We start from the raw sequence: 57671 nt of genomic DNA, 5'->3' as shown, positions 1-57671 counted from the left end.
CGCCGGCGACAGGCAGGCCGCGACGACCGAGTCCGGGCTCGCCCCGGGCGCGCACGCCGCCGCCACCGCCGCGGCGAAGACACCCGCCGCCTCTCTGCCGTACGACGACTGGTGGGCGCCCGCGACGTCCAGGGCCTCGGCGTAGGCGCCCGCCGGGTTGGCCGCGTTGGCCAGGCCGACCGGGGCCATGTACATCGCGGCACCGCAGTTGACGATGTTGCCGACGCCGGCCTCGCGGGGATCGGCGTGGCCGTAGTGCAGTCGGGCCACCAGCCACTTCTCGGCGAGGAAGATCCGCTGCAACGGCAGCGCCTCCGCCTCCAGTTCCGGGATCCAGCGCGGGTTGGTCATCAGGTCGGGGACCAGGTGGTCCGCGACGGCGTAGGCGTCGAGGTGGTCGCGGACGGTCGCGTAGACCCGTACCAGGGCGTGCGTCATCAACGTGTCGTCGGTGACGTGGCCGTCGCCCTTGTGGTACGGGGCGAGGGGGCGGGCGGTGCGCCAGGCGTCGCCGTGCCAGGGGCCGACGATCCCGGCGACGCGGCCGCCGTGGCGCCGGCGGATCTGGTCGGGGGAGTAGCCCTCGACCGGTCCGCCGAGGGCGTCGCCGACCGCCGCGCCGACCAGGGCGCCGGTGATCCTGCCCTCCAGCGTTTCCTCCCTTCCCGCCGCAACGGGTGTCATGGGCGATGTGGGTGACATGGGTGGTGTGGGGGGTGGTGTGGGTGGTGTGCATGATGTGGGTGTCATGTCCCGAATCATCCTCCTGGTGGGGCCGGTTGCACGCCTTCCAGGAGTTCGGCGAGTTCCACCAGGTCCGTACCGGTGAGGCGGGGCAGGGCGCAGCCGGAGAGGGTGCGGCAGGCGTCCCGCCACGCGGTGGGGACCGCCGCGCGGCCGCCGAGGGCCCCGGTCAGCGCGCCCGCGAGGGCCGGGGCGGAGTCGGCGACCCGGGACAGGCAGGCGGCGGCCGGCACCGCCTCCGCGATCCGGCCCCGCGCGGCGGTGGCGAGCGCCAGGGCGACCGGGACCGTCTCGGCGGCGGCGATGCCGTAGCTGTAGACGTGGTCGACGATGCGGTGTTCGAGCAGCGGGACCAGGGCGAAGGCGGAGTCGGCGGCGCGGGCGAGGCGGAGCGCGTGGCGGGCGTTGCGGCCGATCTCGGTGCTTTCGGGCAGCTGCGCCAGGGCGGCGGTCACGCACGCGTCCACGTCCGCCGCGGCGAGGGCGAGCGCGAGGGCCGCCGCCATCGCCCGCGCGCCGTGCACGCCGTCGCCGTCCTGGGTGTAGCGGGCGTCGAACTCGGCCAGGTCGGCGGCGCCCCGCGGGTCGCCGGGGTGGGCGACGGCGAGGACGCAGGCCCGTACGCAGGCCGCGTCGTCGAAGTGGTGCGGGTTGTCGTGCCCGGTGGCGGGCGGGCGCAGGCCCGCGGCGAGGTTGCCGAGTCCGGCGCGGACGGAGATGCGGGCGCGCAGGGGGAGCACGGCCGACTCGACCTCCGGGGCGCGGTCGGCGGCCGCGGCGACCTCGCTCGCGAGCGCGTTCCAGGTGAGGTCGATCGCGGCCCGGGTACGGCGCTGCCTGCTCAGGTCTCCCAGCGCGTCGTCGTCGCCGGCCCGCAGCAGCGCCTCCGCCGCGAACGCCGCCCACTCGGCGTCGTCGGAGGGGCCGAGCAGGAGGGGCTCCGGGGGCTGGTTCAGGGCGATGGGGACGGGGAGGGTGGTCGTCGCGTTCTGCTCGGCGAAGGTGTCCAGCTCGCGGGTGAGGCGGCGGGTCCACTCCGGCATGCGGGCGGCACGGTGGCGGGCGGCGGGCCAGCCGGCGGCGTCGCCCGCGGCGAGGCCCAGGAGGAGGCCGGCGATGCGGTGTGCCTGCGGAGGCTCGGTGGCTCCTTCGGCCTCGGCTGCGCCTTCGGCCGGGTGGGTGGTCCCACCCGCACGACCCGTGCGGCTTTCGTGGTCGGGTGCGGGTGGCCGCGGTGGGGGGTTCTCGCCGTCGGCGGGCGACTGGCTCTCGGCTTCGACAGTCGGCGGGTCCGTTGGGGGGTCAAGGGATGTCGTGGTTGTCGTGGTTGTCGTCGGCTCGGTCCAGGGGGTCGGTGGGGTCATCGGGGGGCTCCGGTCCGGTGGGTGGGCTGGTCAGGAGGTCGGCGATGTCCAGGACGTGGTGGCCAGCCATCGCCGGCAGGCAGCGGCCCCGGGCCGGGCCGATCGCCGCCGCCCACTGCGCGGGGATCGCCGACACGCCGCACGTCGCCCCCGCCAGCGCGCCCGCCACGGCCGCCGTCGTGTCGGCGTCGCGGCCCATGTTGACGGCCGTCAGGACGGCCTGGACGAAGTCGCCGTCGGCCGCCGCGTAGGCGCCGAAGGCGAGGGCGACCGCCTCGGGCGCCAGGTCGGTCCACGGGTAGCCGCCGACCACCACCGCCGAGCGGAGGGCGCGTTCGCCGCGGTGCGCGACGGCCGCCGCCCGGCGCAGGCAACGCGCCGTCCAGGAGTCGTCCGGCACCACGGCCAGCGCGGAGGCGACGACCACGACCGGGGACGCCCCCGCCATCGCGGCCGCCACCCCGGCCGCGACCGCCCGGCCGCCGTGGATGCCCTCGCCCTCGTGGCTGACCGAGCCGTCGACCGCCGCCAGCCGGGCCGCCTCGGCGGGGCGGCCCGCGGCGAACACCCCGGCCGGCGCCGCGCGCATCGCGAGCCCGTCGCTCCAGGCATGACGATGCTGGGCCGAGATGGGGGCGGCCAGGCCGCGGCGGAGGTTCTCCAGCGTGCCGCGCTCGCTGAAACCGGCGCCCCGGAACGGGCCCTCCTCGCGGTCCGCGATCCACTCGTGCCAGGCCGCCTCCACGTGGGCCGGCGTGAGCGCGGATCCGTGGCGGGCCAGCAGCAGACCGGAGAAGATCGTGTACTCGGTGTCGTCCGTCCCGCACGGCGTCTCGGCGACGAAGCCCGTGATGCGGCCCCAGCGGGCGCGGATCTCGGAGGGCTTCAGGTTCTCCGCGGGCGCCCCGAGGGCGTCGCCGACGGCGAGCCCGAGCAGCGCGCCGCGGGCCCGCGCGCGGAGACCGGCGGCGTCGTCGGGCGCCGGTACCGGGGGACTGCAGACGGTCGATGCCATACGCGGCCTCTTCTCCGGGGTCTCCTCCGGGCTCGGCGCCGGCCCCGCCCGGGCGCCGCGCCCTTTGCGGATGTGTGCCACACGAGCGGGGGCGCGGAGCCGGGCGGACCGCAGCGTCACCCGGTCGACAGGTGAGCACCGCCCGCCACGGATGAGTATCGAAACGGTAAAACCGCTGGTTAGTGCAGCCTTTCCTTGCTGGCGCGAGAGGAGGGAACGGCGTAAGTTCTGGATGTCGAAAAGTAGAACTCGTCCAAAGTTAGCTTTGGCTAAGCTTCCCTGGGGGAACATTCGTGGCCATCATCGACAACGAGGCCGCGCTGCATGTGGCGCACCGGGACAACCACACCCACCGCGACGTCAACGGCGGCTGGCTGCGCCCCGCCGTCTTCGGCGCGATGGACGGACTGGTCTCCAACCTCGCCCTGATCACCGGCGTGGCCGGCGGCTCCGTGGGCCCGAGCACCATCGTCCTGACCGGTCTCGCCGGCCTCGCCGCCGGAGCCTTCTCGATGGCCGCCGGCGAGTACACCTCCGTCGCCTCGCAGCGCGAGCTCGTCGAGGCCGAGCTGGAGGTGGAGCGCAGGGAGCTGCGCAAGCACCCGCAGGCCGAGGAGCTCGAACTCGCGGCGCTCTACGAGGCCCGGGGCGTGGAACCGGAGCTGGCCCGGGAGGTCGCCCGGCAGCTCTCTCACGACCCCGAGCAGGCCCTGGAGATACACGCCCGCGAGGAACTCGGCATCGACCCGGGCGACCTGCCGTCGCCGCTGGTCGCGGCCGTGTCGTCGTTCGGGGCTTTCGCGATCGGCGCGCTGCTGCCCGTCCTGCCGTACCTGCTGGGGGCGACCGCCCTGTGGCCGGCGCTGTTGCTCGCGCTCCTCGGACTGTTCGCGTGCGGCGCCGTGGTGGCCAGGGTCACCGCGCGCAGCTGGTGGTACAGCGGCCTGCGGCAGTTCGCCCTGGGAGGCGCGGCGGCCGGTGTGACGTACGTCCTGGGCACTTTGTTCGGAACCGCCGTAGGATAGAGGAGCTGCTACTTATGCGTTGGGCCGCATAAGTAGCCGTTACTCGCTGGTTTCGACTGTTCGACCACCGGGCATGAGCCGTACGCGCTGCGGGCAACGACGCCTGTCGCGCACCCGCGGCGTGGGCGACGACGCTCCCTCCGCCACCGGGCCGACGGGCACCGATCTGTCCGCTCGGGTCCCCATAGTTTCCGCCGCCAGGCGCGGTACCCCACCGCGACCACGCGGCGTCCGCATGTTGGAACGGAGTATCCGGTTCCCGACAACCGCTCCATCATGTAACCTGCACGAAATTTTGCACAAGCAGAGGGCCAGCGTCGTCCCTCGGCAATCTGCATGCCACTTGAGACGACGACGGGAGAGCCGATGCGTACGCCGCGCCAGCCGTCCCAGCATTCCGCGAATGGCCAGAACTGGTCGTTCATGGATGCTCGCCCTGCTGCGCAGGGTATGTACGACCCCCGCAACGAACACGACGCCTGCGGCGTCGGTTTCGTCGCCACCCTCACCGGCGAGGCGTCGCACACGCTGGTCGAGCAGGGCCTGACCGTCCTGCGCAACCTGGAGCACCGCGGTGCCACCGGCTCCGAGCCCGACTCCGGCGACGGTGCCGGAATCCTCGCGCAGGTACCCGACGCCTTCTTCCGTGACGTGGCCGGATTCGAGCTGCCCGAGGCCGGTGCCTTCGCAGTCGGCATCGCCTTCCTGCCGCAGGACGCCACCGAGGACGCCGTCTCACGCATCGAGACGATCGCCGCCGAGGAGGGCCTGACGGTCCTGGGCTGGCGCGAGGTCCCCGTCGCCCCCGAGCTGCTCGGCGCCACCGCCCGCTCGACGATGCCCGTCTTCCGCCAGATCTTCGTGGCCGACGGACAGTCGACGGGCATCGCACTCGACCGCAAGGCCTTCGTGCTGCGCAAGCGCGCCGAGCGCGAGGTCGGCGTCTACTTCCCGTCGCTGTCCGCGCGGACGATCGTCTACAAGGGCATGCTGACCACCGGCCAGCTCGAGCCCTTCTTCCCGGACCTGTCCGACCGCCGCTTCGCCTCCGCGATCGCGCTCGTGCACTCCCGGTTCTCCACCAACACCTTCCCGAGCTGGCCGCTCGCGCACCCCTACCGCTTCGTCGCGCACAACGGTGAGATCAACACCGTCAAGGGCAACCGCAACTGGATGCGCGCCCGCGAGTCGCAGCTGGCCTCCGACCTGTTCGGCCCGCAGGACAAGCTGGCGCGGACCTTCCCGGTCTGCACCCCCGACGCCTCCGACTCCGCGTCCTTCGACGAGGTGCTCGAGCTGCTGCACCTCGGCGGCCGTTCGCTTCCGCACGCGGTGCTGATGATGATCCCGGAGGCGTGGGAGAACCACGACTCCATGGACCCGGCCCGGCGCGCCTTCTACCAGTTCCACTCCACGCTGATGGAGCCCTGGGACGGCCCCGCCACCGTCACCTTCACCGACGGCGTCCAGGTCGGCGCCGTGCTCGACCGCAACGGTCTGCGCCCCGGCCGCTACTGGGTCACCGACGACGGCCTCGTCGTCCTCGCCTCCGAGGTCGGCGTCCTCGACATCGACCCCGCGAAGGTCGTCCGCAAGGGCCGCCTGCAGCCCGGCCGCATGTTCCTGGTGGACACCGCCGAGCACCGCATCATCGAGGACGACGAGATCAAGGCCGCCCTCGCCGCCGAGCAGCCCTACCAGGAGTGGCTGGAGGCCGGCGAGATCGAGCTGGGCGACCTGCCCGAGCGCGAGCACATCGTGCACACGCACGCCTCCGTCACCCGCCGCCAGCAGACCTTCGGCTACACCGAGGAGGAGCTGCGGGTCATCCTCGCGCCGATGGCCAAGGCCGGCGCCGAGCCGATCGGCTCGATGGGCACCGACAGCCCGATCGCGGCCCTCTCCGAGCGCCCGCGGCTGCTGTTCGACTACTTCACCCAGCTGTTCGCGCAGGTCACCAACCCGCCGCTGGACGCGATCCGTGAGGAGCTCGTCACCTCCCTGCGTTCCTCGCTCGGCCCGGAGGGCAACCTGCTGGAGCCGACGGCCGCCTCCTGTCGCACGGTCACCCTGCCCTTCCCGGTGATCGACAACGACGAGCTGGCCAAGCTCATCCACATCAACGCCGACGGCGACATGCCCGGCTTCAAGGCCGCGACCCTCTCCGGCCTTTACCGGGTCTCCGGCGGCGGTGACGCCCTCGCCGCGCGCATCGACGAGATCTGCGCCGAGGCCGACACCGCCATCGGCAACGGCGCCCGCCTGATCGTCCTGTCGGACCGCCACTCGGACGCCGAGCACGCGCCGATCCCGTCGCTGCTGCTGACCGCGGCCGTCCACCACCACCTCATCCGCACCAAGCAGCGCACCCAGGTGGGCCTGCTGGTCGAGGCCGGCGACGTCCGCGAGGTCCACCACGTCGCCCTGCTCATCGGCTACGGCGCCGCCGCCGTCAACCCGTACCTGGCGATGGAGTCCGTCGAGGACCTGGTCCGCGCGGGTACCTTCCTGCCCGGCATCGAGTCCGAGAAGGCCATCCGCAACCTCATCTACGCCCTCGGCAAGGGCGTGCTGAAGGTCATGTCCAAGATGGGCATCTCGACCGTCGCCTCCTACCGCGGCGCCCAGGTCTTCGAGGCCGTCGGCCTCGACGAGGCCTTCGTCGAGAAGTACTTCAACGGCACCGCCACCAAGATCGGCGGCGTCGGCATCGACGTCATCGCCAAGGAGGTCGCAGCCCGCCACGCCAAGGCGTACCCGGCCTCCGGCATCGCCCCGGCGCACCGCGCGCTGGAGATCGGCGGCGAGTACCAGTGGCGCCGCGAGGGCGAGCCGCACCTGTTCGACCCGGAGACGGTCTTCCGCCTCCAGCACTCCACCCGCACCGGCCGCTACGACGTCTTCAAGAAGTACACGGCCCGGGTGAACGAGCAGTCCGAGCGCCTGATGACGCTGCGCGGCCTGTTCGGCTTCAAGTCCGACCGGCAGCCGGTCCCCCTGGACGAGGTCGAGCCGGCCTCCGAGATCGTCAAGCGCTTCTCCACCGGCGCCATGTCGTACGGCTCCATCTCCCAGGAGGCGCACGAGACCCTCGCCATCGCCATGAACCAGCTGGGCGGCAAGTCCAACACCGGTGAGGGCGGCGAGGACCCGGAGCGCCTGTACGACCCGGCGCGCCGCTCGTCCATCAAGCAGGTCGCCTCCGGCCGCTTCGGCGTGACCAGCGAGTACCTGGTCAACGCGGACGACATCCAGATCAAGATGGCGCAGGGCGCCAAGCCCGGCGAGGGCGGCCAGCTGCCCGGCCACAAGGTCTACCCGTGGGTCGCCAGGACGCGGCACTCGACGCCGGGCGTGGGCCTGATCTCCCCGCCGCCGCACCACGACATCTACTCCATCGAAGACCTGGCCCAGCTGATCCACGACCTGAAGAACGCGAACCCGCGGGCGCGGATCCACGTCAAGCTGGTCTCCGAGGTCGGCGTCGGCACGGTCGCGGCCGGTGTGTCCAAGGCGCACGCGGACGTGGTCCTCATCTCCGGCCACGACGGCGGCACCGGCGCCTCGCCGCTGACGTCGCTGAAGCACGCGGGCGGCCCCTGGGAGCTCGGCCTCGCCGAGACCCAGCAGACCCTGCTGCTCAACGGCCTGCGCGACCGCATCGTCGTGCAGACCGACGGCCAGCTCAAGACCGGCCGCGACGTCGTCATCGCGGCGCTGCTCGGCGCCGAGGAGTTCGGTTTCGCGACCGCGCCGCTCGTCGTCTCCGGCTGCGTCATGATGCGCGTCTGCCACCTGGACACCTGCCCGGTCGGCATCGCCACGCAGAACCCGGTCCTGCGCGACCGCTTCTCCGGCAAGGCCGAGTACGTGGTGAACTTCTTCCAGTTCATCGCCGAGGAGGTCCGCGAGCTGCTGGCCGAGCTGGGCTTCCGCTCCATCGAGGAGGCCGTCGGCCATGCCGAGGCGCTCGACGTGACCCGCGCGGTCGACCACTGGAAGGCCCAGGGCCTGAACCTGGAGCCGCTGTTCCACGTGCCCGCGCTCGCCGAGGGCGCCGCGCGCCACCAGGTGATCGCCCAGGACCACGGCCTGGAGAAGGCGCTCGACAACGAGCTGATCAAGCTCGCCGCCGACGCCCTGGCCGCCGACTCGGCGACCGAGGCCCAGCCGGTGCGCGCCCAGGTCGCGATCCGCAACATCAACCGCACGGTCGGCACGATGCTCGGCCACGAGGTGACGAAGAAGTTCGGCGGGGCGGGACTGCCCGACGACACCATCGACATCACCTTCACCGGCTCGGCGGGCCAGTCCTTCGGCGCCTTCCTGCCGCGCGGCGTCACGCTGCGCCTGGAGGGCGACGCCAACGACTACGTCGGCAAGGGCCTGTCCGGCGGCCGCGTCGTCGTCCGCCCGGACCGGGGCGCCGACCACCTGGCCGAGTACTCCACCATCGCGGGCAACACCATCGCCTACGGCGCGACCGGCGGCGAGCTGTTCCTGCGCGGCCGCACCGGCGAGCGGTTCTGCGTCCGCAACTCCGGCGCGACGGTCGTCTCCGAGGGCGTGGGCGACCACGGCTGCGAGTACATGACCGGCGGTCGCGCGGTGGTCCTCGGCCCGACGGGCCGCAACTTCGCGGCCGGCATGTCCGGCGGTGTCGCCTACGTGATCGACCTCGACCGGGACAACGTCAACGCCGGCAACCTCGACGCGGTCGAGGCGCTGGACGACGCCGACAAGCAGTGGCTGCACGAAGCGGTGCGCCGGCACCAGCAGGAGACGGGCTCCACGGTCGCCGAGAAGCTGCTCGCCGACTGGGACGCGGCCGTGGACCGCTTCAGCAAGATCATCCCCCGCACGTACAAGGCAGTGCTCGCCGCCAAGGACGCCGCCGAGCGAGCCGGTCTGTCCGAGACCGAGGTCACCGAGAAGATGATGGAGGCGGCGATCAATGGCTGACCCGAAGGGCTTTCTGAACCACGGCCGTGAGGTCGCCAAGACCCGCCCCGTCGGCGAGCGCGTCAAGGACTGGAACGAGGTCTACGTCCCCGGCTCCCTGCTGCCGATCATCAGCAAGCAGGCCAGCCGGTGCATGGACTGCGGCATCCCGTTCTGCCACAACGGCTGTCCGCTGGGGAACCTGATCCCCGAGTGGAACGACTACGCCTACCGCGAGGACTGGTCGGCCGCGCAGGAGCGTCTGCACGCGACGAACAACTTCCCGGAGTTCACCGGCCGCCTGTGCCCGGCTCCGTGCGAGTCGGCGTGCGTGCTCGGCATCAACCAGGCGCCGGTCACCATCAAGAACGTCGAGGTCTCGATCATCGACAAGGCGTGGGAGACCGGGGACGTCGCCCCGCAGATCCCGGAGCGCCTGTCCGGCAAGACCGTCGCGGTCGTCGGCTCGGGCCCGGCGGGTCTGGCCGCCGCCCAGCAGCTGACCCGGGCCGGCCACACCGTCGCCGTCTACGAGCGCGCGGACCGCATCGGAGGCCTCCTCCGCTACGGCATCCCCGAGTTCAAGATGGAGAAGCGGCACATCAACCGCCGTATCGAGCAGATGCGCGCGGAGGGCACCCGCTTCCGCACCGGCATCGAGATCGGCCGCGACCTGAAGGCGACCGACCTGAAGAAGCGGTACGACGCCGTGGTCCTGGCCGTCGGCGCCACCACCGCCCGTGACCTGCCCGTCCCCGGCCGCGAGCTGAAGGGCGTCTACCAGGCCATGGAGTACCTGCCGCTGGCCAACAAGGTCCAGGAGGGCGACTACGTCACCTCCCCGATCTCGGCCGAGGGCAAGCACGTCGTGGTCATCGGCGGCGGCGACACCGGCGCGGACTGCGTGGGCACCGCCCACCGCCAGGGCGCGGCCTCGGTGACGCAGCTGGAGATCATGCCCCGCCCGAACGACGAGCGGAACCCGGTCTCCCAGCCGTGGCCGACCTTCCCGATGCTCTACAAGGTCACCTCGGCGCACGAGGAGGGCGGCGAGCGGGTCTACTCCGTCTCGACCACCCACTTCGAGGGCGACGAGGACGGCAACGTCCAGTGGCTGCACCTCACCGAGGTGGAGTTCGTCGACGGCAAGCTGACCCAGAAGCCGGGCACGGAACGCAAGATCCCCGCCCAGCTGGTCACCCTCGCCATGGGCTTCACCGGCACCGACCGGGAGAACGGCCTGGTGGAGCAGTTCGGCCTGGGGCTCGACGAGCGCGGCAACATCGCCCGCGACGCCGATTTCCAGACCAACGTGCCCGGCGTGTTCGTCGCCGGTGACGCCGGCCGCGGCCAGTCGCTCATCGTGTGGGCGATCGCGGAGGGCCGCTCGGCCGCCCGCGGCGTCGACCGCTTCCTGACCGGCGCCAGCGACCTGCCGGCCCCGATCCGCCCGACGGACCGCGCCCTGATGGTCTGACGGCACCTCCCAGCGTCCCGTACAACGGCGTACGGCACACCGGCGGCGCCCGCCCCTTGTCCCCGACCGGACCGAGGGCGGGCGCCGTCGCACGTCGTGGGTCAGGGCACCCGGTACGTCTCGCCGTAGACCTGCCAGGTCAGCGGCGTCTTCAGGGACAGGTTGCCGTCGTACAGGAACTGCCGCTGGGCGTTGTCGATGCGGCTGGTGTCGATGGTGGCCTTCTTCGCCTTCATGGCCTCACGGCGGATGTCGAGGAAGACGTCGAGGTACGACTTCTCCGAGCCGCCCTCCGAGGGGGTGTCCGCCTCCCGCAGCGCACGCTCGCGCAGCCCGTAGAAGCTGTTCGGGCCGGTGCCGGGGCCGTGGAGGACCATCGCGTCGTAGTAGACGAACTGGCCCAGGGTGCCCAGGCCGTCCAGCTTGGCGAGGCGGACCGCCGGGTCGAAGTAGACGCGGTCGCGTTCCTCGTCCTGCGCCGCACGGAAGGCGGGGCGCCGTGCCTCCGCCCTCCAGGCCGCGGTGAAGCCGGGGTCCAGGCCCTCGTGCGAGTCGGTGCCGTCGACCTTCCGCAGGGCGGGCAGGTAGCCGGCGAGGCCGTTGCCGGGGTGGGCCTTGGTGTAGCGGTCGACGAGGGTGAGCATGTCGTGCGTGCCGGAGCAGAACCCGACGATGCCGGCCGTGTAGCCCTGGCCGTCGCCGATGTCCTCGATGTAGCCGTAGGCGCTGCGCCAGTCCAGCGTGGAGTTCTCGGCGCTCGCCACCAGCTTCTGGGCCAGCTCCTTCTTCTCGGGCGCGGCCAGGCCCGGCGGCAGGCCGGCGATGGCCTCGTCGTCCTCGGCACGTTCCCGCTCGGCGCGGTCCTTGGCGTCCTGCCGGGCCTGCTGCGCGGCGGAGATCGGGGCCTTGGCCGTGCCGCCGTCGGACTGCGCGGGCGCGAGGAAGTAGAACGCCGCCGTGGCGACCACGGGGACGGCCGCGAAGAGGAGGCAACCAGCACGTTTCACAGACGGGCACCTTGAGTGAGATTTGCGGACATCGGCCACAGGGTACGGTCAGCCGGCTCCCGGCCCGCGCCCGCTGTCGGTTCCGTGACCTTCACGGGTCCCGGGCATCCGCCGGCCCGGCGCCGCGGGACGTCCTGTCCGCGGCGTCGGCCCGGCCCGTGGCGCCGGTCATGGTGTCCTGCGGGATCGGGCCGCCCGTCGACGCGAACGGCGCGCGCCGACGGGCCGGGGTCGGCGGGCCGGGGCCGCGCGGCGGGTGCGGGCCCGGCCGGCCCGGGCCGTGTCCGGCGAGGCCGCGCGTGTCGCGAAGCCGACGGTGCGGGAGTGCCGGCGCGGACTCACCGGCGGCGGCCGCCACCGACGACCACCGCCCGGCACTCGTGCGGGGTGCCCCACGCGGTGCGCAGGGCGCGGGCCTTGGTCAGCCACAGCGACAGGTCGTACTCCGCGGTGTAGCCGATCGCGCCGTGCAGTTGCAGTGCCGTGCGGGCGGTGGCGTACGCCGCCTCGCACGCGGCGGTCTTCGCCGCGGCGACGTCCCGCGGCGTCATCGTCAGCGCCGCCCCGAAGAGCAGGGGCCGCGCGAACTCCAGGGCGGTCCGCGCGTCGGCCAGCCGGTGCCTGACCGCCTGGAACGAGCCGACGGGCACCCCGAACTGCACCCGCCGCCGCACATGGGCGACCGTCCGGTCCAGCAGGGCGAGGCCGACACCGAGGGCCTGGGCGGCGGTGGCCAGGCGACCCCACAGCAGGGCGTGCGCGGCGGGCGGGCCGGGGGCGAGGATTTCGCCGCCGGGTGCCAGCGGGGTGAGGCGGCGGGCGGGATCGAGGGAGCGGCGCACCGGGCCGTGGCCGGGGGCCAGGCGCAGGCCGTCGCCGTCCACGGCGAGACGGACGGTCGCCGCGTCGCCGTCCAGCGCGCGCCCCCCGTCGTACGCCACCGTCGCCATCGCCCGGCCGGAGGCGAGCGCGGGCAGCAGCCGCCCGGCGGCCGGGCCCGGCCGGGTCAGCAGCGCCGCCGCGACGACCGTCTCCACCAACGGGCCGGGGACCGCGTGCCGTCCCAACTCCACGAAGGCCACGGCGACGTCGGCCGGCCCGGCGCCCGAACCCCCGTGCTCCTCGGGGACCGCGAGACCGAACACGCCCGCCTCGGCGAGCCGCGCCCACAGCGCACGGCCGCGCGCGTGCTCACCCCGGCTCCAGTCCCGCACCGCGGACGGCGTGTCCGCGGCCGTCAGCATGGCGTCCAGGGACGCGGCGAACACGCGCTGCTCGGTGTCGAGGAGGAAGCGCATCAGCGGCGCCTGCCCGGCAGGCCGAGCAGGCGCTCGGCGACGATGTCCCGCTGGATCTCGTTGGTGCCCGCGTAGACCGGCCCGGCGAGGGAGAAGACGTACCCCTCCGACCAGCCGGTGTCCGCCAGCTCGCCCTCCTCGCCGAGCAGGTCGAGCGCCGTCTCGTGCAGCGCGAGGTCCAGTTCGGACCAGAAGACCTTGTTCATGCTGGACTCCGCGCCGAGCGCGGCGCCCTCCCGCAGGCGGCAGGCCGCCGCGTAGGCGTGCAACTGGTAGGCGCGGGCGCCGATCAGGGCGTCGGCCACCCGGTCCCGGGCGTCGTCCGGGCAGCCCCGCTCCCGCCACAGCCGGTGCAGGCGGCTGGCCGCGGCCAGGAAGCGGCCGGGGGAGCGCAGCGTCAGCCCGCGCTCGTCGCCCGCCGTCGCCATCGCGATCCGCCAGCCGTGGCCGGGTTCGCCGAGGACGTCCTCGTCGGGCACGAACACGTCGTCCAGGAACAGCTCGGCGAATGCCGGCTTCCCGTCGAGCCGGCCGATCGGCCGGACGGTGACGCCCGGCGCGCGCAGGTCGAACATCAGGTACGTCAGGCCCTCGTGGCGTCTCGCCGCGTCCGGGTCGCTGCGGAACAGGCCGAAGGCACGGTCGGCGAACGCGGCCCGCGACGACCACGTCTTCTGCCCGCTCAGGCGCCAGCCGCCGGCCGTGCGCACCGCCCGCGACCGCAGCGACGCCAGGTCCGAGCCCGCCTCCGGCTCCGACCACGCCTGCGCCCACACCACCTCGCCGCCGGCCATGGGCGGCAGCACGCGGGCCCGCTGCTCCTCGGTGCCGTGGGCGAGGAGGGTCGGCGCGAGCAGGCTGATCCCGTTCTGCCCGACCCGGCCCGGCGCGCCCGCCGCGTGGTACTCCTCCTCGAAGACCAGCCACCGCACAAGGCCGCAGTCCCTGCCGCCGTACCGCTCCGGCCAGTCGACGACCGACCAGCGCCCGGCGGCCAGTTCGGCCTCCCAGGCGCGATGGGCGGCGAAGCCCTCCGCGGTCTCCAGGGACGGCAGCGGCGCCGCCGGCACGTGCGCGCGCAGCCAGGCGCGGGCCTCGGCGCGGAAGGCGTCCTCTTCCTGCGTGAACGCGAGATCCATCGGCTCCCGTCCTTCCCTAACAAGTGTTTGGTAGGTTAGCGTGGCTCCATGACAGGCGTCGAGAGCCCGGCGTACGAGCCCGGGCACGGGCTGCTGCGGGACCGCACCGCCGTCATCACGGCCGCGGCCGGAACCGGCATCGGCGGCGCGACCGCGCGCCGCTTCCTGGAGGAGGGCGCGCGCGTACTGGTCAGCGACGCGCACGCGCCACGCCTCGAGCGGTACGCGGCCGAGCTGGCCGGGGAGTTCGGCGCCGGGGCGGTCACCGCCCTGCCCTGCGACGTGACCGACGAGAATCAGGTGCAGACCCTGTTCGACACCGCCGTCCGCACCCACGGACGGCTCGACGTCGTCGTCAACAACGCCGGTCTGGGCGGCACTTCGGACCTCGTCGAGATGAGCGACGAACAGTGGTCGCGGGTGCTGGACGTGACGCTGGGCGGCACGTTCCGGTGCACCCGGGCCGCGCTGCGCCGGATGCGCGAGCACAAAGCCGGCGTCATCGTCAACAACGCCTCCGTCGTCGGCTGGCGCGCCCAGACCGGGCAGGCGCACTACGCCGCCGCCAAAGCGGGCGTGATGGCGCTGACCCGGTGCGCCGCACTGGAGGCCGCACGGTACGGGGTGCGGGTCAACGCCGTCTCCCCGAGCCTCGCCCTGCACCCCCACCTGGTGAAGGTGACGACGCCGGAGCTGCTGCGGGAACTGGCCGACCGCGAGGCCTTCGGACGACACGCCGAGCCATGGGAGGTGGCCAACGTGATCGTGTTCCTGGCGTCCGGCTACTCCTCCTACATGACCGGCGAGGTCGTCGCCGTCAGCAGCCAGCACCCCTGACGGCCGGGCAGACCACAATGGACCCGTGCCGACCAAGAAGAAGCCCCAGGTGACCGCAAGCCCGGCGCGCCGCCGCGAACTCCTGCACACCGCCGCCGAGGTGTTCGCCGAGCAGGGCTACAACGCCACCACCGTACGCAAGATCGCGGACCACGCGGGCATGCTCGCGGGCAGCCTCTACTACCACTTCGACTCCAAGGAGTCGATGCTCGAGGAGATCCTGCGGACCTTCCTCGACGAGCTGTGGGACGGCTACGACACCGTCCTCGCGGCCCGCCTGGGCCCGCGCGAGACCCTCGAAGCACTCGTCACCGAGTCGTTCCGGGAGATCGACCGGCACCGCGCCGCCGTCGCGATCTACCAGAAGGAGTCCAGGCAACTCGTCGCGCAGGAGCGGTTCGCCTTCCTCGCCGAGTCGCAGCGCAAGTTCGAGAAGGCGTGGCTGTCCACGCTGGAACGCGGGGTCGCCGACCGGGTCTTCCGCGCCGACCTCGACGTCCGCCTCACCTACCGGTTCGTCCGCGACACCGTGTGGGTGGCCGCCTCCTGGTACCGGCCCGGCGGACAGCACAGCCCCGAGGAGATCGCCCGGCAGTACCTGTCGATGGTCCTGGACGGAATCGCCGTACGCACGTAGATCCACGTACGCACGTGAACCCACAGGGAGACGCCATGCCCGAGGCCTACATCGTCGAAGCGGTCCGCACGCCCGTCGGGCGGCGCGGGGGAGGCCTCAGCGGCGTCCACCCGGCCGACCTCGGCGCGCACGTGCTGCGCGAACTCGTCACACGGTCCGGCGTGGACGCGGCGGCCGTGGAGGACGTCGTCTTCGGCTGCCTGGACGCGGTCGGGCCGCAGGCCGGGGACATCGCGCGGACCTGCTGGCTGGCGGCCGGGCTGCCGGAGGAGGTGCCGGGCGTGACCGTCGACCGGCAGTGCGGCTCCTCCCAGCAGGCCGTCCACTTCGCCGCGCAGGCCGTACTGTCCGGCACCCAGGACCTCGTGGTCGCGGGCGGCGTGCAGAACATGTCGCAGATCCCCATCGCCTTCGCCACCCGGCAGGCCGCCGAACCCCTGGGACTGACCGGGGGACCCTTCGCCGGCAGCGAGGGCTGGCGGGCGCGCTACGGCGACCGGCCCGTCAACCAGTTCGCCGGCGCCGAGATGATCGCCGCGAAGTGGGGGATCACCAGGCGCGACCAGGAGGAGTACGCGCTGCGCTCCCACCGGCGGGCCCTGCGCGCCGTCGACGAGGGCCGCTTCGAGCGCGAGATCGCCCCCTGCGGCACGGTGGCCGTCGACGAGGGACCGCGGCGGGACACCTCCCTGGAGAAGATGGCCGCCCTGAAGCCGGTCCTCGACGGCGGCACCGTCACTGCCGCCTGCTCCTCGCAGGTCTCCGACGGCGCGGCGGCGCTGCTCCTCGCCTCCGAGCGGGCGGTGCGCGAGCACGGGCTGACGCCACGGGCACGCGTCCACCACCTCTCCGTACGCGGCGAGGACCCGATCCGCATGCTGTCGGCACCCATCCCGGCCACCGCGTACGCCCTGAAGAAGACCGGCCTGACCATCGACGACATCGACCTGGTCGAGATCAACGAGGCGTTCGCCCCCGTCGTCCTGGCGTGGCTGAAGGAGACCGGCGCCGACCCCGACAAGGTCAACGTCAGCGGCGGCGCCATCGCCCTCGGCCACCCCCTGGGCGCCACCGGCGCCCGGCTCATGACGACCCTGCTGCACGAACTGGAGCGCACCGGCGGCCGGTTCGGGCTGCAGACCATGTGCGAGGGCGGCGGCCAGGCCAACGTGACGATCATCGAACGGTGCTGAGCGACCGCACCACCTCCGCCGCCTCCCGCATGATCCGCTCCACCAGCTCCGCGCACGACGGCAGGTCGTCGATCACCCCGGCGACCTGCCCCGACGCCATCACCCCCAGGTCGGTGCGCCCGTCCACCATCGCCGACTTCAGCAGCATCGGCGTGTTCGCGGCGAGCAGCACCTGACTCCACGACAGGTCCCTGCCGTGCTTCATGGCGAGCCCGTCGCGCACCATCCGCCGCCACGTCAGCCCCGACAGGCGGCGGAACCCGGCCGCGCGCCGGACGGCGTGCAGCAGCGCCCGGGCCCGGCCGGAGCGCTCCAGAGCGTCCACCAGATCCGTGCGCAGCATCCGGTGCGGCAGCCCGTCGACCGCCGTGGTGACGGTGACGTCCCGGACGGTCGCCGCCAGATACCGCCGCTTGACCGCGTCCGGGACGGTCGAGTCCGACGTCAGCAGGAACCGCGTGCCCATCGCGACGCCCGCCGCCCCGTACGCCAGCGCCGCGACCAGGCCCCGCCCGTCGAAGAAGCCACCCGCCGCCACCACCGGGATGTCCACCGCGTCGGCCACCTGCGGCAGCAGCACCGTCGTCGCCACCTCACCGGTGTGCCCGCCGCCCTCCCCGCCCTGCACGATCACTGCGTCCGCACCCCACGCCGCGACCTTCTCCGCGTGCCGCCGGGCCCCGACGGACGGCATGACGACCACGCCCGCCTCCTTCAGCCGTCCGATCAGCTCCCGGGACGGCGCGAGGGCGAACGAGGCAACCCGCACCCCCTCCTCGATCAGGACGTCCACCCGGTCGCCCGCGTCCGCCGCGTCCGCGCGCAGATTCACCCCGAACGGCGCGTCCGTACGCGACCTGACCTCCCTTATCGCCTCCCGCAGCCGGTCCACGGTCATCGTCGCGGAGGCCAGCACGCCCAGCGCGCCCGCGTTCGCGGCCGCCGACACCAGCCGCGGGCCCGCCACCCACCCCATGCCGGTCTGCACGATCGGATGCCGGACACCGGTGAGCCGGGTGAGCGCCGTCTCCATCACGCGCCGACCTCCGACTCCCCTGTAGTGTGCGGGATCACGCGCCGACCTCCGACTCCCGTGTGCCGTGCGGGTCGATCACCTCGCGGACCAGCCGCAGCTCCCCGACCGTGGGCTCGCGGGTGGCCGGCACCTCCTCCGGGACGGTCAGCTCGAACCCGGTCGCCTCCCTGACCTGCTCCACCGTCACCCCCGGGTGCAGGGACGCCAGCCGCATCGAGCGGTCCGGGGTGGCGAAGTCGAACACGCCGAGGTCGGAGACGACACGCGGGATGCGGTGGTAGCGCGCGCCGGCCGCACGGTCGTAGCCGACCCCGCAGACCATGTCGACCTGCTCGACGAACACCCGGCGCGAGTGCCGCGGGATCCAGTAACTCGTCGCGTGGTTCAGGGTGTTGACCGGCGCACCGCGCACCCCGAGCAACTGTCTCACCGGCCGCTCCCAGTCGCCGATGCAGGAGATGTTCTGGTTGCCGAACCGGTCGATCTGGCTCGCGCCCATCATCACGTGCCGCCGCCCGCCGGTGACCAGCGCCAGGTGCTGCCGGTACGGCAGCCAGCCCTCGGGCGTGCCGTCCGGCCGCACCAGCATCGCCTCGCCGTCGGTCAGCAGCAGGTCGGGCGCGAAGGTGAGCCGGGCCAGCCGCGCGCCCACCGACGGGATCAGGCCCATCGGACTGGCCAGGATCTCGCCCGCGCCCCGCCACGCCTCCGCGCAGGCGACGACGCAGTACTCCGCCCGGGTGATGGCCGTCATGCGCCCTCCCGCACGGCCGCCGCCCGGTAGGCACCCTCGTCCCCGCCCAGGAACCGGGCCGCGAACTCGGGCCAGGGCGTCGTCGCGTACAACCGCTGGAACCCCTCGTCCCGGCCGTAGTCGGGGGCGCAGGAGGTGAAGTGCGCGCCGTGCGGGACCTCGACCACGCCCGCGACCGCGAGCCGCTTGAGCAGCAGCGTCTGCGGAGCCGCCGCCCGAGTCAGCTCCGCGGTGTCCACGATGCGTTCGCAGCTGACGTACGCCGCGTCCGCCGCCTCGCAGAACAGGTCGTCGAAGTACGGGTCCGGGCCCAGGTACTGCCCGTTGCCCAGCCGGTCGGCGCGGTTGACGTGCACCAGCGCCGCGTCCAGACGCAGCGCCGGCATCGCGACGAACGTCTCCCCGTCGTCGTAGGGCGACGTCACCGTCCGCAGACCGGGGTTGACCCGCATCACGTCCGACCCGGCTCCGGCCCGCACCGGCAGGAAGGGCAGCCGGTTCGCCGCCGCGTGCAGCCCCCACATGAACATCGCCTCGTCGACCTCCGTCAGCTCCAGCGCCCCGCCCTCGCGGGCCGCCCGGTAGTGCGGTTCCAGCGGGATCGAGTCGAGCGTGACGAAAGGCGCGACCAGTCTGCGGATCCGGCCCGCGGCGGCCAGCATGCCCACGTCCGGGCCGCCGCAGGAGACGACCGTGAGGTCCCCGACATCGGACCGCAGCAGCGCCCTGACCAGGGCCATCGGCTTGCGGCGCGAACCCCAGCCGCCGATGCCGAGCGTCATGCCGCTCGCCAGCCGCGAGACCACCTCCTCGGCGGTCATCGTCTTGTCGCCCACCTACACCCCCTCCTTCCCGAACGTGTCACGGATCCGGCCCGCCACTCCGCTCACCGCCGCCTCGAAGGTGAAGCCCTGCTCGAAGCGGTAACTGCGCCGCACGTCGACGGGATCGATCCCGTTGATGGCCGCCTTGGCCAGCCGCAGCAGCCGCCCGTCCTTCGCGGCGATCTCCCGAGCCAGCTCCAGCGCCGCGTCGCGCAGCCTCTCGCCCGGGACCACCCGCCACACCGAGCCGTGCGCGTGCAGTTCGGCCGCGCTCACCGTGCGCGAGGTGTAGTACAGCGCGCGCATCAGGTGCCCCGGCACCAGCCGGGACAGATGCGTGGCGGCGCCCAGCGCGCCCCGGTCCAGCTCGGGCAGGCCGAAGACGGCGTCCTCGCTCGCCACGATCGCGTCCGCGTTGCCGACCAGCCCTATGCCCCCGCCGAGACAGAACCCCTGTACCGCCGCCACCACCGGCGTCTCGCACTCGTACACCGCCGCGAAGGCCTCCGCGCAGCCCTGGTTGGCGCCGATCAGCGCCTGGTGCCCCCGCGCCTGTATCTCCTTGATGTCCACCCCCGCGTTGAACCCGCGCCCCTCGGCGGCCAGCACCACACAGCGCACCTCCGGATCCCGGCCGGCCGCGCGCACGGCGTCGGCCAGCCCGAACCAGCCGCGCACCGGCAGCGCGTTCACCGGCGGGAAGTCGACGGTGACGACGGAAATCCCCTTTTCCGGGGACGAGGCGGAGACACTCATGCGCGCATCAGCTACCTTCGCACTCAACGCTTTCCACCAAACGTTTGTTAGGTGTGCTTCGAAGCTAGCAGCCGGCGGATCGTCACGGGAGGCCCTGTGGAAAACATGGACAACCGGCCCGACCCACCTGTGGACAACCGGACCGTGGTGGTCACCGGCGGCACCAGAGGCGTCGGCGCCGGCATCGCCCGGGCGTTCGCCGGGACCGGCGCCCGGGTCGTCGCCTGCGCCCGCAGACCCCCCGACGAGCCGGTCGCCGGCGTCGAGTTCGCCCCGCTCGACCTGCGGGACCCGCCCGCCGTCCGTGCCTTCTTCGCCGCCCTGCCCCGCCTCGACGTGCTGGTCAACAACGCGGGCGGCGCGCCCTACCGACGGCTGGCCGACGCGGACGCCGAGCGGCACGCCCGGGTGATCGAGCTGAACCTGCTCACCCCGCTGACCGCATCCCTCGCCGCGTACGAGCAACTGCGGCGGGCCCACGGCTCCGTCGTGATGATCGGCAGCGTCAGCGGCGGCCGTCCCTCGCCCGGCACCGCCGCCTACGGCGCGGCCAAGGCGGGACTGGAGAACCTGGCCGGATCCATGGCCGTGGAGTGGGCGCCGGAGGTACGGGTCAACACGCTCGTCGTCGGCATGGTCCGCACCGAACTGGCCCACCGCCACTACGGCGGCGACGACGGCATCGCGGCGGTCGCCCGCACCGTCCCGCTCGGCCGGCTGGCCGCACCCGCCGACGTGGGCGCCGCCGCCGTCTTCCTCGCCTCCTCCGCCGCCGCGTACATCACCGGCGCGAGCCTGCTGGTGCACGGGGGCGGCGAGCGGCCCGCGTTCCTGGACGCGGCGACCGTGAACCAGGACGCCACCGTGACCCAGGACACGACCGTGAACGCCACCGTGAACGCCACCGGCAACGCCACCGGGAACGCCACCGTGAACAGGGAGGACTGACATGAGGGTGAGCGGAATCTGCGCGGGCCGGGTCGTCGTCGTCACCGGCGCGGGCCGCGGACTGGGCCGCGCACACGCCCTGGCGTTCGCCGCCGAGGGCGCCCGCGTCGTCGTCAACGACCTGGGCGTCGGACTCGACGGATCACCCGGGCCCGACAGCCCCGCGCGTGCGGTCGCGGAGGAGATCCGGGCGGCGGGCGGAGAGGCGGTGGCGCACGGCGGCGACATCGCGACGACCGAGGGGGCCGCCTCCCTCGTCCGCGCCGCGGTGGAGACGTACGGCCGCCTCGACACCCTCGTCAACAACGCCGGATTCCTGCGCGACCGCATGCTGGTCAACCTCGACGAGGACGACTGGGACGCCGTCCTGCGCGTCCACCTCAAAGGACACTTCCTGCCGCTCCGGCACGCCGCCGCGCACTGGCGCGCCGAGGCGAAGGCCGGCCGCCGGCCGGTGGCCCGGATCGTCAACACCAGCAGCGGCGCGGGCCTGCTCGGTTCGGTCGGGCAGGGCAACTACAGCGCCGCCAAGGCCGGGATCGTCGGCCTCACCCTGGTCGCCGCGGCCGAACTGGGCCGCTACGGCGTGCAGGTCAACGCCATCGCCCCGGCGGCCCGCACCCGGATGACGGAACGCGCCTTCGCCGACGCCATGGCCGCCCCCGGCTCCGGCTTCGACGCCATGGCCCCCGAGAACGTCTCCCCCCTGGTCGTCTGGCTGGGCTCCGCCGCGAGCGCCGGGGTGACCGGCCGCGTCTTCGAGGCCGAGGGCGGCCGGATCACCGTCATGGAGGGCTGGCGGCCCGGACCCACCGCCGACAAGGGGGCACGCTGGGCACCGGCCGAGGCGGGGGAGACGGCCCTGAGACTCCTGGCGGAAGCACCGCAGCCGGGGACGGCGTACGGCGCGTAGCCCCGGCCGGCCGACCGGTCATCAGCCGGTCGGCTTCCCGCCCGCACTCACGTGTCGCACTCCAGCACCGTCCGGCACAGCGAACACCGCGCCCGCACCCGCCCCCGCACCGGCACCCGGATCCGCTGCTGACAGGTCGGGCACGGGAAGGACACCCGCAGCCGCCCGCCGCCGTCGGGGGAGAAGGCGTAGCCCACCCCCGGCTGCGGGCCCGGCGCGTGCCGGCGGTCGCGGGCGTAGCGGCGGCGCCCCGCCCAGCCCGCCCCGGTCAGCGGCGGCTGCTGCTCGTCCCGCCGGGCCTCGGCCATACCCCTGACGTACGCCGTGTAGGCCTGCGGACTGGTGAACCACACCGAGGGATCCTCCTGGAACACCAGCGCCCGCTTGGCCAGCACGTAGCCGAACTCCTCCGGAGTGAGATAGCCCAGCTTCTGCGACGACACCGAGTCCTCCCGGTAGGCGTCCAGCAGCAGCCAGCCGGCGCCCAGATAGGTCGCCGCCGTGTCCGTGAGGATCTCGTTCTCCGCCGTACTGGGGAAGGACAGGTCCAGACGGTGCAGATAGACGTGCGTCACCTCATGGGCCAGCGCCGCGCCGATGTCCTGCCGGTGGGTACGGAAGCGGCCGTTCAGCTCGACGAAGTACTCGGGGCCCGCCGCGAGTTCCACGTTCGCCGCATGCGTCATCTCACGGAAGCTCACGACCAGACGGGCGTCCGGCAACCGGAAGTGCCGCACCATCTCGCGGGCCACCCGCTGCGCCCCCAGATACAGATCGTCGGTGTCGCAGAACGCCACGTCGGCGGGGGCGACACTGCCCGCGAACGTCTGGACGGTGTCATATGACAGACGCCGGTACAGTGCCGTGATCGACGCCCGCACCGTCTCCAGATGCGGGTAACCGTGCTCGACCGGTCCGTCGTTCGCCACGCCCGACCCCCAAGACGCCCTGAACCCGATTCCACTCTACGAGTTCCACCAGGATGCGCGCCGGTCGTCCCCGGCCACACTTCGCACCGGCACCCGGACAGCCGGTCCGTCGAGGTCACGTAGGCTGAGCGCCCATGACCACCAGCAACAACGGCGCCGCCGACGTCGACCCCGCCGTCCGTGAGGAGCTCGCCCGGCTGCGCGACAGCATCGACAACATCGACGCCGCCGTCGTCCACATGCTCGCCGAGCGCTTCAAGTGCACCCAGCAGGTCGGCCACCTCAAGGCCGCGCACCAGCTGCCGCCCGCCGACCCGGCCCGCGAGGCCCGCCAGATCGAGCGCCTGCGCTCCCTCGCCGAGAGCGCCAAACTCGACCCGGCGTTCGCCGAGAAGTTCCTGAACTTCATCATCGCCGAGGTCATCCGCCACCACGAGCGCATCGCCGACGACACCGTGAACGGCACCACCGTCCGTCAGACCGACTGACCCCGCCGGGCGCCGAGCGGGACACGACAGCACGGGCGCCAGGCCCGCCCCGCCCCGCCCCGCCCCGCCCGGACGCCCGCGCACCCCTCCGACGCGACACCCCGCCGCACCCGGCGACCCTCGCGCCTGGCCGCACCGGCGACACCCCGCCGCACCCGGCGACCCTCGCGCCTGGCCGCACCGGCGACACCCCGCCGCACCCGGCGACCCTCGCGCCTGGCCGCACTCGCGACACCCCGCCGCACCCGGCGACCCTCGCGCCCTCGCCGCACCGGCGACACCCCGCCGCACCGGCGACGCCCTGCGAAGACCCGCAGCGTTCCGCACCGCGCCCCGTGAAACGGCACGGCGCAGGACCGGACATAGGGCGCGTACCGATCCGCCCCTGTGCCGTGCCCCCGCGATCAGGCAGCATGTCCTGCATGTCCGTACTGACGCGCGACGAAGCGCAGACCCGTGCCACACTTCTCGACGTCCACCGCTACACGATCGACCTCGATCTGACCACCGGCGACGAGACCTTCGACTCCCGCACCACCATCCGTTTCACGGTGCGCGACGGCCAGGACCCCACGGACACCTTCGTCGAGCTCAAGCCGGCCCGACTGCGCACCGTCACCCTCGACGGGCAGCCCCTCGACCCGGAAACCCTCGACGACAACCGGCTGCCCCTGAAGAACCTCACCCCCGGCGAGCACGAACTGCGCGTCGACGCGGCCATGCGCTACTCCCGCACCGGCGAGGGCATGCACCGCTTCACCGACCCCACCGACGGCGAGACCTACCTCTACACCCAGCTGTTCCTGGACGACGTCCAGCGCGTCTTCGCCGCCTTCGACCAGCCCGACCTCAAAGCCGTCTTCGAGCTGACCGTCAAGGCCCCCGAAGGCTGGACCGTCCTCGCCAACGGCGTCACCGAACACCTCGGCGAGGGCCGCTGGCACGCCGCCCCCACCCCGCTGATCTCCACCTACCTCGTCGCCGTCGCCGCCGGCCCCTGGCACTCCGTGCGCACCGAGCACCGCGGCCTGCCCTTCGGCCTGCACTGCCGCCGCTCCCTCGCCCCCCACCTGGACGCCGACGCCGACGAACTCATCGAGATCACCCGGCAGTGCTTCGACCGCTACCACGAGAAGTTCGAGGAGCCCTACCCCTTCGACTCCTACGACCAGGCGTTCGTCCCCGAGTTCAACGCCGGCGCCATGGAGAACCCCGGCCTGGTCACCTTCCGCGACGAGTTCGTCTACCGCTCCGCCGTCACCGACACCGAGCGGCAGGTCCGCGCCATGGTCATCGCCCACGAGATGGCCCACATGTGGTTCGGCGACCTCGTCACCCTGCGCTGGTGGGACGACATCTGGCTGAACGAGTCCTTCGCCGAGTACATGGGCTACCAGACCCTCACCGAGGCCACCCGCTTCACCGACACCTGGACCGACTTCGGCGTCAACCGCAAGTCCTGGGGCTACGACGCCGACCAGCGCCCCTCCACCCACCCCGTCGCCCCCGAGCACGTCGACGACACCGCCTCCGCCCTCCTCAACTTCGACGGCATCTCCTACGCCAAGGGCGCCTCCGCGCTGCGTCAACTCGTCACCTGGCTCGGCGAGAAGGACTTCCTCACCGGAATCAACACCCACTTCGCCCGCCACAAGTTCGCCAACGCCGCCCTCGCCGACTTCATCGACTCCCTCGCCTCCGCCACCGAACGCGACGTCCACGCCTGGGCCGACGCCTGGCTGCGCACCACCGGCGTCGACACCCTCGCCCCCGTCGTCACCCCCGCCTCCGACGGCACCTGCACCCTCACCGTCCGGCACACCGGCAGCCGCCCCCACCGCATCGCCGCCGGCCTGTACGACATGGACATCGCCGACGAGGGCCGCCACCTCCTCCTGCGCGCCCGCCTCGACCTCGACCTCCCGCACACCGACCCGCAGCCCCTCGGTAAGCGCCCCGCCCTGCTCGTCCTCAACGACAGCGACCTGACCTACGCCAAGATCCGCTTCGACCCGGCATCCTTCGACACCCTGCGCACCTGCCTGTCCGGCCTGCCCGAACCGCTCACCCGCGCCGTCGTCTGGAACGCCCTGCGCGACGCCGTCCGCGACGGCGAACTCCCCGCCCGCGCCTACCTGGACACCGCCCGCACCCACCTCCCGCACGAGACGGACCTCGCCCTCGCCGAAGGCGTCCTCGCCTTCGCCTCCGCCCAGATCGCCGACCGCTACGTCACCCCCGAACAGCGGCCCGCCGCCCTGGCCACCCTCACCGCCCTGTGCCGCGACCTCATCCGCCGCACGGAGGACGGCGACAACCCCGGCCTGCGCCTGATCGCCGTACGCCACTACATCGACATCGCCGCCCAGCCCGACACCATCGCCGCCTGGCTCGCCGAGGGCACCGTGCCCGGCGGCCCCGAACTCGACCCCGACCTGCGCTGGCGCGTCCTCGGCCGGCTCGCCGTCCTCGGCGCCGTCGACGAGGCCGCCATCGCCGCCGAGCTGAAGCGCGACCCCTCCGCCACCGGCCAGGAGGGCGCCGCCCGCTGCCGGGCCGCCCTGCCCGACCCCGACGCCAAACAGCGCGCCTGGGACTCCATGTTCGCCGGCGACGACCTGTCCAACTACCTGTTCACCGCCACCGCCCAGGGCTTCTGGCAGCCCGAACAGGCCGACCTGGTACGCGCGTACATGCCGCGCTACTACGACGACGCGGTCGCCGTGGCCGCCCGCCGCGGCCCCGCCATCGCCGACGCCGCCGGCCGCTGGGCCTTCCCTGCCTACGCCGTCGACGCCGAGAACCTCCGCCTCGGCGAGGAATGCCTGCGCGAAGCCGACCCCGTACCGGCCCTGCGCCGCAGGCTGACCGACGAACTGGACGACCTGGCAAGGGCGCTACGGGTCAGGCAGGCGTAGCCCCCGGCCGGCGAGGCCCCCGCAGGGGCTGCGGTGACGAAGACCCACCGCAGCCCCGCGACAACCCGGCCCTAGAACACCGGCGTGCCGTCCCGCGTCAGCTTCCAGTCCACCGACGCGAAGTCCTTCGGGTCCAGCACACCCTTCGCGGTCACCCACTCCGCGATCCGCGTGCGGATCTCCGTCGACTCCGACCACACCTCCTTCGCCGAAGCGACGTACGGGAACGCGCCACCGCCGTTCGCACGGTAGTTGTTCACCGCCAGCACGAACTGCTGCGCGTCGTCCAGCGCCGCACCGTTGTACGACAGGTTCTTGATCCGCGAACCCGCCGCCTGGGCGATGTCGATGTCGTACTGCAGACCCGACACGTAGTCGTAGTTGTAGTCCGGGCGGCCGTTCGCGTTCGTCAGCTTCTCCACGTCCACCGCCGCACCCGCCGCCGTCTGCACGAAGTACTCCGCCGAGTACTCCAGGTACGCCCGGACCTGCGCACCCGTCATCAGCTTCGCCACCAGCGTGTTGTCGTACACGTACAGACCCGACAGGTCCCGGATCGTCACATCGCCCGCCGGGATCTGGGACGTCCGCGAGAACGGCGACGCCTGCGCGATCACCGGCACCGACGCGTACTCGGTCCCCGCCAGCGCCGCCCTGACCACGTCCTCCTGCACCTTGGTGATCAGATCGATGATCGGCGCGTCCTTGTAACGGGCCTCCACCGTCGTCAGCGTCTCGGTCGCCCTGCCGACCACCTGGTTGACGTACGCGACGACCTTCGCGTGCTCGTCCGTCAGCAGCTTGGTGATCTTCGGGTCGTCGGCGACCGTGTTCGAGTTCCGCAGCGAGGCCGCCACCGACTCGACCTCCCACCTGCCCCTGTTGAACACCAGCTCGACGTCGAACAGGGTCAGCCGCTCCGCGTAGCACAACGGCTCCGACAGCACGACCGTCCTGCCCGTCTTCTCGTTGACGACCTTCAGCTCCGGGATCTCCACGTGCGCGTGCCCGACCAGGATCGCGTCGATGCCCGGCACCTGCTTCGCCACGTTCGCGGCCGCGTTCTCCACATACGGCACCTGGTCACCGTACGACGACGTCCCCGACGTGCCCGAGTGCGCCGACACCACCACCACGTCCGCGCCCATCGACCTCAGCTTCGGCACCCACTTCGCGGCCTGCTCCTCCAGACCCGGGAACTCCAGCTTCCCCTGCACATACGCCTTGTCCCAGATCGCGATGCCCGGGTTCGTCAGCCCCAGCACGGCCACCCGCACCGGCGGCAGACCCGGCACGCGGAACGTCTTCATGAAGTACGGCGGGAACGCCGGCCGCAGCGTCTTCGCGTCCACCGCGTTCGCGCCCAGCAGCGGGAAACGGCACTGCTGCTCGAACTTCCGCAGCGTCTCGATGCCGTAGTTGAACTCGTGGTTGCCCAGCGCCACCGCGTCGTACCCGATCGCGTTCATCGCCTGCGCCATCGGATGCACCGGACCGCCCTCGGCGGTGATCGGGTCGACCTTCGCGTAGTAGTACGTCAGCGGCGTGCCCTGGATCGTGTCGCCCGCGTCCAGCAGCAGCGTGTTGCAGCGGCCCTTCTCCTCGCGCACCTGGTTCACCAGGGTCGAGATACGGGCCAGGCCCATCGCGTTGCCCTTGGCGTCCGCGTACTCCGCGTCCTTGAAGTAGTCCCAGTTGAAGATGTGGCCGTGCAGGTCCGTGGTCCCCATGACGGTCAGGGAGTACCGCTTCGCGGGCCTCGGCGCCTTCGTCGCCTCCGCCGCCTGGGCCGCCGGCGCCGCCGCGGTCCCCGCGAGCGCCACCCCCGCCCCGGTCACGGCCGACTTCTTCAGGAACTTCCGACGGTTCAAAGGCATGTCCGGGTCTCCTCGCGGAACGGATCAACAACGCGCGTAGATTCTGACCCGTCCATGACCGACGGCAACAGGGTCCGCAGGTTTCTATCTGGTGACCGAAGATGCGCCAACCACCGCACACAACCGGCCAACACCTGACACAGTGGGGCGTATGAGCGCCCCCTCCGCCGCCCCCGCCGACGGCCCCCGCCCCGCCGTCCCCTACGGCACCCCCGACGCGCCCCGCCTCGCCGTCCGCGGCGAAGCCCACCTCGAAGTCGACCCCGAGACCGCCGGCATCACCATCACCGTCGCCTCCCGCGGCAAGGACCGCACCACCGCACTCGACGACCTCACCCGCCGCAACACCACCGTCCTCGACCTCCTCAAGAGCTACGGCGACGCCGTCGAACACCTGGAGACCGGCGCTTTCACCATCAGCCCCGAACTCAAGGACAAAGGCCGCGGCGAACGCGTCCACGCCTACCACGGACGCGTCCACGTCACCGCCGAACTCACCGACTTCACCGCCCTCGGCGAACTCACCACCCGACTCGCCGACCTCGACCTCACCCGCGTCGACGGCCCCTGGTGGGCCCTCCGCCCCGACTCACCCGCCCACCGCCGAGCCCGGCAGCAAGCGGTCCACGAAGCGGTCCGACGCGCCCGCGAATACGCCGAAGCACTCGGCACCACCCTCACCGCCCTCGTCGAACTCGCCGACATCGGCGCCGAGAACACCCCGCTCCAGCCCCAGGCACCCGGCCGCATGCGCTCCATGGCCTACGCCGCGGCCGCCGAGGACACCGCCCCCGCACTCGACCTCGAACCCCAGCGGCAACACGTCCACGCCGCCGTCAACGCCCGCTTCACCATGGCGCCGCCCCGCCTCTGAACCGCTCGTCCGAGCACCCCTCTGCACACGTCAACACCCGTCAACAAGCCTTCACCCAAAGGTTGTTGGGCAGACACGCCGTGCCGATTCGCTACCCACGGGTAAGCCCTAGGCTCGGACCATGCGCCGAGCAAAGATCGTCTGCACCCTGGGCCCCGCCACCGACTCGTACGACCGGATCAAGGCACTCGTCGAAGCCGGAATGGACGTCGCCCGCTTCAACCTCAGCCACGGCGACTACGCCGAACACGAGGAGCGCTACCAGCACGTACGCAAGGCCGCCGACGAGACCGGCCGCAGCGTCGGAATCCTCGCCGACCTCCAGGGCCCGAAGATCCGCCTCGGCCGCTTCACCGAAGGCCCCGTCCTCCTCGAACGCGGCGACACCTTCACCATCACCGTCGAAGAAGGCGCCGAAGGCGACCGCCAGACCTGCGGCACCACCTACACCGGCCTCGCCGCCGACGTCACCCCCGGCGAACGCATCCTCGTCGACGACGGCAAGGTCTGCCTCGAAGTCACCTCCGTCGACGGCCCCCGCGTCCACACCCTCGTCGTCGAGGGAGGCATGGTCTCCGACCACAAGGGCCTCAACCTCCCCGGAGTCGCCGTCTCCGTCCCCGCCCTCTCCGACAAGGACGAAGCAGACCTGCGCTGGGCCCTGCGCACCGGATTCGACATCATCGCCCTCTCCTTCGTCCGCAGCGGCCGCGACATCGAGGACGTGCACCGCATCATGGACGAGGAAGGCCGCCGCCTCCCCGTCATCGCCAAGATCGAGAAACCCCAGGCCGTCGACGCCATCGACGACATCGTCGCCGCCTTCGACGGCATCATGGTCGCCCGCGGCGACCTCGGCGTCGAAATGCCCCTCGAACACGTCCCCGTCGTCCAGAAACGCGCCGTCAAAGTCGCCAAGCGGAACGCCAAACCGGTCATCGTCGCCACCCAGATGCTCGACTCGATGATCGACAACTCCCGCCCCACCAGGGCCGAGGCCAGCGACGTCGCCAACGCCGTCATCGACGGAACCGACGCCGTGATGCTCTCCGGCGAGACGAGCGTCGGCAAATACCCGGTCGAGACCGTCCGGACCATGGCGAAGATCGTCGAAGCGGCCGAGGAGGGCATCCTCGCCAGGGGCCTGCCGCCGCTGACCGAACACAACAAGCCCCGCACCCAGGGCGGCGCGGTGGCCCGCGCGGCGGCCGAGACCGGCGACTTCCTCGGCGCGAAGTTCCTCGTCGCCTTCACCCAGTCCGGCGACACCGCCCGCCGCCTCTCCCGCTACCGCTCCCCGATCCCCCTCCTCGCCTTCACCCCCGAGCCGGCCACCCGCTCCCAACTCAGCCTCACCTGGGGCGTGGAGACCTTCCTCGGCCCGCACGTCGACTCCACCGACGCGATGGTCGACCAGGTCGACGAGCTTCTCCTGAAGTACGGCCGCTGCGAACCCGGCGACGTCGTCGTCATCACCGCCGGCTCACCCCCCGGCGTCTCCGGCTCCACCAACATGCTCCGCGTCCGCCGCATCGGCGAGGACGACACCGCGAGGTAGCCGGCGTCAGTACTTGGGGCCCACGTGCGCGTCCATGAGCGCGACGGAGGCTTTCCGGGCGACGGAGATGTTGAAAGGATCGCTGCCCCGGGCAAGGGTGGTCCACTCGACGCCGACCTTGTCCAGGGTCTCCGCGAAGAGCCTGCGGATGTCGTCGGACTTGTTGGTGAAGAAGTAGCGAGGGTACTCGTAGCGCTTGAGCTCACCGCCGACCATGCGGGTCGTCCAGTTCGTGATACGGCACCCGTCCGAGTGGATCAGCCCCCGGATGAACTCCCAGGGGTACTCGTCGACGATCTCCTGCTGCCAGGGTTCCAGGACGATCCGCCGCTCATGCTTCTTGCCGGGGCCGTGCTGGGGGAACAAGCAGTGCAGGTGCTTCGAGTACACCTTGACGTCGCGGCACCCGGCACGGCGGCGGTGCCAGACGGAGTTGTCCGGGAAGACGGAACGCATGGCTTGCTCACACGCGTCGATGAGACCGCCCCACGTCTCGGTGCACGAGATCATCAGAGTGGGCACGCGGTGCCCCGAGTAGTGACTGATGTGGCCGTCGCCGAGGTAAAGACCGAGCAGGTAGCTGTACGCCGCCCGGTCCAGGTCGCGTCCGTCGCAGCGTGGACACTCGGGGCCGTGCCTGCCCGGACACTCGCCTCGCTTTGCCCGGTCCAGGTGCTTCCAGTAGCCGATCGTGCCCAGCGGAACGTTGAGCCTGCGCGCCACTTCCGCGTTCTTCATGCCGTCGCGGAGCATGGTGAGAGCCCTCTGTCGTACCTCTGTGCCATGGAAGTTCATGCGGTCACTATGTGCGACCGGCCGCGACTGTGCGCAGCAAAAAGCGGAGGATCACGCGAACGTGATCCTCCGCTTTCAGGGGTGCCCGGTGTGGGATTCGAACCCACATGCCCAAAGGGCACGGCATTTTGAGTGCCGCGAGTCTCGCCTATTCCTCCAACCGGGCAGGCTGTGGAGCTGTCGGAAAGTGTACCGGTTCACCGCAGCTTCCTGCCTGTAGGTAGGCTGCAAAGGCAGCAAGACGTGCCCGGCCCGCAACGAGGAGCCCCCGTGACCGCCCCCGAGTCGCCCCAGCCCGTAGACGCGCCCGACGACGACAAGTCGCACGTGCCTCCGCTGACGACCCGTGTCGTCATCGCCGAGGACGAGGCACTGATCCGGCTCGACCTCAAGGAGATGCTGGAGGAGGAGGGCTACAGCGTCGTCGGTGAGGCGGGTGACGGCGAGCAGGCGATCGAGCTCGCCCGCGAGCACCAGCCGGACCTGGTGATCCTCGATGTGAAGATGCCGAAGATGGACGGCATCTCGGCGGCCGAGAAGATCGCCGAGGAGCGCATCGCCCCGGTGCTGATGCTCACCGCCTTCTCGCAGCGCGACCTCGTCGAGCGGGCCCGGGACGCGGGCGCGATGGCGTATCTGGTGAAGCCGTTCAGCAAGAGCGACGTGGTGCCGGCGATCGAGATGGCCGTCTCCCGCTTCACCGAGCTGAAGGAGCTGGAGAAGGAGGTCGCCGACCTCTCCCAGCGGCTGGAGACGCGGAAGCTGGTGGACCGGGCGAAGTCGGTCCTGCAGACGGAGTACGGGCTGACGGAGCCGGCCGCGTTCCGGTGGATCCAGAAGACGTCGATGGACCGCCGGATGTCGATGCAGCAGGTGGCGGAGGCGGTCATCCAGGACGCCGAGGAGAAGAAGGCCGCCAAGGGCTGAGCCCGGGCAGGCCGGTGAGCCGGTGAGCCCGGTGAGCCGGTGAGACGACGCGAGGCCCGCGTCCCTGTCTGACAGGGACGCGGGCCTCGCGTCGTGCGGCCGTCGTGCGGGTCAGTCCTCGCCGAGGTAGGCCTTGCGGACGGATTCGTCGTGCAGGAGGTCCTGTCCGGTGCCGGACAGGACGATGTTGCCGACCTCCATGACGTGGCCCTGGTCGGCGAGCGACAGGGCGGCCTGGGCGTTCTGCTCGACGAGCAGGATGGTGGTGCCCTGGGACTTCAGTTCGACGATGGTCGACATGATCTTCTGCATCATGATCGGCGAGAGGCCCATGGAGGGTTCGTCGAGCATGAGCAGTTTCGGCTGGGACATCAGGGCCCTGCCCATGGCGAGCATCTGCTGTTCGCCGCCGGAGAGGGTGCCCGCGGCCTGCTTGCGGCGTTCCCCGAGGATGGGGAAGAGGTCGTAGGCGCGCTGTATGTCCTTGTCGATGCCTTCCTTGTCCTTGCGGAGGAAGGCGCCGAGCTGGAGGTTCTCCTCGATGGACAGGCGGGGGAAGATGTGCCGGCCTTCGGGGGAGTGGGCGAGTCCGAGGGCGACGATCTTGTGGGCGGGTACGCCGTTCAGGGGCTGGCCGTCGAAGATGATCTTTCCGGAGCTGGGCTTGAGGAGTCCGGAGAGGGTGCGCAGGGTGGTGGTCTTGCCGGCGCCGTTGGTGCCGATGAGGGTGACCACCTGGCCGGCTTCGACGGTGAAGGAGATGCCCTTGACGGCTTCGATCTTGCCGTAGGCGACCCGGAGGTCCTCGACCTCGAGAAGTGCGGTCACTGGGCTTCTCCCTTGGTGGTGCCGGCGGTGCTGTCCTCTGCCGGCTCGCCCTCGAAGGGTTCGCCGAGGTAGGCGGCGACGACGCGTTCGTCGGCCTGGACGACCTCGGAGGTGCCCTCGACGAGCTTCTCGCCCTGGACGAGGACGGCGACGCGGTCGCAGAGGTTGAAGATGAAGCGCATGTCGTGCTCGATGACGAGGACGGCGATGCCCATGTCGCGGATGGCGAAGACGAGTTCTTCGGTGGCCCGGGTCTCCTGCGGGTTCATGCCGGCCGTCGGCTCGTCCAGGAGCAGCAGTCCGGGTTCGCTCGCCAGGGCTCGTGCGATCTCCAGCTTGCGCTGCTCGCCGTAGGGGAGGTTGCGGGCGAGGTGGTCGCGCTTGTGGGCGAGGCCGATGAACTCCAGGAGTTCCATGGCGCGTTCCTCGCTCGCCTTTTCGGCCTTCTTGAAGCCGGGGCCGCGCAGCAGGGCGGACCAGAGGCCTTCCTTGGTGCGGGTGTGGCGGCCGACGAGGACGTTCTCGAGGACGGTCATGTTGGCGAACAGGCGGATGTTCTGGAAGGTGCGGGCGATGCCGGCCTTGGTCACCAGGTGGGGCTTGGGCGGCAGGACGGTGCCCTTGTAGGAGACGGTGCCCTCGGTGGGGACGTACAGGCCGGTGAGGCAGTTGAAGAACGTTGTCTTTCCGGCGCCGTTGGGGCCGATGAGGCCGACGATCTCGCCGCTGTTGACCGTGAAGTCGACGGAGCGGACGGCGGTGAGGCCGCCGAAGCGCATGGTGACGTCGCGGGCTTCGAGTACAGGTGTCGTCATGGTTCTTTACGCCCCTGCCTTGGTGACGGCCGGTTCGTCGGTCAGCGTCTCGGTCTCTGGTACGTCGAGTTGGCCGGTCTCGTGGAATTCGAGCTGGCGGCGCCGGTTGGCGATGATGCCTTCGGGGCGGAAGCGCATCAGGAGGATGAGCGCGATGCCGAAGGCGAGGAGCGACTTGTCCTGGAGGAAGTCGAGCTTCTCGGGGAGCAGGTAGAGCAGGGCGGCGCCGAGCAGCGGGCCGGCGACGGTGCCCATGCCGCCGAGGACGACGGCGGCGAGGAGGAACGCCGAGTTGGGCGGGGTGGAGCCGGCGAACTGGTAGGGGTTGGGGACCACGCTGTAGGTGACGTGGGCGCTGACGGTGCCGGCGAGGCCGGCGAGGGAGGCGCCGAGGGCGAAGGCGATGAGTTTGACGCGGAAGCCGTTGATGCCCATGGCGGTGGCGGCGGTCTCGTCCTCGCGGATGGCGATCCAGGAGCGGCCGATGCGGGAGTCGGCGGCGCGGGTGTAGACCAGGACCACGATGGCCATGATCAGGACCATGAGGAGGTAGTAGTTGGCGAAGCGGCCGAGGGTGATCCCGCCGATGTCGTGGGCCTCTCCGAACTTGAAGCCGAAGAGGTTCAGGTCGGGGATGGCGGGGATGCCGTTGGGGCCGTTGGTGAGGTCGGGTCCGGAGTCGCCGTCCATGTTGTTGACGGCGATGCGGAAGATCTCTCCGAAGCCGAGGGTGACGATGGCGAGGTAGTCGCCGCGCAGTCGCAGGGTGGGGGCGCCGATGAGGACGCCGAAGACCAGGGATGCGGCGGCGCCGGTGAGGGCGGCGGCCCAGAAGGGGAACTGGACGCCGGAGAACTTGGAGAACTCGGAGCCGGAGACGAGGGCGGCGGTGTAGGCGCCGACGCCGAGGAAGGCGACGTATCCGAGGTCGAGGAGGCCGGCGAGGCCGACGACGATGTTCAGGCCGAGGGCGACGGTGCCGAAGATGAGGATGTTGACGCCGATGTTGGCGTAGTGGTCGTCGCTCTGGGTGAAGGGGAAGGCGATGGCCGCGAGGAAGCCCATGGCGAGCGTGAAGCTGCGGTTGGCGGCGACCATGTGGGAGAACCGGTCGAGGAGGCCGGCGGTGTGCAGAGCCCAGACGGTGAAGACGACGACGATGAGGTAGCCGATGAACAGCTCGCCGTATTCGGTGTCGATGCCGTAGGTGAAGACGCCGAGGCCGATGGCGGTGACGGCGGTGATGACGGCGCGCTGTATCCAGCCGCTGACGGGCTGGGGGGCGTGGATCCTGTCGGGTTTGGCGGTGTAGGCCTTGAAGGTCTCCTTGCCGCTGTCGTGCTTGTGCTCGGGCAGCGCGAGGGCGCCGAGGAGGGGCAGCAGGGAGGCTGCGGCGGCGACCCAGCCGCCGGGTTCGAGGTTGGCGAGGCCGCCGAGTTCGGCGCTGATGGAGATGACCGTGTACCAGGTGACGCCGAAGGCGCCGACGGCGAGGAGCACGAGCGGGGCGTTGTTGCGGGCCGGGACGAGCCAGCGCAGTCCGCGGACGCCGTACACGGCGAGGGAGAAGAGGGCGACGAGGACGCCGGCGGTGAGGGTCAGCCACTGCAGGCCGCCGGGGTAGCCGGTGACGGTGAGGTCGCCGGGGAAGTCGGAGGTCCAGGTCCAGGCCAGGAAGGTGGACGCGGCGGTGGCGATGCCGCCGGCGAGCAGCAGCGCGCGGGCTGCCGCGAGGGGCAGCGGGAGGAGTCCGCGGGGTTCGGGTGCGGGTACCGCGTCCGCGGGCGGGGTGGCGGGGGTCTTGGTCGTCTCGGTCATGTGATCACGCCCTGTCCGCGACGCGCTCGCCGAGCAGGCCCTGTGGCCTGAAGAGGAGCACGAGGATGAGGAGAACGAAGGCCCAGACGTTGGCCCAGCTCTGGCCGCCGAGCTGCTGCATGCCGGGGATGTCGTTGATGTAGGCGGAGGCGAGGGTTTCGGCGATGCCGAGGACGACGCCGCCGAGCATGGCGCCGTAGATGTTGCCGATGCCGCCGAGGACGGCGGCGGTGAAGGCCTTCAGGCCCATCAGGAAGCCCATGCGGTAGTCGATGCTGCCGTACTTGAGGCCGAAGGAGAGGGCGGCGACGGCGGCGAAGAATCCGCCGATCGCGAAGGCGATCACGATGATGCGGTTGGTGTCGATGCCCATGAGCTGTGCGGTGTCGGGGTCCTGGGCGGTGGCCTGCATGGCGCGGCCGGTGCGGCTCTTGCGGACGAACCAGGCGAGGGCGGACATGCAGATGACGGCGGCGACGATGAGGAAGATGTCGGCGTCCTTGATGGTGATGGAGCCGATGTCGTGGGTGGCGTCGAGGCCGGGGAAGGAGCGGGCCTTGTCGGCGTCGGGGTAGAAGTTGCGGACGACCTCCTGCAGCGCGAGGGAGAGGCCGATGGCGGTGATGAGCGGTGCCAGGCGTGGTGCTCCGCGCAGTGGCCGGTAGGCGAACCGTTCCGCTCCGACCGCGATGAGGACGGCGACGATGGCGCCGCCGATCAGCATCAGGGGGATGGCGGCGGCCATGGGGGTGCCGTCGGGCAGGATGTAGAGGTAGACCGTGAGGGCGCCGAAGGCCCCGGTCATGAAGATCTCGCCGTGCGCGAAGTTGATGAGCTGGACGATGCCGTACACCATCGTGTAGCCGATGGCGATCAGCCCGTACATCGAGCCGAGGAGCAGCCCGTTGGCCAGCTGCTGCGGCAGGGTGTTCACCGCGTGGCCTCCATGTCGCTGGTGGTCTTGTGCACAGATTCAGTTGCTGTGTGCACTGGTCGTGTGCCGGGGTGGGGGTGTGGAAACGGGCCGCGCGGTCGGGGTCCTCCTTCCGCGCGGCCCGTGATGCGGTCTTGCCGGGAGTGGGGTCAGCCGAGGTTCGCGGTGCCCGAGTGCACCGCCTTCCACTCGCCGTTCTCGACCTGGTAGACCGTGAGCTGCTTGTTGCCGGTGTCGCCGTACTCGTCGAAGGAGACCTTGCCGGTGATGCCCTGGAAGTCCGACTTCTGGACCTCCTCGACGACCTTGGAGCGCAGGTCGTTGATGTCGCTGGGCAGCTTGCCGCCGTTGGCGTCCTTGACGGCCTTCACGGCCTTGATGATGGCGGTGGCGGCGTCGTAGGAGTAGCCGCCGTAGGCGCCGTAGTCGCCCTTGTAACCCTTGGCCTTGTAGGTCTCGACGAACTGCTTGGCGGCGGGCAGGGTGTCGACGGGGACGCCGACGGAGGTGACGAGGTCGCCCGCGGCTGCCTTGCCGGCGACGTCGATGTAGGTGGTGGCGAACATGCCGTCGCCGCCGAACAGCGGGATCTTGACGCCGGCGTCCTTGAGCTGCTTGGTGATCAGCGCGGACTCGTCGTACTGGCCGCCGTAGTAGAGCAGGTCGGCGCCGGAGTTCTTGATCTTGGTGACGAGGGAGCCGAAGTCCTTGTCGCCGGTGTTGACGTGGTCGGTCTGGACGACCTTGCCGCCGAGCTTCTTGAACTGCTCGCCGAAGATCTTGGCCAGGCCGGCGCCGTAGGTCTGCTTGTCGTCGACGACGAACGCCTTCTTCTTCTTGAGGTTGTTGGCGGCGTAGTCGGCGGCGAAGCTGCCCTGCAGTTCGTCGGTGGTGGCGGTGCGGAAGTACGTCTTGTACGGCCGCTTCTTGTCCGTCTGCCAGTTCTTGCCCTGGGTCAGCTCGGGGTTGGTGTTCGAGGGGGAGATCTCGACCATGTCGGCGGAGGCGAACACCTGCTGCATCGACTGGGCGACGCCGGAGTTCAGGGGTCCGACGGTGCCGACGACGGTCTTGTCGCCGACGAGCTTGGTGGCGTTCTGCTGGCCGTTGGCGGGCTGGGCCTTGTCGTCCAGCGCCTCGACCTTGAACTTCACGCCGGGGACCCAGTTGTTCTTGTTGGCGTCGTCGACGGCGACCTGGACGCCGTACTGGATGCCCAGGCCGGTGGTGGAGTTCTCGCCGGAGAGGGGGGCGTCGACGCCGATCGTGAAGGTGGTGGAGGACCCGCTGTTGTTCTTGTCACCGCTGTCGTCTCGGGAGCCGCAGGCGGTGAGTGTCAGAGCTCCGGTCGCAAGAACGGAGGTAAGTATCACCAAGGAACGCTGTCGCACAATCAGTCCTTTCCGCAGGCGGGCCCGCCCCGGTGGAGGCGGTGGTGCCGCGCTGGTACCGAACTCCCGATGGAGCGGTGACTGGCCGTGACTCTAAGCCCGGTCTGTGGGCAGGGGCATCGCCGTGCGCTGGCTTGTGACTTTCTTGTTATGCCGGGGTGGTGGGCGGGCCGGGGGGAAATGCCGTCTCGGCCGTTTTGGCGGATTTTCCCTTCAGTCCGCATTGTGAGAACCCGCACTTCCGGTTGGCCGTGGGCGGGGTCGGGCGGTTGTCGTGTCCCGGATGGCCGGAAGGACCTCGGAAAGGTCGCGGGAGTATGCGGCGCCGAAGATGAAAGCGTGCTCTTGTATTGCGCGGGTGTTACGCAGCGTTACGTCGAGAAAGGGAAGGTCCGCATTCCGGCGCGGGATCCCGCTCCATCAGGGGTGCGTGTGGCGGCCGACGCGGCATTGCGGGTGGCGCCTGTGCGGGTTCGGGGGGGGCGTGGCGCCCACGGCGGGGTGGGTTCCGCCGTGGGCGGGTGCGGGCTCAGCCTTCCGTGCTGCGCAGCAGGCAGGTCAGGCGGGCGGTGCACACGCGGCGGTCCTCCTCGTCGCTGATGACGATCTCGTACGTTGCCGTCGAGCGGCCTCGGTGCACGGGGGTGGCGACGCCGGTGACCAGGCCGGAGCGGACTCCCCGGTGGTGGGTGCAGTTGAGGTCGACGCCCACGGCGATCTTGGAGCTGCCTCCGTGGAGCATCGATCCGACGGAGCCCAGGGTCTCGGCCAGGACCGCGGACGCGCCGCCGTGCAGCAGGCCGTAGGGCTGGGTGTTGCCCTCCACCGGCATGGTGCCGACGACGCGGTCCGCGGAGGCCTCCAGGATCTGCACGCCCATCCGGTTGCCGAGGTGGCCCGCGGAGAACAGAGCCTGCAGGTCGACGCCCAGGGCGGCGTACTCGTCGACGACCTCTTGCGGGAATTTCACGTGCTGCTGCTCGCCCATGGCGCCGGGCTCCGTTCGTCTTGATCGGCTGTCTGCGGCTGAGCAAACGCTCAGTCGGTCGCCGATTGTTCCAGACGTACGACGACGGACTTGCTGGCCGGGGTGTTGCTGACGTCGGCGGTGGCGTCGAGGGGGACCAGGACGTTGGTCTCCGGGTAGTAGGCGGCGGCGCAGCCGCGGGCGGTGGGGTAGTGCACGACCCGGAAGCCGGGGGCCCGCCGCTCGACGCCGTCCTGCCATTCGCCGACCAGGTCGACGTAGTCGCCGTCGGCGAGGGACAGGCGGCGGGCGTCGTCGGGGTTGACGAGGACGACGCGGCGGCCGTTCCGGATGCCGCGGTAACGGTCGTCGAGGCCGTAGATCGTGGTGTTGTACTGGTCGTGCGAGCGGAGGGTCTGCAGCAGCAGGCGGCCCTCGGGGAGGCGGGGGTACTCGACGGGCGCCGCGGTGAAGTTGGCCTTGCCGGTGGCCGTGGGGAAGCGGCGTTCGTCGCGCGGGGCGTGCGGGAGCGCGAAGCCGCCGGGGCGGGCCACGCGCGCGTTGAAGTCCTCGAAGCCGGGGATCACACGCGCGATGCGGTCGCGGACGGTGGCGTAGTCCTTCTCGAAGTCTTCCCAGGGGACGACGGTCGTGTCGCCGAGCACGCGGCGGGCCAGGCGGCAGACGATGGCGGGCTCCGACAGCAGGTGCTCGCTCGCCGGCTCCAGGCGGCCGCGGGAGGCGTGCACCATGCCCATGGAGTCCTCGACGGTGACGAACTGCTCGCCGCCGGCCTGCACGTCGCGCTCGGTGCGGCCGAGGGTGGGCAGGATGAGGGCGCGGACGCCGGTGACGGCGTGGGAGCGGTTGAGCTTGGTGGAGACGTGCACGGTGAGGCGGGCGCGGCGCATCGCCGCCTCGGTGACCTCGGTGTCGGGGGAGGCGGCCACGAAGTTGCCGCCCATGGCGAAGAACACCTTCGCCTCGCCGTCGCGCAGGGCGCGGATGGCGCGGACCACGTCGTAGCCGTGCTGGCGCGGGGGCGTGAAGCCGAACTCGCGTTCCAGGGCGTCCAGGAAGGCGGGGGCGGGGCGTTCGAAGATGCCCATGGTGCGGTCGCCCTGCACGTTGGAGTGGCCGCGGACCGGGCACACGCCCGCGCCGGGGCGGCCGATGTTGCCGCGCAGCAGGAGGAAGTTGACGATCTCGCGGATGGTCGGCACGGAGTGCTTGTGCTGGGTGAGGCCCATGGCCCAGCAGACGATCGTGCGCCGGGAGGCCAGCACCATGCCGAGGGCCTGGTCGATCTCCTCGCGGGTCAGGCCGGTCGCGGTGAGCGTCTCGTCCCAGTCGGCGGCGCGGGCCGCCTCGGCGAACTCCTCGTAGCCGTGGGTGTGTTCGCGGACGAAGTCCTCGTCGACGGCGCCGTCGGCGTCGAGGATGAGCTTGTTCAGGAGGCGGAAGAGGGCCTGGTCGCCGCCGATGCGGATCTGCAGGAACAGGTCGGTGAGGGCGGCGCCCTTGAGGATGCCCTGAGGAGTCTGCGGGTTCTTGAAGCGCTCCAGGCCGGCCTCGGGCAGCGGATTGACGCTGATGATCTTCGCGCCGCCAGCCTTGGCCTTCTCCAGCGCGGAGAGCATGCGGGGGTGGTTGGTGCCCGGGTTCTGGCCGGCGACGATGATCAGGTCGGCCTTGTGGAGGTCCTCCAGCAGGACGCTGCCCTTGCCGACGCCGATGGTCTCCGACAGTGCCGAGCCGGAGGACTCGTGGCACATGTTGGAGCAGTCGGGCAGGTTGTTGGTGCCCAGTTCGCGGGCGAACAGCTGGTAGAGGAAGGCCGCCTCGTTGCTGGTGCGGCCGGAGGTGTAGAAGACGGCCTCGTCGGGGGAGGAGAGGGCGGCGATCTCCTCGGCGACGATGCCGAAGGCGCGCTCCCAGGTGACCGGCTCGTAGTGGTCGCCGCCCTCGGGCAGGTACATGGGGTGGGTCAGGCGTCCCTGCTGGCCCAGCCAGTAGCCGCTGCGGCCGGCGAGGTCGGCGACGGAGTGCGCGGCGAAGAACTCGGGGGTGACGCGGCGCAGGGTCGCCTCCTCGGCCACCGCCTTGGCGCCGTTCTCGCAGAACTCCGCCGTGTGCCGGTGGTCCCCCTCGGGCCAGGCGCAGCCCGGGCAGTCGAAGCCGTTCTTCTGGTTGACGCGCAGCAGCGTCAGCGCGGTCCGTCGCACGCCCATCTGCCGCTGGGCGACGCGCAGGGTGTGGCCGACGGCCGCGAGTCCCGCCGCCGCGTGCTGCGGTTCGGCGACCTGCGGCGCGTCCTGAACCGGATCGCCCTTGGGCGGCTTGGTGGCCATCGCACGCTCTCCTTCGCGGTGTGGGATACGCCGTCGATGGTCCCACGCTGCGCCGGCCGGGGGCGGTGACGGGCGGCGGGAGCGATGGTTGCGCGGGATCACGGGTGGCGGCCGACTGTCAGTGCGGCGTGGCAGGATCGGGGGCGTGGCAGAGACAGCTTCGAAGAAGACCGAGAAGACCCCCGGCGGCAAGCGGCCCCGCCTGATGCTCATGGACGGGCACTCGCTGGCCTACCGCGCGTTCTTCGCGCTGCCCGCGGAGAACTTCACGACCGCGACGGGCCAGCCGACGAACGCGATCTACGGCTTCGCGTCGATGCTGGCCAACACCCTGCGTGACGAGGAGCCCACGCACTTCGCGGTGGCCTTCGACGTCTCCCGCAAGACCTGGCGCTCCGAGGAGTTCACGGAGTACAAGGCGAACCGCTCCAAGACGCCGGACGAGTTCAAGGGCCAGGTCGAGCTGATCGGCGAGCTGCTGGACGCGATGCAGGTCTCCCGCTTCGCCGTCGAGGGGTACGAGGCGGACGACGTCATCGCCACCCTCGCCACGCGGGCCGAGGCCGAGGGCTTCGAGGTCCTGATCGTCACCGGCGACCGCGACTCCTTCCAGCTGGTCTCCGACCACACGACGGTGCTGTACCCGACGAAGGGCGTCTCGGAGCTGACCCGGTTCACCCCGGAGAAGGTCTTCGAGAAGTACGGGCTGACGCCCGCGCAGTACCCGGACTTCGCGGCGCTGCGCGGCGACCCGTCGGACAACCTGCCGGGCATTCCCGGGGTCGGCGAGAAGACGGCCGCGAAGTGGATCAACCAGTTCGGGTCGTTCGCGCAGCTGGTGGAGCGCGTCGACGAGGTCAAGGGCAAGGCCGGGCAGAACCTGCGTGACCATCTGGAGGCGGTCAAGCTGAACCGCCGGCTGACCGAGCTGGAGCGGGGGGTGGAGCTGCCGAAGGCGGTCGCCGAGCTGGAGCGGGCCGCCTACGACCGCAAGGCCGTCGCGATGGTCCTGGACACCCTGGAGATCCGCAACCCGTCGTTGCGGGAGCGGCTGTTCGCGGTGGATCCGGGCGCCGAGGAGGCGGAGACCACACCGGTCGCGGCGGACGGCGTGGAGCTGGACGGTACGGTCCTCGGCACCGGCGAGCTCGCCGGCTGGCTCACCGGGCACGGCACGGACGCCCTCGGTGTCGCCACCGTGGACACCTGGGCGCTGGGCACCGGCTCGGTCGCCGAGGTCGCGCTCGCCGCGGCCGGGGGAGCGGCCGCCTGGTTCGACCCGGCCGAGCTGGACGAGGCCGACGAGCGGGCCTTCGCGCAGTGGCTGGCGGACGCGGACCGGCCCAAGGTCCTGCACAACGCCAAGGGCGCGATGCGGGTCTTCGCCGAGCACGGCTGGAGCGTCGACGGCGTCACCATGGACACCGCGCTCGCCGCCTACCTGGTCAAGCCGGGCCGCCGCTCCTTCGACCTGGACGCGCTGTCCCTGGAGTACCTGGGACGCGAGCTGGCCCCGGCCGCCGCGGCCGACGGCCAGCTGGCCTTCGGCGCGGACGACGACGACGAGCGCGAGGCGCTGATGGTCCAGGCCCGCGCGGTCCTCGACCTGGGCACGGCGTTCGAGGAGAAGCTGCGGGAGGTCGGCGCCGCGGACCTGCTGCGCGACATGGAGCTGCCCACCTCCGCCCTGCTCGCCCGCATGGAGCGGCACGGCATCGCGGCCGACCGGGCCCACCTGGAGGCCATGGAGCAGATGTTCGCGGGCGCCGTGCAGCAGGCGGTGAAGGAGGCCCACGCGGCCGCCGGGCACGAGTTCAACCTGGGCTCGCCCAAGCAGTTGCAGGAGGTCCTCTTCGGCGAGCTGGGCCTGCCGAAGACGAAGAAGACGAAGACCGGCTACACCACGGACGCCGACGCCCTCGCCTGGCTCGCCGGCCAGACGGACAACGAGCTGCCGGTGATCATGCTCCGGCACCGCGAGCAGGCGAAGCTGCGCGTCACCGTCGAGGGCCTGATCAAGACGATCGCGACGGACGGCCGTATCCACACCACGTTCAACCAGACGGTCGCGGCGACCGGGCGTCTGTCCTCCACGGACCCGAACCTGCAGAACATCCCCGTCCGCACGGACGAGGGCCGGGCCATCCGCCGCGGCTTCGTCGTCGGCGAGGGCTTCGAGTCCCTGATGACCGCCGACTACAGCCAGATCGAACTGCGCGTGATGGCCCACCTCTCCGAGGACGCGGGCCTGACCGAGGCGTTCACCTCGGGCGAGGACCTGCACACCACCGCGGCCGCGCGGGTCTTCGCGGTCGAACCCGCCGAGGTCGACGCGGAGATGCGCCGCAAGATCAAGGCGATGTCCTACGGCCTGGCGTACGGCCTGTCGGCCTTCGGCCTCTCCCAGCAGCTGAACATCGAGGCTGCGGAGGCCCGCGCCCTGATGGACGCCTATTTCGAGCGTTTCGGCGGTGTACGGGACTATCTGCACCGGGTCGTCGACGAGGCCAGGGCGACGGGATACACGGCGACGCTCTTCGGCCGCCGCCGCTACCTGCCCGACCTCAACAGCGACAACCGCCAGCGCCGCGAGGCGGCCGAGCGGATGGCCCTCAACGCGCCGATCCAGGGCACGGCGGCCGACATCGTCAAGATCGCCATGCTGAACGTGGACCGGGCCCTGCGCGAGGCCGGTCTGAGGTCCCGCATGCTCCTTCAGGTCCATGACGAAGTCGTCCTGGAGATCGCCCCCGGCGAGCGCACGGCCACGGAGGAGATCGTCCGCCGCGAGATGGCGAATGCCGTCCACCTCAGGGTCCCCCTGGGGGTCTCGGTGGGCGTGGGCCCGGACTGGGAGTCGGCGGCGCACTAGGCGCTTGGGCGCTCCGCTGGAAGGGCCGCGCAGGCGCTCCGCGCTGGGCAGGGCCGCGCCGTGCCCGTCGGTCGCCTGCCGCGCTGTCGTGGCTGGTCGCGCGGTTCCCCGCGTCCCTTCGCGGCGCTGCCGGACCGCCGCTGACTCGTCGGGACGGGGCGGTGGGGGCGTCACTCACCTGGACCCCGTCGGCACGCCCCGGTTCCCGCGTCCCGCCAGGATGCGGGCATGGGTATACGCATGCTCAACCGTCGGCCCGGGCCGGCGCGGGCGGGTGTCGGAGCGGTGCCCGCCCCGTCCGTCGCGGCGGTGCCGGTCTTCGCGGCCGGCGCCAGCACCGCCCGTGTCCCGGCCGGCCCGGCCCTCGTCCTGCGGCGCGGGAGGGCCGGACTGGCGCGGGCCCTGCGCAGACTCACCCGCCCCGAGGAACCGCCCGCCTGGCGCCTGTGGGCCGGGCTGGGCCGCAGCTGCCTCACCGGGCTCCTGACCCGCCATTCCCGCGGCGCCCGCACCGTCACCGTGTTCGTCGTACCCGCGGGCGGTCTCACCGGGCGGCCGGGCGACCCCCCTGCGCGGTGACCCGCTCCGGCTCCGCGCCGACCGGGGCCGGGGCCGGGCGCCACATCCGTACGCCCACCGCGTACAGCAGCAGGCCCGGCACCAGTCCGGCGCCCGCGCCGAAGCACACCGTCGGGATCAGCTCCCACGGCTTTGCGGTCGCTCCCCAGTACTCCCACCACCGAGCCGCCCGCTGCACCGCCCCCGCCGCGGCGCACCCGCCGATCACGGCCCCCGCCCACCACCGGTCCCGAACCGACAGCACCGCCACCCCGGCCGGCCGGGGTGGCGCGGGCGCCCGCCGCAGCGCACGCGCCAGGAACACGACGATCACCACCGCGGCGGCCGCCGAACTGCCGTACTGCAGATACCAGTAGCCGGGTGCGCCGGCCAGGTCCCGGCCGAGCACCGGCAGCAGCCGCACGCCCCACCGGCCGTGGTGCGTGAACGCGTCCCACACCACGTGCGTCAGCGCGCCGAGCGCGGCGGAGACGTACCACCGGACCACCTGGCGGGGGCTCACGCGCGCGTGTGGCGCCCCGCACCGCAGCAGTGCCGCCGGCCGTGGCTGCCGGGCCCGCGGCAGCAGCGCCACCAGCGGTTCGCGCACCAGCAGCCACAGCGCGACCAGCGCCCAGGAGACGAGCACGTCGACCGAGAAGACGCCGGGGAGGGAATGCGTGACCGTCCCGAACTCCATCGCCCCGGACACCGCGCTCGCCGCGTAGTAGGTCATGTCGGGTGCGAAGGAACCCGCCACCAGCAGGGCCGGAACGAGCCGTCCCCGGCCGGTTCCGTCGGTGCGCACGGCGGGCAGCACGGCCGCCGCGTGGCTGAGGGTGAACGGCAACGGAGCTCCTCGCGACAGTGCACGGCCCGGGCGGTCGGCCGGGTGACCGGTCGCGTCAAGTATGGGCGACTGGCCGCCGGACAACGGAACATGGCCAACTGGTGAAAGGCGGGTGCGAACGGGTGCCGGTGCAAAGCAAGTTGTCGTAGGGTCGCCTGGGCCCCCGGGCCGGGCGCGCGTCGAACCGGAACCCGGACGGCGCACGGAGGGCAACCTCCACGGCGGCTCGATCGTCACAGCAGGCGAACACAGCATCACAGGGCAGCATCACAGGGCAGTCAGACGCACGGCGGACAGAGACGCGCGTTCGGGCGTCCACGGGAGGGGTTCACTCTATGGCGGCGCAATTCGGCAGGAGGCTGTACAAGGGAGCGGCGACCACCGCCGTGGCCGCGCTCGCGGTCGCGGCCCTGTCCGCGTCCCAGGCGCCAGGGGTCACGGTCGACGGCCAGGGCAGAACGACCGCGGCCGACGCCCAGCCCTCGCCGGAGGCGACGACTTCCGGGGACGGCGGCGCGACCGGCAACTCGCCGTACTACACGGACCTTCCGCCGCTGAACAGCCCGAGCCCCGCGCCCACCGCCGGAACGCCCGTGCTGCAGGGCAGCTCCGAGGCCGGCATTCCCGCGACCGTCCTCGACGCCTACAAGAAGGCCGAGGCGTCCCTGCGGGAGGCCAAGCCCGGCTGCAACCTGCCCTGGCAACTCCTCGCCGCCATCGGCAAGGTCGAGTCGGGTCAGGCCCGCGGCGGCCGCGTCGACGCGAACGGCACCACGCTGAGCCCGATCCTCGGCCCGCAGCTCGACGGCAACGGCTTCGCGCTCATCCAGGACACCGACAACGGCCTGTACGACGGCAACAGCTCCTACGACCAGGCCGTCGGTCCCATGCAGTTCATCCCCTCCACCTGGGCGTGGGCGGGCCGCGACGGCAACGGTGACGGGGTGAAGGACCCCAACAACGTCTACGACGCCGCCCTGGCCGCCGGCCACTACCTGTGCCGCAACGGCTGGGACCTGTCGCAGCAGTCCGATCTGCACAGCGCGATCCTCAGCTACAACCACTCGCAGGACTATCTGAACACGGTCCTGTCGTGGCTGGAGTACTACCGCAAGGGCACCCACGAGATCCCGGACGGCACCGGCACCGTTCCCTCCGGCCGCAGCGACGACCATGCCGGCCCCTCGCCGACGCCGCCCGCGACGCCGCCGAGCACCGGCTCCCCGAGCCCCACGCCGCCGAAGTCGGACGAGCCGAGCACGCCGTCCTCCCCGTCGCCCACTCCCACCGACACGGTGGACCACCTGGCGGACGCGGGTACCGCCAAGCTCACCGCGATGGCCGGCGACACGTTCGCCAAGAAGATCAGCACCAAGGCCGAGACCAAGGCCGGCAAGGCCGTCGGCAAGGTCCGGGTCCGCTTCACGATCACCGGCGACACCGACGCCACCTTCACCGGCGGCGAGCGCGTCGCCACGGTGTCCACCGGCAGCACGGGCGTGGCCGTCGCCCCGGCGCTGCGGGCGGGCGAGAAGACGGGCGGCTTCACCGTCCGCGCGACCGTCGTCGGCCGCTCGGTCCCCGGCCTCGACTACACGGCCACCGTCACCGAGCGCGCCGCCGACACCCTCGCCCGCACCAGCGACACCGCGCTGACCTGCACGCCGGGCGGCGAGTTCGCCGACCAGGTCGAGGTGAAGGCCACCTACAAGGGCGCCGTCGCGGACAAGGTCGCGGCCACCGCCACCCTGATCAAGTCGGCGGACGACGCGACCGTGAACGACAAGGGCCCCTACTTCAAGGACGCCGCGGGCAAACCCGTACGCACCCTGACGGGCCTGCGGACGGACGCGAACGGCCTGCTGAAGCTGCCGAAGCTGTACGCGGACGACACCACCGGCACCTTCCTGCTGCGCGTCACCACCGCGGGCGGCGCGACCCTGACCGTCGAACTGACGGTCGCGGCGGCCGAGACGTCGCCCTCGCCCAGCACTTCTCCCTCGCCGAGCACGTCTCCCTCGTCGAGCGCGTCGGCCGACCCGACCGCATCGGCGAGCCCCAGCGCGTAGTCCTTCCCAAGACGGCGGCGTCCCCCTCGCGCAGGGGGGTGCCGCCGTCGTTGTGCGTGCGACGTGTTCTCATCTCGCCCGTGCGTTGCTACGGTGCCGGATCTGACGACCTGTCAGCCCGTGTCCGCCGGGAGGCCCGCATGCGCGCCCTGATCGCCGCCGCGACCGGTCTCGCCGTCGCGCTCGCCCTGGTCCTCACGCTCACCGCCCTGGGCACACCGGCGGGAAAGACCTCCCCGAAGCCGCTGCTGACGACGGTGCCCGCACACCCGTAACCGCCCGCGAGGGAGGCCGAGATGCGCCGCAAGGCCAGTCTGATCCTGCTCGCCTTCGCCGTGTTCTTCGCGGCGCTGTCCCCGCTGCTGCGCTGGTACGCCTTCCCGCGCCTGGCCGAGGTTCCGGCGAATACGTACCAGGACATGGTCCTGGAGGCGAAGAACGCCACCCTCCTCGACTACGGCACCATGAAGGCCCGCAAGGTCTCCAAGGTGACCATCGTGCAGACCCTCAAGGGCGATGTGGAGGCCGCCGAGAGGATCGGGCGGACGGCGGGCCGGGACGTCGTCGTCTGGGACGGCCTGTCCTACGTGCAGGGACCCGACGGCAAGATGGTCTCCAAGGTCCCCGAGCGCTACATCTTCGACGCCCACACCCAGGAACCCGTCCACGCCACCGGCGAGTCGGTCGACGGCGCCCCGGTGAAACGGCAGGGCATCGAGTTCAAGTGGCCGTTCCTGACCCAGAAGCGGGACTACCGGTACTTCGACGCGCAGGCCCGCGTCACCGCGCCCATCCACTACAAGGGCACGCGGGACTTCCGCGGCGTGCGGGTGTACTACTTCGAGCAGACCGTCCCCTGGACCGAGGTCCCCTTCCCCAGGACCATGCCCGTCGCCGGCATCACCCCCGAGTCGGTCGCGAAGACCGGCACCACCCGCTGGTACACCACCGTGCGCAGATTCTGGGTCGAGCCCGTCACCGGCGCCCCCGTCTACGGCGAGGAGATCCACCGGGAGGAACTGCGCGGCGGCACCCTGCTCGGCGGCCGTGAGAAGGTCACCGCGTTCGCCGGCCACGTGAAGATGCGCGAGGACTACATCGAGCACACCGTCGCCCTGGTCAAGTCCAACCGCACCCTCGTCCTGCTCATGACGTCCTACCTGCCGTGGGGCTTCCTGACCCTCGGCACGCTGCTGCTGGCGCTCTCCCTGTTGCTGGAGGCGCGCGGCCGCCGCCCGGCCGGCCCGGAACCTGCCGACTCGGCGCCGCAGCCGGTCACCGTCTGAGCCGCGCGCCGGCGTGCCGGGTCGGTTCGGCGGTGGCCGGGTCCTCGGGCCAGGGGTGCTTGGGGTAGCGGCCGCGCAGTTCGGCCCGCACGGCCCGGTAACCGTCCTTCCAGAAGGAGGCGAGGTCGGCGGTGACGGCCGCCGGCCGGCCGGCGGGGGAGAGCAGATGCACCAGCAGCGGCACGCCGGCGACGGCGGGCGACTGGTGCAGCCCGAACATCTCCTGCAGCTTCACGGCGAGCACGGGCCGCTCCGGATCCCCGTAGTCGATCCGGATCCTGGACCCGCTCGGCACGGTGATCCGCTCCGGGGCCAGCTCGTCGAGGCGTGCGGCCTGCCCGGACGCCCAGGGCAGCAGCCGGGCGAGCGCCCGGCCCGCGTCGATCCGGGCGAGGTCGGCCCGCCGCCGGGCCCGGCCCAGCTCCGGCTCCAGCCACTCGTCCACGCGCGCGTGCAGCGCGTCGTCGCCGACGTCGGGCCAGGGCTCGCCGAGGTGCAGCCGCAGGAAGGCCAGCCGCTGCCGCAGGACGGCCGCGTCGGGCGTCCACCGCAGCAGCCCGAACCCCTCCCGCCGCAGCCCGTCGAGCAGGGCCTCGCGCACCGGGGCGGGGTCGGGGTCCCGCAGCGGCCGTACGGCGAGTTCGACGGCGCCCAGCCGCTCCACCCGCCGCGCGACGACGTCACCGTCCGCCCAGTGGACCTCGTCGCGTTCCCGGAGCAGCGCCGCGGCCGCGAGTCGGGCCGCCTCCTCGTCGACGGCCGCACCGAGCCGTACGCGCGCGTGCCTGCTGCCGACCGGCCGGTCGGCGACGGCGACCGCGATCCAGGGGGCGCCGCGCAGCCCGGTGTCCTCGCCGGTCTCGGCGCGGGTGCCGGAGACCATCAGGTAGGAGCCGCCGTCGGCCTTGGCGAGCCGTTCCGGGAAGGCGAGCGCGGCGACCCGGCCGACGAGCGCGTCGTCGCTCAGGGCGCCGGAGCCGCTGACGCCGGAGCCGTCGGAGCCGTCGGAGCCTTCGGAGCCGGAGCCGGAGCCGGAGCCGGAGCCGCTGGAGCCGCTGTCCGGCGGGCCGCTGAACTCCGCCGCGGCGGCCCGCAGCCGCCGCACCTCAGCCCGCCACCGGCCCGCGTAGGCGTCGCCGCCGCGCCGGGCGGCCCGCAGCGCCGCCGCCAGGTCGTCGCCGTACTCGCGCGGCGGCTCCTCCGACAACAGCGCCACCACCTCGGCGCCCGCCCCGCCGGTGTCCAGCAGCGCCCTCCCCAGCCGGGGATGCACCCCCAGCCGGGCCAGCCGCACGCCCCGCCGGGTGGCCCGCCCGGCGGAGTCGACCGCGCCCACGGCCGTCAGCACCGCCCGCGCCGCCGCCATCGCCCCGCCCGGCGGCGGATCCAGCAGCGCCAGCCCGGACGCGTCCGGATCCCCCCAGCACGCCGCCTGCAGCGCGAACGCCGTCAGGTCGGCCACCTTGATCTCCGGCGACGGGAAACGCGGCAGCCGCGCGTCCTCCGCCTCGGCCCAGCACCGGTACACCGCGCCCGGCGCCTCCCGCCCGGCACGCCCCGCCCGCTGCCGTCCGGCCGCCTGCGACGCCCGCACCGTGGTCAGCGCGCTCAGCCCGCGCGCGTGGTCCACCCGCGGCTCCCGCGCCAGACCCGAGTCGACTACCACCCGCACGCCGGGCACCGTCAGCGACGACTCCGCCACCGAAGTGGCCAGCACCACCCGCCGCCGCTGCCCGGGGCTCAGCACGGCGTCCTGCACCGCGGCCGGCGCCCGCCCGTGCACCTGCAGCACCTCGACGTCACCGACGTCGCCGAGGTCCCCGAGCTGCCCCGCGACCCGCGCGATCTCACCGACCCCGGGCAGGAAGCACAGCACGTCCCCGTCCCGTTCGGCCAGCGCCCGCCGCACCACCGACGCCACATGCGCCAGCAGCGCCGGGTCGACGCGCATGCCGTGCGGGGGGCGTACCGGCCGGGCCGGCGGCGCCCACACCACCTCCACCGGATGCGCGACGCCCTCCGCCGCGACCACCGGCGCCCCGCCCAGCAGCGCCGCCCAGCCCTCGGCGTCGGTCGTCGCCGAGGCGGCCACCAGCCGCAGCTCCGGCCGCAGCGTCTCCCGCACGTCCCACAGGAACGCCGCCACGGTGTCCGCGTCCAGGTGCCGCTCGTGGCACTCGTCGAGCACCACCGCGTCCACGCCGGCCAGCTCCTGGTCGCGCTGGAGGCGTTGCAGCAGCACACCGGTCGTGACGACCTCCACGCGCGTGCCGCGGCCGACGACCCGCTCGCCGCGCACGGTGTACCCGACGCTCTCGCCGGCGGACTCGCCCAGCAGCCACGCCATCCGGCGGGCGGCGGCGCGGGCCGCGATCCGCCGCGGCTCGGCGACGACGACCCGCCGCGCCGCTCCCTCCCCGAGCAGACCCGCCAGCGCCAGCGGCACCAGCGTGGTCTTGCCGGTGCCGGGAGGCGCGACGAGCACGGCGGTGCCGTGCCCGTCCAGCGCGCCGGTCAGGGCGGGAAGGGCGCCGCGCACCGGCAGGGCGCCCAGGGCGTCGTGTCGGATCACGTCCGTCAGTCCCTCAGTCCCGCACGCACACGAAGATCGCCGTGCCCGGGATCAGGTTCCCGCGCAACGGCGACCAGCCGCCCCACTCCGAGGTGTTCCAGGCCGGCCACTCCGGCTCGACCAGGTCGACCAGCCGGAAGCCGCCGGCCACCACGTCGCGCACCCGGTCGCCGATCGTGCGGTGGTGCTCGACGTAGACCGCGCGGCCCTCGTCGTCCTGCTCGACGTACGGGGTGCGGTCGAAGTAGGAGGCGGTCACCGTCAGCCCCTCCGGTCCGGGCTCGTCCGGGAAGGCCCAGCGGACGGGATGGGTGACGGAGAAGACGAACCGGCCGCCCGGGCGCAGCACCCGCCGCACCTCCTTCAGCACCAGCACCGGGTCCGCCACGAACGGCAGCGCCCCGTACGCCGAGCACGCCAGGTCGAAGGAGCCGTCCGCGAAGGGCAGCGCGCCGGCGTCCGCGCACACCAGAGGGAACGATCCGCCTATCCGCAGCGCGTGCTGGAGCTGGCGGTGGGAGATGTCCAGGGCGACCGGGCGGGCGCCCCGGGCGGCCAGCCAGCGCGAGCACTGGGCCGCCCCGGCGCCGATCTCCAGCACGTCCCGGCCCTTCAGCTCCTCCGGCGGTCCGAGCAGTTCCGCCTCCACCTCGTCCAGGCCCTCGGGGCCCCACACGAAGCGGTCGTCGCCGAGGAACGTGCCGTGCTCGACCTGGTACTCGTCGGCGTTGCGGTCCCACCAGCCCCGGTTGGCCCGGGAGCTCTCCGTGACGCCGGCCGCGCGCCGGGTGGCCTCCGGCTCGGGCAAGGGCTCGGCGGTCACGGGCTCGGGGGTCACGGGCTCGGGGGATACGGGCTCTTGGATGATCGGCTCCCTCGTCGTACTCTTCCGTCCAGCCCCGTCCCGGTGGCGACACGGAAAGGACGCCCTGGGGCCTGCGTGGCCTCAGGAGACAGGTTTTGTGCCGGGTATGCGGCGATCCGCCCCGGGTGTGCGCGTTCGCGCATTGACCCTGCCCGGCTGCCCCCGTATGCTACAAGTTGCGCTGCGGGCCTGCGCACCTCAGACGTAGCAGGCTGCGCTCGCATCTGTTGTATGTCCCCTCGGTTGTCGAGGCGCCACCAGTGGTTTCGTGTGGCGCTTCCTTGGCTGTCCGGCTTCTGCAGAGCGAAACGGGCTCCCGGCGTAAGCAGTACCTACGACTCAATGTCCGTACCGGAGCCCTTTCCCACATGACGAGCAGCACCGAGACCACCGCCACCACCCCGCAGGTAGCGGTCAACGACATCGGTAACGAGGAAGCCTTCCTCGCAGCGATCGACGAGACGATCAAGTACTTCAACGACGGCGACATCGTCGACGGCGTCATCGTGAAGGTCGACCGGGACGAGGTCCTGCTCGACATCGGTTACAAGACCGAAGGCGTTATCCCGAGCCGCGAGCTCTCGATCAAGCACGACGTCGACCCCAACGAGGTCGTCGCCGTCGGTGACGAGATCGAAGCCCTTGTTCTCCAGAAGGAGGACAAGGAAGGCCGCCTGATCCTCTCGAAGAAGCGCGCCCAGTACGAGCGTGCCTGGGGCACCATCGAGAAGATCAAGGAAGAGGACGGGATCGTCACCGGTACCGTCATCGAGGTCGTCAAGGGTGGTCTCATCCTCGACATCGGCCTCCGCGGCTTCCTCCCGGCCTCCCTGGTCGAGATGCGCCGCGTCCGCGACCTCCAGCCCTACGTGGGCAAGGAGCTCGAGGCCAAGATCATCGAGCTGGACAAGAACCGCAACAACGTGGTCCTGTCCCGCCGTGCCTGGCTGGAGCAGACCCAGTCCGAGGTCCGCCAGACGTTCCTCACGACCCTGCAGAAGGGTCAGGTCCGCTCCGGTGTGGTCTCCTCGATCGTCAACTTCGGTGCCTTCGTGGACCTGGGCGGCGTCGACGGTCTGGTGCACGTCTCCGAGCTGTCCTGGAAGCACATCGACCACCCCTCCGAGGTCGTCGAGGTCGGCCAGGAGGTCACCGTCGAGGTCCTCGACGTCGACATGGACCGCGAGCGCGTCTCCCTGTCGCTGAAGGCGACCCAGGAAGACCCGTGGCAGCAGTTCGCCCGCACCCACCAGATCGGCCAGGTCGTGCCCGGCAAGGTCACGAAGCTGGTTCCGTTCGGTGCGTTCGTCCGCGTGGACGAGGGCATCGAGGGTCTGGTCCACATCTCCGAGCTGGCCGAGCGCCACGTGGAGATCCCGGAGCAGGTCGTCCAGGTCAACGACGAGATCTTCGTCAAGGTCATCGACATCGACCTCGAGCGCCGTCGCATCAGCCTCTCGCTGAAGCAGGCCAACGAGTCCTTCGGTGCCGACCCGGCCTCGGTCGAGTTCGACCCGACCCTGTACGGCATGGCCGCGTCCTACGACGACCAGGGCAACTACATCTACCCCGAGGGCTTCGACCCGGAGACCAACGACTGGCTGCCGGGCTACGAGAAGCAGCGCGAGGAGTGGGAGCGCCAGTACGCCGAGGCGCAGCAGCGCTTCGAGCAGCACCAGGCGCAGGTCATCAAGTCCCGCGAGGCGGACGCCCAGGCCGCTGCCGAGGGTGGCGAGGCCGCCGCTCCGGCCGCGTCCGGCGGCGGTTCGTACTCCTCCGAGGGCGGCGACACCTCCGGTGCGCTGGCTTCGGACGAGGCGCTGGCGGCGCTCCGCGAGAAGCTGGCCGGCGGCCAGAGCTGACCGCTCGCTGAGCTGTAGGTCCTTCAGCCGAGGGCCCGCACCCTTCCCGGGTGCGGGCCCTCGGCGTTGTCCGGCCGTGCCCGGAAATCGCGTGCCGGCGGCCGCCGGGCCGTGCCCCGAAGTCGCGTGCCGGCGGCCGCCGGTGATGCCTGATCAGCGGCGCGGGCGGGAATGCCCGCGTTCCGAGGGTGGTTGTGCAGTACGAACACGAGGAGGAGCGGTCACTGTGCTTGATCCGCAGGGTTTGTACGCATGGGAGCCGAAGGGCCTGGCCGTCGTCGACATGGCGCTCGCCCAGGAGTCGGCCGGTCTTGTCATGCTCTACCACTTCGACGGATACATCGACGCGGGCGAGACCGGCGACCAGATCGTCGACCGGCTCCTCGACTCGCTGCCCCACCAGGTCGTCGCCCGTTTCGACCACGACCGGCTCGTGGACTACCGCGCCCGCCGTCCGCTGCTGACGTTCCGGCGCGACCGCTGGACCGACTACGACGTGCCCGCCCTGGAGGTGCGGCTCGTCCAGGACGCCACCGGGGCGCCCTTCCTGCTGTTGTCCGGGCCCGAGCCGGACGTGGAGTGGGAGCGCTTCGCCGCGGCCGTCCAGCAGATCGTCGAGCGGCTCGGCGTGCGCCTGTCGGTCAACTTCCACGGCATCCCGATGGGCGTCCCGCACACCCGCCCCGTCGGCGTCACGCCGCACGGCAACCGCACCGACCTCGTCCCCGGCCACCGCAGCCCCTTCGACGAGGCCCAGGTCCCCGGCAGCGCCGAGTCGCTGGTCGAGTACCGCCTGATGGAGGCCGGGCACGACGTCCTCGGCGTCGCCGCGCACGTGCCGCACTACATCGCCCGCTCCGCGTACCCGGACGCGGCACTGACCGTCCTGGAGGCGATCACCGCGGCCACCGGCCTGGTGCTGCCCGGGGTCGCGCACGCCCTGCGCACGGAGGCGCTCCGCACCCAGACGGAGATCGACCGGCAGATCCAGGAGGGCGACGAGGAACTCACCGCCCTGGTGTCGGGTCTGGAGAACCAGTACGACGCCGTCGCGGGCGCCGAGACCAGGGGCAACATGCTCGCCGAACCCGCCGACATCCCGTCGGCCGACGAGATCGGGCGCGAGTTCGAACGCTTCCTCGCGGAACGGGAGGGCGACAACTGACGGCCCCCGGCACCCCGGCCGGCGCGGGTTCTCCAGCCCCCCCCGCATCCCGGACGGCGCCGGGTTCTCTAAGCTCGGCTCATGCTGAAGGTGGGCCTGACCGGTGGAATCGGCGCCGGCAAGAGCGAAGTGTCACGGCTGCTCGTCGCACACGGAGCCGTCCTGATCGACGCGGACCGCATCGCGCGTGAGGTCGTCGCGCCGGGCACGCCCGGCCTCGCCGCGGTCGTGGACGCGTTCGGCGAGGAGGTGCTCGCCGCCGACGGCAGCCTCGACCGGCCCCGGCTCGGCTCGATCGTCTTCGCCGACCCGGACCGGCTCGCCGTCCTCAACTCGATCGTGCACCCCCTGGTCGGCGCCCGCTCCCGGGAACTGGAGGCGGCCGCCGCCGAGGACGCGGTCGTCGTCCACGACGTGCCCCTCCTCGCGGAGAACGGCCTCGCCCCGCTGTACGACCTCGTGATCGTCGTCGACGTGAGCCCCGAGACCCAGCTCGACCGGCTGGTCCGCCTGCGCGGCATGACCGAGGAGGACGCCCGCGCCCGCATGGCCGCCCAGGCGACGCGGGAGAAGCGCCGGGAGATCGCCGACATCGTCATCGACAACGACGTACCGCTCGATGACCTGCGGCGACGTGTGCAAGAGGTCTGGGAGGAGCTGCAGCGCAGGGCCCACGCGGCAGGGACAGAACAGGAATAGCGGGTCACGGCCGGGCGTTGAAACCCTCCAGCGAGGGAAGGAATTCGACGTGCCCGACACCAGCGGTTCGACCGGACGTACCCCGGAGACGCACGTCATCGACTTCCGCGCGGCCGAGCAACTGCTCAACGCGCGGGACCCGCGGGGCGCGGTGAAACTGCTCGACTCCGTCATCGCCGCCCACCCGGAGAACACCGCTGCCCGGCTGCTGCGCGCGCGTGCCTTCTTCGCCGCCGCCCAGCTGCGGCCGGCCGAGCTGGAGTTCACCGTCGTCCTGGAGCGCGAGCCGGACAACGCGTTCGCCCACTTCGCGCTCGCCCGCACCTACGAGCGGCAGGGCCGGCCCGACCAGGCCAGGCGGCACTTCCGGCTGGCAGCCGCGCTGGACCCCAACCCGCAGTACCTGCGGCGCGCCCGCTTCGAGTCGTCCTGACCTGTCCGACGGTCCGACCGGTCTACCGCCTCGGTTCGTCCGGTGGCAGGTACGGCGGGACGTCCCGCCCCGGCTGGTAGTGGGGGCCCTGGCGGATGTGCCTGAGGATCATGGTCATGTCGGTCATGACCAGCAGGAACAGCACCCCGCACGCGACCGCCCACCACACCTGCCCGACGAGGGCGAAGGCGACCGTGCCGAAGACCGACCACGCCAGCCCCCACAGGCTCAGCCAGAAGCGCATCCGCAGAGGACTGCGGGCGGTCGTGGGTTCACTGCCCGTACGCATCGGATCATCACTCCTCCCTGGCACGTACCGCTTCGGAGCGGAGGTCCGCCCGAAGCGTCCGGACAACGGGGCCGGGGATCCTGCTCGATCCCGCAGTACCCCACGAGGACGTCGGTGAACTGACGGGATTCGGCCCGTGCACACCGATGAGTTCCTGCCGGAGCGCCGGTCCAACCCTGTGACAGCATCACCGATCGCTTCCGCAGGAGATCCCCGTGTCCGAGACCACCGCTCCCGTCACCGCCGCTTCCCCCGCTTCCGGCACCGCGCGTTCCGTCGTCGCCGGGTCCGTGTTCCCGCGCGGCCGCCGCGCCCGGATCGCCCTGCGCACGGTGCAGGTGCTGCTCGCCCTCTTCTACGCCGTCGCGAGCGCCCTGCCGAAGCTGATCGCCCATCCCACGGCCGTCGAGTCGTTCGACAGGATCGGCTGGGGCAGCGCGGGCATGTACGCCATCGGCGCCCTGGAACTCGCCGGTGCCGTCGCCCTGCTGGTGCCGGTGCTCCAGTCGGTCGCTGCGGTCGCCCTGAGCGCGCTGATGGTGGGCGCGTTCATCGTCCAGATGACCGTCTTCGACGGGCAGAACGCGGCGACGCCCCTGATCCTCATGGTGCCGCTGGCGCTGATCGCCTGGGCCCGGCGGAGCTCCAACGCGGACCTGCTGCGGCTGGTGCGCGGACGTGGCTGAGCGCTCTGCCTCGCCCACGGCGGCGTCCGGCGGTGACGCGCGGGCCCGGGGGTTCGGACACCCCCGGGAGCGCCGCCCCCGGACGCC

Annotated in this window: 47 protein-coding genes, 1 tRNA gene and 1 pseudogene (1 of these 49 only partly in view); 23 read left to right on the top strand and 26 right to left on the bottom strand. The window is 72.0% G+C overall.

What is annotated here, in order from left to right:
* The 3 genes from AB0G63_RS05750 to AB0G63_RS05740 all read right to left on the bottom strand — a co-directional run.
* Positions 1 to 684 carry the 5' portion of an ADP-ribosylglycohydrolase family protein gene (locus tag AB0G63_RS05750; RefSeq protein WP_360744792.1) on the bottom strand. It extends 489 nt beyond the left edge of the window, so 684 of the gene's 1173 nt are visible here — the first part of the coding sequence; its start codon is at positions 682 to 684; the stop codon falls past the left edge of the window.
* 74 nt (positions 685 to 758) lie between these two features.
* Positions 759 to 2108 (bottom strand): ADP-ribosylglycohydrolase family protein, encoded by a 1350-nt coding sequence (locus AB0G63_RS05745; RefSeq protein ID WP_360744789.1) that lies wholly within the window; start codon positions 2106 to 2108, stop codon positions 759 to 761.
* Entirely contained in the window at positions 2047 to 3123 is a 1077-nt protein-coding gene (locus AB0G63_RS05740; protein WP_360744786.1) for an ADP-ribosylglycohydrolase family protein, read from the bottom strand. Before AB0G63_RS05740 ends, AB0G63_RS05745 begins: the two co-directional genes overlap by 62 nt.
* Before the next feature lie 293 nt (positions 3124 to 3416).
* On the opposite strand from AB0G63_RS05740, the gene AB0G63_RS05735 reads away from it, so the two are divergent.
* The 3 genes from AB0G63_RS05735 (at position 3417) to AB0G63_RS05725 (ending at position 10566) form a co-directional block, all read left to right on the top strand.
* Positions 3417 to 4148, top strand: a complete 732-nt coding sequence (locus AB0G63_RS05735) for a VIT1/CCC1 transporter family protein (protein ID WP_360744783.1) — start codon at positions 3417 to 3419, stop codon at positions 4146 to 4148.
* 450 nt (positions 4149 to 4598) lie between these two features.
* On the top strand, positions 4599 to 9110 hold the full coding sequence (gene gltB / locus AB0G63_RS05730) for a glutamate synthase large subunit (protein WP_360744780.1): 4512 nt from the start codon (positions 4599 to 4601) through the stop codon (positions 9108 to 9110).
* A complete protein-coding gene (locus tag AB0G63_RS05725; RefSeq protein ID WP_360744777.1) occupies positions 9103 to 10566 on the top strand; it encodes a glutamate synthase subunit beta in 1464 nt (487 codons plus the stop codon). Before gltB ends, AB0G63_RS05725 begins: the two co-directional genes overlap by 8 nt.
* A 101-nt stretch (positions 10567 to 10667) precedes the next feature.
* Here the strand turns inward: AB0G63_RS05725 and AB0G63_RS05720 are convergent, their stop codons facing one another.
* The 3 genes from AB0G63_RS05720 to AB0G63_RS05710 all read right to left on the bottom strand — a co-directional run bounded on the left by AB0G63_RS05720 (position 10668) and on the right by AB0G63_RS05710 (position 14010).
* Positions 10668 to 11573, bottom strand: coding sequence for a chitosanase (locus AB0G63_RS05720; RefSeq protein WP_360744774.1), 906 nt, complete (start codon positions 11571 to 11573; stop codon positions 10668 to 10670).
* 338 nt (positions 11574 to 11911) lie between these two features.
* Positions 11912 to 12871 carry an acyl-CoA dehydrogenase family protein gene (locus AB0G63_RS05715; protein WP_360744771.1) on the bottom strand — a complete coding sequence of 320 codons (960 nt, stop codon included), beginning with the start codon at positions 12869 to 12871 and terminating at the stop codon, positions 11912 to 11914.
* Positions 12871 to 14010 carry an acyl-CoA dehydrogenase family protein gene (locus AB0G63_RS05710; RefSeq protein WP_360744768.1) on the bottom strand — a complete coding sequence of 380 codons (1140 nt, stop codon included), beginning with the start codon at positions 14008 to 14010 and terminating at the stop codon, positions 12871 to 12873. The genes AB0G63_RS05715 and AB0G63_RS05710 overlap by 1 nt, the downstream gene beginning before the upstream one ends.
* Positions 14011 to 14058: 48 nt before the next feature.
* Here AB0G63_RS05710 and AB0G63_RS05705 point away from each other — a divergent pair, with 48 nt between their 5' ends.
* Genes AB0G63_RS05705 through AB0G63_RS05695 form a run of 3 tightly spaced genes read left to right on the top strand, consistent with a single transcriptional unit; the run spans position 14059 to position 16677 of the window.
* Entirely contained in the window at positions 14059 to 14847 is a 789-nt protein-coding gene (locus AB0G63_RS05705) for an SDR family oxidoreductase (RefSeq protein ID WP_360744765.1), read from the top strand.
* A 25-nt stretch (positions 14848 to 14872) separates the two neighbouring features.
* On the top strand, positions 14873 to 15484 hold the full coding sequence (locus tag AB0G63_RS05700) for a TetR/AcrR family transcriptional regulator (protein ID WP_360744762.1): 612 nt from the start codon (positions 14873 to 14875) through the stop codon (positions 15482 to 15484).
* A gap of 35 nt (positions 15485 to 15519) precedes the next feature.
* Positions 15520 to 16677: an acetyl-CoA C-acetyltransferase gene (locus tag AB0G63_RS05695; RefSeq protein ID WP_360744759.1), complete on the top strand. Its 1158-nt coding sequence runs from the start codon at positions 15520 to 15522 to the stop codon at positions 16675 to 16677.
* Here the strand turns inward: AB0G63_RS05695 and AB0G63_RS05690 are convergent.
* From AB0G63_RS05690 to AB0G63_RS05675, 4 genes are read right to left on the bottom strand one after another with little or no spacing between them, the layout of a single operon-like run.
* Positions 16661 to 17710, bottom strand: a complete 1050-nt coding sequence (locus AB0G63_RS05690) for a nitronate monooxygenase (RefSeq protein ID WP_360744756.1) — start codon at positions 17708 to 17710, stop codon at positions 16661 to 16663. The two genes, AB0G63_RS05695 and AB0G63_RS05690, sit on opposite strands and share 17 nt — an antisense overlap.
* Positions 17711 to 17747: 37 nt before the next feature.
* The gene (locus AB0G63_RS05685; RefSeq protein ID WP_360744753.1) at positions 17748 to 18467 is read right to left on the bottom strand and encodes a CoA-transferase; all 720 of its coding nucleotides are present in this window, start codon (positions 18465 to 18467) and stop codon (positions 17748 to 17750) included.
* Entirely contained in the window at positions 18464 to 19303 is an 840-nt protein-coding gene (locus AB0G63_RS05680; RefSeq protein WP_360744750.1) for a CoA-transferase, read from the bottom strand. The genes AB0G63_RS05685 and AB0G63_RS05680 overlap by 4 nt, the downstream gene beginning before the upstream one ends.
* Positions 19304 to 20047 carry an enoyl-CoA hydratase family protein gene (locus AB0G63_RS05675; RefSeq protein WP_360744747.1) on the bottom strand — a complete coding sequence of 248 codons (744 nt, stop codon included), beginning with the start codon at positions 20045 to 20047 and terminating at the stop codon, positions 19304 to 19306. It lies immediately after the preceding gene.
* A gap of 105 nt (positions 20048 to 20152) precedes the next feature.
* On the opposite strand from AB0G63_RS05675, the gene AB0G63_RS05670 reads away from it, so the two are divergent.
* Both AB0G63_RS05670 and AB0G63_RS05665 read left to right on the top strand, forming a co-directional pair.
* Positions 20153 to 20995, top strand: a complete 843-nt coding sequence (locus tag AB0G63_RS05670) for an SDR family oxidoreductase (RefSeq protein WP_360745134.1) — start codon at positions 20153 to 20155, stop codon at positions 20993 to 20995.
* A 1-nt stretch (position 20996) separates the two neighbouring features.
* The gene (locus AB0G63_RS05665) at positions 20997 to 21908 is read left to right on the top strand and encodes an SDR family oxidoreductase (protein ID WP_360744744.1); all 912 of its coding nucleotides are present in this window, start codon (positions 20997 to 20999) and stop codon (positions 21906 to 21908) included.
* Positions 21909 to 21955: 47 nt separating this feature from the next.
* Here AB0G63_RS05665 and AB0G63_RS05660 read toward each other — a convergent pair whose 3' ends face one another.
* The gene (locus AB0G63_RS05660; RefSeq protein WP_360744741.1) at positions 21956 to 22837 is read right to left on the bottom strand and encodes a hypothetical protein; all 882 of its coding nucleotides are present in this window, start codon (positions 22835 to 22837) and stop codon (positions 21956 to 21958) included.
* 134 nt (positions 22838 to 22971) lie between these two features.
* Here AB0G63_RS05660 and AB0G63_RS05655 point away from each other — a divergent pair, with 134 nt between their 5' ends.
* Both AB0G63_RS05655 and pepN read left to right on the top strand, forming a co-directional pair.
* Positions 22972 to 23325, top strand: coding sequence for a chorismate mutase (locus AB0G63_RS05655; RefSeq protein ID WP_360744738.1), 354 nt, complete (start codon positions 22972 to 22974; stop codon positions 23323 to 23325).
* A gap of 422 nt (positions 23326 to 23747) precedes the next feature.
* Positions 23748 to 26243, top strand: a complete 2496-nt coding sequence (gene pepN, locus AB0G63_RS05650; RefSeq protein ID WP_360744736.1) for an aminopeptidase N — start codon at positions 23748 to 23750, stop codon at positions 26241 to 26243.
* A gap of 71 nt (positions 26244 to 26314) precedes the next feature.
* On the opposite strand, the gene AB0G63_RS05645 is transcribed toward pepN, so the two are convergent.
* Positions 26315 to 28120 (bottom strand): 5'-nucleotidase C-terminal domain-containing protein, encoded by a 1806-nt coding sequence (locus AB0G63_RS05645; protein ID WP_360744733.1) that lies wholly within the window; start codon positions 28118 to 28120, stop codon positions 26315 to 26317.
* A gap of 151 nt (positions 28121 to 28271) precedes the next feature.
* Here AB0G63_RS05645 and AB0G63_RS05640 point away from each other — a divergent pair, with 151 nt between their 5' ends.
* Both AB0G63_RS05640 and pyk read left to right on the top strand, forming a co-directional pair.
* Entirely contained in the window at positions 28272 to 28994 is a 723-nt protein-coding gene (locus AB0G63_RS05640; protein ID WP_360744730.1) for an SIMPL domain-containing protein, read from the top strand.
* A gap of 121 nt (positions 28995 to 29115) precedes the next feature.
* Entirely contained in the window at positions 29116 to 30552 is a 1437-nt protein-coding gene (gene pyk / locus AB0G63_RS05635; protein WP_360744727.1) for a pyruvate kinase, read from the top strand.
* A 6-nt stretch (positions 30553 to 30558) separates the two neighbouring features.
* On the opposite strand, the gene AB0G63_RS05630 is transcribed toward pyk, so the two are convergent.
* Positions 30559 to 31347: a helix-turn-helix domain-containing protein gene (locus AB0G63_RS05630; protein ID WP_360744724.1), complete on the bottom strand. Its 789-nt coding sequence runs from the start codon at positions 31345 to 31347 to the stop codon at positions 30559 to 30561.
* An 82-nt stretch (positions 31348 to 31429) separates the two neighbouring features.
* Positions 31430 to 31513: transfer RNA gene (locus tag AB0G63_RS05625), tRNA-Leu, on the bottom strand.
* Positions 31514 to 31617: 104 nt separating this feature from the next.
* Between AB0G63_RS05625 and AB0G63_RS05620 the strand changes: the two genes are divergently transcribed.
* Positions 31618 to 32274, top strand: coding sequence for a response regulator (locus AB0G63_RS05620; protein WP_360744721.1), 657 nt, complete (start codon positions 31618 to 31620; stop codon positions 32272 to 32274).
* A gap of 111 nt (positions 32275 to 32385) precedes the next feature.
* Here AB0G63_RS05620 and AB0G63_RS05615 read toward each other — a convergent pair whose 3' ends face one another.
* The 8 genes and pseudogenes from AB0G63_RS05615 to AB0G63_RS05580 all read right to left on the bottom strand — a co-directional run bounded on the left by AB0G63_RS05615 (position 32386) and on the right by AB0G63_RS05580 (position 41378).
* The gene (locus AB0G63_RS05615) at positions 32386 to 33102 is read right to left on the bottom strand and encodes an ABC transporter ATP-binding protein (RefSeq protein WP_360744718.1); all 717 of its coding nucleotides are present in this window, start codon (positions 33100 to 33102) and stop codon (positions 32386 to 32388) included.
* Positions 33099 to 33917: an ABC transporter ATP-binding protein gene (locus AB0G63_RS05610; protein ID WP_360744715.1), complete on the bottom strand. Its 819-nt coding sequence runs from the start codon at positions 33915 to 33917 to the stop codon at positions 33099 to 33101. The genes AB0G63_RS05615 and AB0G63_RS05610 overlap by 4 nt, the downstream gene beginning before the upstream one ends.
* A 6-nt stretch (positions 33918 to 33923) precedes the next feature.
* Positions 33924 to 35735, bottom strand: a complete 1812-nt coding sequence (locus tag AB0G63_RS05605) for a branched-chain amino acid ABC transporter permease (protein ID WP_360744712.1) — start codon at positions 35733 to 35735, stop codon at positions 33924 to 33926.
* A gap of 4 nt (positions 35736 to 35739) precedes the next feature.
* Positions 35740 to 36669 carry a branched-chain amino acid ABC transporter permease gene (locus AB0G63_RS05600; RefSeq protein ID WP_351885393.1) on the bottom strand — a complete coding sequence of 310 codons (930 nt, stop codon included), beginning with the start codon at positions 36667 to 36669 and terminating at the stop codon, positions 35740 to 35742.
* Positions 36670 to 36818: 149 nt separating this feature from the next.
* A complete protein-coding gene (locus AB0G63_RS05595) occupies positions 36819 to 38045 on the bottom strand; it encodes a branched-chain amino acid ABC transporter substrate-binding protein (protein WP_360745131.1) in 1227 nt (408 codons plus the stop codon).
* A gap of 228 nt (positions 38046 to 38273) precedes the next feature.
* Positions 38274 to 38477, bottom strand: a pseudogene (locus tag AB0G63_RS05590) (hypothetical protein); the annotation flags it as partial.
* Positions 38478 to 38589: 112 nt separating this feature from the next.
* Positions 38590 to 39048: a hotdog fold thioesterase gene (locus AB0G63_RS05585; RefSeq protein ID WP_360744708.1), complete on the bottom strand. Its 459-nt coding sequence runs from the start codon at positions 39046 to 39048 to the stop codon at positions 38590 to 38592.
* A gap of 50 nt (positions 39049 to 39098) precedes the next feature.
* Positions 39099 to 41378, bottom strand: coding sequence for an FdhF/YdeP family oxidoreductase (locus tag AB0G63_RS05580; protein ID WP_360744705.1), 2280 nt, complete (start codon positions 41376 to 41378; stop codon positions 39099 to 39101).
* A 145-nt stretch (positions 41379 to 41523) separates the two neighbouring features.
* On the opposite strand from AB0G63_RS05580, the gene polA reads away from it, so the two are divergent.
* Together polA and AB0G63_RS05570 are read left to right on the top strand one after the other, a co-directional pair.
* Entirely contained in the window at positions 41524 to 44250 is a 2727-nt protein-coding gene (polA, locus tag AB0G63_RS05575; protein WP_360744702.1) for a DNA polymerase I, read from the top strand.
* Between the two features lie 228 nt (positions 44251 to 44478).
* Complete coding sequence (locus AB0G63_RS05570) at positions 44479 to 44829, top strand: hypothetical protein (protein WP_360744699.1); 351 nt, start codon at positions 44479 to 44481, stop codon at positions 44827 to 44829.
* On the opposite strand, the gene AB0G63_RS05565 is transcribed toward AB0G63_RS05570, so the two are convergent.
* Positions 44795 to 45658, bottom strand: a complete 864-nt coding sequence (locus AB0G63_RS05565) for a DUF4184 family protein (RefSeq protein WP_360744696.1) — start codon at positions 45656 to 45658, stop codon at positions 44795 to 44797. The two genes, AB0G63_RS05570 and AB0G63_RS05565, sit on opposite strands and share 35 nt — an antisense overlap.
* 335 nt (positions 45659 to 45993) lie before the next feature.
* Between AB0G63_RS05565 and AB0G63_RS05560 the strand changes: the two genes are divergently transcribed.
* The 3 genes from AB0G63_RS05560 to AB0G63_RS05550 all read left to right on the top strand — a co-directional run bounded on the left by AB0G63_RS05560 (position 45994) and on the right by AB0G63_RS05550 (position 49013).
* Positions 45994 to 47727, top strand: a complete 1734-nt coding sequence (locus tag AB0G63_RS05560) for a lytic transglycosylase domain-containing protein (protein ID WP_360744693.1) — start codon at positions 45994 to 45996, stop codon at positions 47725 to 47727.
* A gap of 140 nt (positions 47728 to 47867) precedes the next feature.
* A complete protein-coding gene (locus tag AB0G63_RS05555) occupies positions 47868 to 48002 on the top strand; it encodes an SPW_0924 family protein (RefSeq protein WP_355703757.1) in 135 nt (44 codons plus the stop codon).
* A 21-nt stretch (positions 48003 to 48023) separates the two neighbouring features.
* On the top strand, positions 48024 to 49013 hold the full coding sequence (locus AB0G63_RS05550) for a DUF3068 domain-containing protein (RefSeq protein ID WP_360744690.1): 990 nt from the start codon (positions 48024 to 48026) through the stop codon (positions 49011 to 49013).
* On the opposite strand, the gene hrpB is transcribed toward AB0G63_RS05550, so the two are convergent.
* A complete protein-coding gene (hrpB, locus tag AB0G63_RS05545; RefSeq protein ID WP_360744687.1) occupies positions 49003 to 51585 on the bottom strand; it encodes an ATP-dependent helicase HrpB in 2583 nt (860 codons plus the stop codon). The two genes, AB0G63_RS05550 and hrpB, sit on opposite strands and share 11 nt — an antisense overlap.
* A 13-nt stretch (positions 51586 to 51598) precedes the next feature.
* A complete protein-coding gene (locus AB0G63_RS05540; RefSeq protein WP_360744684.1) occupies positions 51599 to 52423 on the bottom strand; it encodes a class I SAM-dependent methyltransferase in 825 nt (274 codons plus the stop codon).
* A gap of 395 nt (positions 52424 to 52818) precedes the next feature.
* On the opposite strand from AB0G63_RS05540, the gene rpsA reads away from it, so the two are divergent.
* From rpsA to AB0G63_RS05520, 4 genes are all read left to right on the top strand, one after another.
* A complete protein-coding gene (gene rpsA, locus AB0G63_RS05535; RefSeq protein ID WP_360744681.1) occupies positions 52819 to 54312 on the top strand; it encodes a 30S ribosomal protein S1 in 1494 nt (497 codons plus the stop codon).
* A 226-nt stretch (positions 54313 to 54538) separates the two neighbouring features.
* The gene (locus AB0G63_RS05530) at positions 54539 to 55477 is read left to right on the top strand and encodes a PAC2 family protein (RefSeq protein WP_360744678.1); all 939 of its coding nucleotides are present in this window, start codon (positions 54539 to 54541) and stop codon (positions 55475 to 55477) included.
* 81 nt (positions 55478 to 55558) lie between these two features.
* The gene (gene coaE, locus AB0G63_RS05525; protein ID WP_360744675.1) at positions 55559 to 56176 is read left to right on the top strand and encodes a dephospho-CoA kinase; all 618 of its coding nucleotides are present in this window, start codon (positions 55559 to 55561) and stop codon (positions 56174 to 56176) included.
* Positions 56177 to 56225: 49 nt separating this feature from the next.
* Complete coding sequence (locus tag AB0G63_RS05520) at positions 56226 to 56609, top strand: tetratricopeptide repeat protein (RefSeq protein ID WP_360744672.1); 384 nt, start codon at positions 56226 to 56228, stop codon at positions 56607 to 56609.
* 22 nt (positions 56610 to 56631) lie between these two features.
* Here AB0G63_RS05520 and AB0G63_RS05515 read toward each other — a convergent pair whose 3' ends face one another.
* On the bottom strand, positions 56632 to 56898 hold the full coding sequence (locus tag AB0G63_RS05515; protein WP_360744669.1) for a DUF6343 family protein: 267 nt from the start codon (positions 56896 to 56898) through the stop codon (positions 56632 to 56634).
* A 215-nt stretch (positions 56899 to 57113) separates the two neighbouring features.
* Between AB0G63_RS05515 and AB0G63_RS05510 the strand changes: the two genes are divergently transcribed.
* Complete coding sequence (locus AB0G63_RS05510; protein ID WP_360744666.1) at positions 57114 to 57584, top strand: DoxX family protein; 471 nt, start codon at positions 57114 to 57116, stop codon at positions 57582 to 57584.
* The last annotated feature ends 87 nt before the right edge of the window (positions 57585 to 57671 follow it).

It is taken from the genome of Streptomyces sp. NPDC020996, from assembly GCF_040641355.1.
Taxonomy (GTDB): Bacteria; Actinomycetota; Actinomycetes; order Streptomycetales; family Streptomycetaceae; genus Streptomyces.
This window is presented reverse-complemented; position numbering and strand designations above follow the sequence as displayed.

Coding starts and splice junctions, on each gene's coding strand:
- AB0G63_RS05745 (WP_360744789.1), bottom strand. CDS start 2,108: ATGACCCCACCGACCCCCTGGACCGAGCCGACGACAACCACGACAACC.
- AB0G63_RS05740 (WP_360744786.1), bottom strand. CDS start 3,123: ATGGCATCGACCGTCTGCAGTCCCCCGGTACCGGCGCCCGACGACGCC.
- gltB (WP_360744780.1), top strand. CDS start 4,599: ATGTACGACCCCCGCAACGAACACGACGCCTGCGGCGTCGGTTTCGTC.
- AB0G63_RS05725 (WP_360744777.1), top strand. CDS start 9,103: ATGGCTGACCCGAAGGGCTTTCTGAACCACGGCCGTGAGGTCGCCAAG.
- AB0G63_RS05715 (WP_360744771.1), bottom strand. CDS start 12,871: ATGCGCTTCCTCCTCGACACCGAGCAGCGCGTGTTCGCCGCGTCCCTG.
- AB0G63_RS05710 (WP_360744768.1), bottom strand. CDS start 14,010: ATGGATCTCGCGTTCACGCAGGAAGAGGACGCCTTCCGCGCCGAGGCC.
- AB0G63_RS05705 (WP_360744765.1), top strand. CDS start 14,059: ATGACAGGCGTCGAGAGCCCGGCGTACGAGCCCGGGCACGGGCTGCTG.
- AB0G63_RS05695 (WP_360744759.1), top strand. CDS start 15,520: ATGCCCGAGGCCTACATCGTCGAAGCGGTCCGCACGCCCGTCGGGCGG.
- AB0G63_RS05690 (WP_360744756.1), bottom strand. CDS start 17,710: ATGGAGACGGCGCTCACCCGGCTCACCGGTGTCCGGCATCCGATCGTG.
- AB0G63_RS05685 (WP_360744753.1), bottom strand. CDS start 18,467: ATGACGGCCATCACCCGGGCGGAGTACTGCGTCGTCGCCTGCGCGGAG.
- AB0G63_RS05675 (WP_360744747.1), bottom strand. CDS start 20,047: ATGAGTGTCTCCGCCTCGTCCCCGGAAAAGGGGATTTCCGTCGTCACC.
- AB0G63_RS05670 (WP_360745134.1), top strand. CDS start 20,153: ATGGACAACCGGCCCGACCCACCTGTGGACAACCGGACCGTGGTGGTC.
- AB0G63_RS05665 (WP_360744744.1), top strand. CDS start 20,997: ATGAGGGTGAGCGGAATCTGCGCGGGCCGGGTCGTCGTCGTCACCGGC.
- AB0G63_RS05655 (WP_360744738.1), top strand. CDS start 22,972: ATGACCACCAGCAACAACGGCGCCGCCGACGTCGACCCCGCCGTCCGT.
- pepN (WP_360744736.1), top strand. CDS start 23,748: ATGTCCGTACTGACGCGCGACGAAGCGCAGACCCGTGCCACACTTCTC.
- AB0G63_RS05645 (WP_360744733.1), bottom strand. CDS start 28,120: ATGCCTTTGAACCGTCGGAAGTTCCTGAAGAAGTCGGCCGTGACCGGG.
- AB0G63_RS05640 (WP_360744730.1), top strand. CDS start 28,272: ATGAGCGCCCCCTCCGCCGCCCCCGCCGACGGCCCCCGCCCCGCCGTC.
- pyk (WP_360744727.1), top strand. CDS start 29,116: ATGCGCCGAGCAAAGATCGTCTGCACCCTGGGCCCCGCCACCGACTCG.
- AB0G63_RS05630 (WP_360744724.1), bottom strand. CDS start 31,347: ATGAACTTCCATGGCACAGAGGTACGACAGAGGGCTCTCACCATGCTC.
- AB0G63_RS05610 (WP_360744715.1), bottom strand. CDS start 33,917: ATGACGACACCTGTACTCGAAGCCCGCGACGTCACCATGCGCTTCGGC.
- AB0G63_RS05605 (WP_360744712.1), bottom strand. CDS start 35,735: ATGACCGAGACGACCAAGACCCCCGCCACCCCGCCCGCGGACGCGGTA.
- AB0G63_RS05585 (WP_360744708.1), bottom strand. CDS start 39,048: ATGGGCGAGCAGCAGCACGTGAAATTCCCGCAAGAGGTCGTCGACGAG.
- AB0G63_RS05580 (WP_360744705.1), bottom strand. CDS start 41,378: ATGGCCACCAAGCCGCCCAAGGGCGATCCGGTTCAGGACGCGCCGCAG.
- AB0G63_RS05570 (WP_360744699.1), top strand. CDS start 44,479: ATGGGTATACGCATGCTCAACCGTCGGCCCGGGCCGGCGCGGGCGGGT.
- AB0G63_RS05560 (WP_360744693.1), top strand. CDS start 45,994: ATGGCGGCGCAATTCGGCAGGAGGCTGTACAAGGGAGCGGCGACCACC.
- AB0G63_RS05555 (WP_355703757.1), top strand. CDS start 47,868: ATGCGCGCCCTGATCGCCGCCGCGACCGGTCTCGCCGTCGCGCTCGCC.
- AB0G63_RS05550 (WP_360744690.1), top strand. CDS start 48,024: ATGCGCCGCAAGGCCAGTCTGATCCTGCTCGCCTTCGCCGTGTTCTTC.
- rpsA (WP_360744681.1), top strand. CDS start 52,819: ATGACGAGCAGCACCGAGACCACCGCCACCACCCCGCAGGTAGCGGTC.
- coaE (WP_360744675.1), top strand. CDS start 55,559: ATGCTGAAGGTGGGCCTGACCGGTGGAATCGGCGCCGGCAAGAGCGAA.
- AB0G63_RS05515 (WP_360744669.1), bottom strand. CDS start 56,898: ATGCGTACGGGCAGTGAACCCACGACCGCCCGCAGTCCTCTGCGGATG.